Source organism: Labedella populi (assembly GCF_004078655.1).
Taxonomy (GTDB): Bacteria; Actinomycetota; Actinomycetes; order Actinomycetales; family Microbacteriaceae; genus Labedella; species Labedella populi.
This window is the reverse complement of the sequence record NZ_RZNC01000008.1, coordinates 1-55170: the sequence shown is the minus strand read 5'-3', so window position 1 is coordinate 55170 and position 55170 is coordinate 1. Positions and strand designations below refer to the sequence as shown.

Here is a 55170-nt window from a genome sequence, read left to right as displayed (position 1 = left end):
CATGTTGCGGACCATGGAGCGGCCGAGCAGCGCGACGCGTCGGCCGTTCGCCGCGGCCGCGTCGAGGACCTGCTGGACCCGGTGGACATGGCTCGAGAAGCTCGCGACGATGACCCGCCGTGGTGCCTTCGCGATGACGGAGTCGAGCACGGGGCCGATCGAGCGCTCGAGCGGGGTGAAACCGGGCACGTCGGCGTTCGTCGAGTCGCAGAGGAAGAGGTCGACCCCCTCCTCGCCCAACCGGGCAAAGGCGCGGAGATCGGTGAGCCGCCCGTCGAGGGGCAGCTGGTCCATCTTGAAGTCGCCCGTCGCGAGCACGAGCCCGGCCGATGTCCGCACGGCCACGGCGAGCGCGTCGGGGATCGAGTGGTTGACGGCGATGAACTGGAGCTCGAACGGGCCGAGCCGCTCGACGTCGCCCTCCCGCACCGTGAGCGTGTACGGCTTGATGCGGTGCTCCTTGAGCTTCGCCTCGACGAGGGCGAGCGTGAGTCCCGAGCCGATGAGAGGGATGTCGGCTTTGAGTCGGAGGAGGTACGGCACCGCCCCTATGTGGTCCTCGTGGCCGTGGGTGAGGACGACTCCGACGATGTCGTCGAGCCGGTCCTGGATGGGCGAGAAGTCCGGGAGGATGAGGTCGACGCCCGGCTGATTCTCCTCGGGGAAGAGCACGCCGCAATCGATGACCAGCAGCTTGCCGTCGATCTCGAAGACGGTCATGTTGCGACCGACCTCGCCGAGCCCGCCGATCGGGATGACGCGCAGCGTTCCGGCCTCGAGCGCCGGCGGTTCGATGATCTGGCCGGTCATCCGCCCTCTTCCTGTCGTGATTCCTAGCGAGTGGTTCCGTGCACCTTGGGCAGAGCGCCGCCCGCGGCGGCGTTGCGGTCGGGCCGGAAGTTGGAGAAGTCGACGCCCGGGATGTCGGCGACGAGATCGATCTCGTCCTCGATGTGCGCGGCCTCCCATTCCTCGGGGCCGACGAGGGGCAAGCGGACGCGTGGACTCGAGATGCGGCCGAGGCCATGCAGGATGTACTTCGCCGCGACGGTCCCGGGAACGTGCGTCATGACGGCACGGACGAGAGGCTCGAGACGCTTGTGAGCCGCCGTCGCCGTGGCGAGGTCGCCCGCGTTGACCGCATCGATCATCTGACGGTAGGGCGTGGCCGCGATGTTGGCCGTCACGCCGATGAGGCCTGATGCACCGATCGAGAGGTGCGGGAGCACATTCGCGTCGTCGCCCGAGAAGTAGAGGAGGTCCGTCTGGTTGAGGACCCGGCTGACCTCGGAGAAATCGCCCTTCGCGTCCTTCACGGCGATCACGTTCGGGTGCTTCGCGACGCGCAGGATCGTCTCGTAACGGATGGGTACACCCGTGCGACCGGGGATGTCGTAGAGGATGACCGGGAGGTCGGTCGCGTCCGCGATCATGCGGAAGTGCGTGAGGATTCCGGCCTGGGTCGGCTTGTTGTAGTACGGCGTCACGATCATGACACCGTCGGCCCCGGCCCGCTCGCTCGCCCGGTAGAGCTCGATGGCATGCGCGGTCTCGTTCGAACCGCCGCCCGTGATGATCTTCGCCCGCCCGGCGGCCACGGATTTGCCGACCTCGACGAGCCGGAGCTTCTCCGCGTCGGTGAGGGTCGACGTCTCCCCCGTCGTGCCGGTGACGACGATGCCGTCCGCGCCGGCGTTGATGACGTCGTCGATGTGCTTCTCCACATCGTCCCACGCCACCTCGCCATCGCTCGTGAACGGAGTCACGAGTGCGACGAGGACCTGACCGAAGGGATTCTGTACGAGAGCCACGGCTCCAGGTTATCGGTTCAGGAGTCTCTCGGTCGCGCCAGGGGTGCCCCTCTGCCCGCGTGCCGGGTTAGGCTCTGCTCGAGTCGGCGGCGCCGCCGACACCCGCGGCGAGGACCCGCCGGCGACGACCTCTGGAGGACACCATGGCAGTGACGAGTGAAGCGACGACCGTCTGGAACGGCTCCCTCTTCGAGGGGTCCGGCTCCGTCTCCCTCGACTCCTCGAAGGCCGCGACGCTCGACGTCGACTGGAAGGCCCGGTCGGAGGGCTCGAGCACGACGACGACGCCCGAGGAGCTCCTCGGAGCCGCACACGCCGCGTGCTTCTCGATGGCCTTCGCGAACGCTCTGACGGAGGCCGGCTTCACGCCGACCAACATCCAGACGACCGCGGCCGTCACGTTCCAGCCGGGTACGGGTATCACGGGGAGTCACCTCCTCGTGAGCGCCGCCGTCCCCGACATCTCGGGCGACGACTTCGAACGAATCGCCGGGGAGGCGAAGTCGGGCTGCCCCGTGTCGCAGGCTCTCGCCGGCATCCCCATCACGATCGAGGCGAGCCTCGCATGACGGTCGCCTCGTGAGAATCGTCGTCTCGGGCGCCGGTGGCCTCATCGGCTCGGCCCTCGTCGAGCGGCTGCGCCGGGGCGGCGACGAAATCGTCCGGCTCGTGAGACGGCCGGCGGACTCGGCAGACGAATCCGCGTGGGATCCGGCGACCGGGCGGGTCGATCGGCGCCTCATCGCGTCCGCCGACGCCGTCGTCAACCTGTCAGGCGCCTCCATCGGACGGTTGCCGTGGACACCGCGGTACAAGCGGACGATCCTCGACTCCCGGCTCACGACGACGACGACACTCGCCGCGGCGATCGCCGATTCGCCGACACCCCCCGCGGTCTTCGTGTCCGCGTCGGCCGCGGGCTACTACGGCTCTCGGCCGGGCGAGACCCTCGACGAGTCGAGCCCCGGCGGGAGCGGCTTCCTGAGCGGGGTCACGGTCGCGTGGGAGCGCGCCGCGCGCGGCGCCGGAGACGCGACGCGTGTCGTCCATGCCCGGACCGGGATCGTCGTCGCGACCGCCGGCGTGCTGAAGCCCCTCATCCCACTGACCCGGCTCGGTGTGAGCGGACCGCTCGGCGGCGGGCGGCAGTACTGGCCCTGGGTCTCGCTCGAGGACGAGGTCGGAGGTCTCGTCCACGCCCTGCGGAGTGACGTCTCCGGCCCGGTCAACATCGTCGGGCCGACGCCGGCCACGGCCGACACCCTCATGCGCGGCCTCGCCGATCGCCTGTCGCGGCCCTACTGGTTGCCGGCTCCGGCCCTCGCCGTTCGCGCGGCCCTCGGCGACGCCGCCGACGACCTCCTGCTGATCGATCAGGCGATCACCCCGCGCGTTCTCGACACCGACGGCTACGTCTTCCGCCACCCCACGGTGTCGGACGCGCTCGACGCGGCGCTCAGCGCTCGAGCCTGATCGCCTCGCGGATCGCCGAGCGCGCGCGGCGCCGGTCACCGGCACCGTCGTAGGCGAGACCGAGCCGGTACCAGGCGCGCCAGTCGCTCGGAGCCGCTTCGACGTCGGCGCGGAAGGCGGGGAAGGCGGCGTCGACGGCATCGCGATCGAGTCGGCCGCTCGGTCGTGCGGGGAACTCCTGCTCGGGCAGACCGCCCTCGCCCTCGAGGACACGGCCGAGCCGTTCGGCAGCCGCTCCGAACCGGATCTCGCGGACGAGAGCCCAGGCGCCCACAATCGGGAGCACGATGAGGGCGACCCCGATGCCGATGGCGATCGGCTCGCCCGTGAGCACGAAGAGGACGGCGCGCTGACCGACCAGGACGAGGTAGAGCGCCAGCAGGACCGCCATGACGAGGACGGCGACGCGACCCTTCACGGACGGCCCGGGAGCGTGATCCCGAGGTCGACGAGGCTCTCGAGGCCGACGACGAGACCCCGCGCGTCGCGAGCGGCGGGCAGAGCGAGGCGAATGCCGGTGTCGTAAGCCGCCGCCGGCTCGATCGTCTCATGGGAGACGGTCAGCGTCTCGCCGTCTCCGCCGAAGACGACGTCTTGCTTCGCGACGACCCCGCGGAGTCGCATGCTGTGGATCGGGATGCTCGCGACCTGCTGCCCCCGCGCCCGCTGGTCGACGTGCGGCGCCTCGACGGGCCCGGCGTCGCGGCGAGCCGTCGCCATGAGTTCGGCGGTGCGGACGGCCGTGCCGCTCGGGGAGTCGACCTTCGACGAACGGTGCGCCTCGAGGATCTCGATCGAGTCGAAGAAGCGAGAGGCCGCGGCGGCGAGGGTCGTCGCGACGACCGAACCGAGAGAGAAGTTGGGGATCACGACGACGCCGCGATCCGATCCCTCGAGCCGACGACCGAGTTCCACCAGTCGCGACGACGACCAGCCCGAGGTGCCTACCAGGACGTTCGAGCCGTTGCCGATGGCGCGCTCGACGACACTCGGGCTGACCGCGGGAGTCGTGACGTCGACGACGAGATCGGCCCCCTCGAGCTCACTCAGCGCGCTCGTCGATCCGAGCGACGCGACGAGTTCGAAGTCGTCCGATCCGTCGATGATCGCCGTGATGAGTGTGCCGAGCTTCCCGCGCGCTCCCGCGACGGCGACGGTGGTTGTCATGCCTCCAACCTACAGGCGGGCGCTACGATCGACGGCGTGGTGAGCTTCATCGAACAGGCGACGGACGAACCGATCGCGCACGGCCTTCTGACCGAGTACTTCGCGAGCCGGGAGCTCGGTTTCACGGGAGGCGTGTACCGGACGGTCTTCCCCGATCCGGCTCGCTTCACACCCCCGGACGGCGTCTTCCTCGTCGTCCTCGACGACGACGGTCGCCCCGTGGGATGCGGCGGAGTGCGGTCACTCGACCCGACCGTCTTCGAGGTCAAGCACCTCTTCCTGCGCGAAGAGACCCGTGGCCGCGGCTGGGGATCGTTGCTTCTCCGCGAGCTCGAGCGACGAGCCGGCGCTCTCGGTGCGACCGAGATGGTGCTCGACACGAACGCGAGCCTCACCTCCGCCGCTGCGCTCTACCGCTCGGCCGGCTACGAGGACGTCGAGCCCTACAACGACAACCCGAACGCGACGAACTGGTACCGCAAGCGACTCGTCGCCGACTGATCGGATCCCGCTCAGACCGGGAGCGGGTCAGGCAGACCGGTGCGGAGTTCGACCGGGAGGTGCGCGAGGTCGTTATGCGTCAGCATGCTCCACGGCCGTCCCGGTTTCCGCTGCATGATCGTGAGGCCGCAATTGGCCTGGTCGATCGTCATCCACTTCCAGGCGGGAGCGCCGAGGACCTCGCGGACGAACCAGGCGATCACGAAGTTGTGCGTGATGAGGACGTCGTGCCGCTCACCGGGTCGCGGGGCGAGGTACTCGGCGACGGCGTCAGCCATCTGGGCCGTGCCGGCCTCGATCTCCTCATCGGTGACCGACCCGAAGAACGGCTCGTACGCGGAGGGGGTCTCCGGGGTCTTGCCCGTCGGGACGCAGTCGAAGAGCAGAGAGGACTCCTCGGGAGAGATCGACGGGAGTCGCTGGGCGACGATCGAGGCCGTCTCGGCCGCGCGCTGCAGGGGTGAGTGGTACGCCGCGGTGAGGGGCAACCCGCCGAGGCGCTCGGCGAGCAATTGAGCCTGTCGCCGACCTCGAGCGGAGAGGGGCCCGTCGGGCATGCCGTGCTGAGCGTCCTGCTGCTCTCCGTGGCGAACCAAATAGAGGTACTGCGACATCCCTGCGTTCCTCCTCGAGCGTTCCGCTGATCCGGGGTGTTGGGTGATCAATCACCACCGGGACGGGCCCACGCGTAAACGGGCACCGCGGTGACCGGACGGAAAGCGACGGTGCGATTCGTCTCCCCCAGCCTATGCCAGGGGGCGGACATCGGCACGGCGGACCGATGGGCGTGTGCGAAGTCGGGTCAGGAACTGACCCGGTCGAGTTCGACCATCTGCGTCCGGCTCAATTGGACGCCGGACGCCGCGACGATCGCGTCCACCTGGTCCGCTCGGGAGGCACTCACGACCGGAGCGGTGACGGCGCTCTTCGCCAGGAGCCAGGCGAGCGCGATCGAGGCAGGCGCGGTGTGATGCTCCTCGGCGATGTGGTCGAGAACGGAGAGGATGCGGAGCCCACGACGGCCGAAGTGAGTGGCCGCACGCACCGACCTCGAGCCCCCACCGACGAAGTCGGCACGCGATCGGTACTTCCCCGTGAGGAAACCGTTCGCCAGTGCGTAGTAGGGCAGCACGCCGAGGCGCTGACCACGCACCACGAGTTCGGCGTCGCCCTCGAACCCGCGTCGGTTCATGAGGCTGTACTCCTGCTGGACGCCGACGAACCGCGGAAGCCCCATCGACGCGAGGATCCGGGCCTCGACGAGGCGCTCCGGGGAGAAGTTCGAGGCCGCGATGTGACGCACCTTGCCGGTCTCCACGAGCCAGGCAGCGGTACCCAGCGAATCCTCCAGCGGGACGCTCGGGTCGTCACCGTGGAAGAACAGCACGTCGATGTAGTCCGTCTGCAGCCTCTCGAGCGAGGCCTCGACGGCGCGCACGAGGTTGACGGAACCGAGACCGGGTGCGTCGGGGTGCCGCCCGACCTTGGTGGACACGACCATGTCGTCGCGGTTGCCCCGGTGAGCCATCCACGCACCGATCCGTACCTCGCTGAGTCCACCGGCGTAGCTGTCGGCTGTGTCGATGAGGTTGCCGCCGTAGTCGGCGTACCGGTCGAGGATGTGCCGCGTCTCGTCGGCCGAAGCGGTCCAACCGAACACGCTGCCGCCCAGGCCGATCGGGAACACGCGGAGAGCGGTCTCCCCGAGGGGCCGGCGGACACGCGAGCCGATACCGGGGAGTCCTGGCAGGACGCCGATCGGCTCCGAGGGGTGCACGTTCTCGCTCGCCGAATGCTCTCGATCCATGGCGAGGGAATCGAACGACGGTGCATGGCGGCGAGTCTCCGGCATGTCCGCCCCCTCTCGTCTGCAGGCCGTGCGGCGTGCCCGTGAGGGAAGGTTATGTCACACCACCGACGGTGCCGGGCTGAACGTGAGGCCTGGCGGTGACAACTCCATAACGATTGGCTAACGGCCCCCGGAAATGGGCTATGGGGCGAGAACGCACGACGGCCCGCCCCCGGAACAGGGGCGGGCCGTCGTGGGCAGAGGATCAGGCCTCGGCGGGCGCCTCGGCGGGCGCGGAGTCCGCACCGTTCTCCTCGGCGACGACCGGCGCGAGCGAGAGCTTGCCGCGGTCGTCGATCTTCGTGATCTCGACGAGGATCTTCTGGCCGACTCCGAGCACGTCCTCGACGTTCTCGACACGCTTGCCACCGGCGAGCTTGCGCACCTCGGAGATGTGCAGGAGCCCGTCCTTGCCCGGGAGCAGGGAGACGAACGCACCGAACGTCGCGATCTTCACGACGGTTCCGAGGAACTGCTCGCCCACCTCCGGGTTCGTCGGGTTGGCGATCGCGTTCACCTGGGCGCGAGCGGCCTCGGCCGACGGGCCGTCGACGGCGCCGATGTAGACGGTGCCGTCCTCCTCGATGGAGATGTCGGCGCCGGTCTCGTCCTGGATCGCGTTGATCGTCTTGCCCTTCGGGCCGATCAGTTCGCCGATCTTGTCGACGGGGATCTGCACGCTGATGACGCGCGGAGCCGTCGGGGCCATCTCGTCGGGCTGGTCGATCGCGGCGTTCAAGACAGCGAGGATCGTCAAGCGCGCCTCCTTCGCCTGCGTGAGCGCTGCCGCGAGGACCGATGCGGGGATGCCGTCGAGCTTCGTGTCGAGCTGGATGGCCGTGACGAATTCCGACGTACCGGCGACCTTGAAGTCCATGTCGCCGAGCGCGTCCTCAGCGCCCAGGATGTCGGTCAGAGCCGCGTAGCGCGTCTGACCGTCGACCGTGTCGGAGACGAGACCCATCGCGATACCCGCGACCGGCGCGCGCAGCGGCACACCGGCGTTGAGGAGCGAGAGGGTCGACGCGCACACGGAGCCCATGGAGGTCGAGCCGTTCGAGCTGAGCGCCTCGGAGACCTGACGGATCGCGTAAGGGAACTCCTCGCGCGCCGGCAGCACCGGCACGAGTGCGCGCTCGGCCAGGAAGCCGTGCCCGATCTCGCGACGCTTCGGGCTGCCGACTCGACCGGTCTCACCGGTCGAGTAGGGCGGGAAGTTGTAGTGGTGCAGGTAGCGCTTCGACTTCACCGGCGACAGCGAGTCGATCTGCTGCTCCATCTTCAACATGTTGAGCGTCGTGACCCCGAGGATCTGCGTCTCACCGCGCTGGAAGATGGCGGAGCCGTGCACGCGCGGGATGACCTGCACCTCGGCGTCGAGCGGGCGGATGTCGGCGAGGCCACGACCGTCCATGCGGATACCCTCGGTCAGGATGCGCCCGCGGACGATCTTCTTCGTGACGGCCTTGTACGCCGCGCTCACCATCGGGGGAACGTCGCCGCCGAGCTCGCCGGCCTCGACCTTCGCCTGGATGTCTGCCTTGACGCGCTCCTTGAGGGCGTCGTCGGCGTTCTGGCGCTCGACCTTGCCTGCGATCTGGTAGATCGCGGCGAGCTCGTCGTGAGCGATCGCGTCGACCGCGGCGAAGGCCTCGTCGGAGTAGGGCAGGAAGACCGGGTAGTCCTGGATCTCCTTGGCGCTCTGCGCAGCGAGCTCGGCCTGCGCCTTGACGAGGGCCGTGATGAACGGCTTCGACGCCTCGAGCCCCTCGGCGACGACGGCCTCGTTGGGCTTGGTCGCGCCGCCCTGGATGAGGCCCCAGCTGTGCTCGGTCGCTTCAGCCTCGACCATCATGATCGCGACGTCTTCCGCACCGTTCTCGTCGACGACGACACGGCCGGCGACGATGATGTCGAAGACGGCGTCCTCCAGCTGCGCGGCCGTCGGGAAGGCGACCCACTGGTCACCGATGAGCGCGAGACGCACACCGGCGATCGGGCCGGAGAACGGCAGTCCCGAGATCTGCGTCGACGCGGAGGCCGCGTTGATCGCGAGTGCGTCATAGAACTCGCCGGGAGCGATCGAGAGGACGGTGATGACGATCTGGACCTCGTTGCGGAGACCGTCGACGAACGACGGGCGCAGCGGACGGTCGATCAGGCGGCAGACGAGGATCGCCTCCGTCGAGGGGCGTCCCTCGCGACGGAAGAACGAACCGGGGATCTTGCCGGCGGCGTAGCTGCGCTCCTCGACGTCTACCGTGAGGGGGAAGAAATCGAAGCCGTCGCGCGGGTGCTTTCCCGCGCTCGTGGCCGAGAGGAGCATCGTGTCCTCGTCGAGGTACGCTGCGACGGCGCCCTGCGCCTGCTGAGCGAGTCGGCCGGTCTCGAACCGGACCGTGCGTGTGCCGAACGTGCCGTTATCGAGAACGGCTTCGGCGAATTTGATTTCGGGACCTTCCATTGAGGTCTTCTCTCCTTCGTTCACCGGTGCCGACGCCGACGCTGGACGCAGGCGGGCACCTCGGACGCGAAGCAGGAACAGGCAGTACATCCTCAGGCTGATCAGCCTGGCTGATCTCCAGTAGAAAATCGCCGTACGTCCGTACGGAAATCCACCACCGAGGACCAGCTTCCTGCCGGGCCTGCTCCGCGTTGCATCGGCGCGACCGGACGGCCGCACCACTCCTCAGGCTATCAGACGGCTCTGTGGACGACCGGGATGATCCGGCGCCGCACAGTCCCTCTGGGTGCTGACCCGGGTTCTGTCGAGAACCGGCGTCATGACCCGCACGAGGGGTCACATCTCCTGAGGTGGGGGGGGAGAGCCCGACGGGACGACGCGAGTCGCCCCGTCGGGCCACTCCTCCTCTTTCCCACCCCCGACGTCGAGGAGCTCAAACCCATGCGATTGCCCTCTCTCATCCGAATCGGAACAGGACTCGGCGCCGCCGTGCTCGGTTTCGCGGCCATCGTCGTCCCGGCTGCGGCCGTGGCGGCGGAACTCGACGCGATCGACAGCGTCTCGATCCTCGCGCCGGATCCCGACGATCCCGCAGCGCCGCTCACCGTCGGTCAGGAGTTCCTCCTCTCGGCAGAGTGGAGTGTCTCCGACGACGCACATCCGGGAGACACGTTCAGCGTCGGCTTCCCCTCACCCATCTCCGTGGCCTGGGCCCAGAGCTTCGACCTGCTCGATCCCGACGGAGCGGTCGTCGGCACATGCGACGCCTCCGGACAGTCGATCGAGTGCGCTCTCGGCGACTACGTCCTCGAGCACGATGACGTGCACGGTTCGCTCAGCGTGCGGGCGATCGCGTCCGCGACGACCGGCGCGGAGACCCTCACGTTCGAGACGTCGACCGGAGCGATCGTGACCGCTCCGATACCCGGCGGAGGCATCGTCGCGGACGAACCGGGCGACGGCCCCACGGACATCCGGAAATTCGGTGGCATCGCACCGGACGGTTCGTCCGCGCGGTGGTCCATCGAGGTCCCGATCTCCCACCTCGAGCGGCTCGGCGACGGAGTCGTCCTGACGGATCACTACGACGAGCGCCTCGAACTCGACGTGGCGTCCGTCTCCATCGCCTACGTGAGTCCCGACGGGTGGGCGGCCTGGATTTCCGACCGACGAGCCGAGGCTCTGCCGCTCTCCTCGGGCGAGTGGACCATCGAGAACCACCCGACGACGCACAGCTTCGACCTCCGCTTCCCCACCCCGCGAGCAGCGGGCGGCTGGTATCTCGTCTCCTACGCGACGCCCTTCCCGACCGACGTCCGCGTCGGCGATGTGTTCGAGAACACCGTGACCGCGGCGGGCGTCACGGTCACCGACGGCGCGGTGGAGTACGTGGACGCCGGCGGGAACGGCTCGGGTCAGGGCCGCCGCTCGATCGCTGTGACGAAAGCGGTCGAGGGCGTCGCCCCCGCCGTCGACTTCGTCGTCGCCCTCGACTGTGTGGACCGGGCGGGAGAGCCGGTACGCGGCTTCCCCCAGCGCTCGTCGGTGCGCGCGGGCGAGACCGCGACCTTCACGGGAGTCCCCGTCGGCGCCGCGTGTGTCCTCTCGGAGCCCGAGAACGGTGGAGCCGACACCGTGTCGATCTCTCCGTCGCCGCGTCTCACGGTGACGAGCGGTTCTCCGGCGATCATCGAGCTCGTCGTGACGAACACCTTCGAGCCGACACCGACACCGACACCGACACCGACGTCCACGCCGACCGACACCCCCACGCCGACGGATACACCCGGCGACACGTCCACTCCTCCGGCGTCGACCCCGGTACCGACGTCGACGGATCGTCTCGCACGGACGGGTTCGGAGGCCGTCGGAGCCGCGATTGGCGCCGCGTCCGCACTCCTCGCGCTTGGTGCTGGCATCACGGTCGCCACCCGGCGCCACCGCACGCACTGACCGGAGAGCACGAGGCGGCGGAGGGTGAGCCCCCACCGCCGCCTCGTGATCGGTCCGGATCAGAACCCGGCGAGGCCACCGAGCATGGTTCCCACGGATGACCCATCGCCGAACGACGCCGGGTCGAACGGATCGACCGCTAGGGGCTTCGACTGGCGCACGGCCATCGCCGCGGCGAGCTCGCGGGCGGCGCGTTCGACGCGCTCCTGCAGCGGGCGCACCGTGTCGCCGTCCGCGTCGCCCCAATCGGAGGATGCGGCGAACACCCCCGTCGGGACCGCATCGGCATGCAGGTAGGCGAAGAGTGGCCGGATGGCGTAGTCGATCGCGAGTGAGTGCCGGGCCGTGCCCGCGTTGGCTCCGATGAGCACGGGGGTCCCGGTGAGCGCCTTCGGGTCGAGGACGTCGATGAACGTCTTGAACAGCCCGCTGTAGCTCGTACTGAAGATCGGTGTCACGACGATCAGACCGTCGGCCGACGCGACGTCGTCAAGCATGGCGTCGAGTCGCACGGACGGGAACCCGGTGATCAGGTTGTCCATGAGATCCCGTGCGTATTCGCGGAGTTCGATCGTCGTCACCGACGCCTCGACATCGCGTTCGGCGAGGGCGGCGACGGACGCCGCCGCGATGCGGTCGGCGAGCAGGCGGGAGGACGACGGCGTACTGAGACCCGCGGTCACGACGACGAGTCGACGATCAGACATGGGTGTCCTCCTTTTCGGGAGCAGCGGCGGTCTCGACGGTGGTCTCGGCGGCGCGCGCCTCCGCGACACGCGCCGCGTGCGTCGGAGCATCCGGGACCGACTCCGGACGATTCACGGCGAGCTCCTTCCGGAGCACGGGCACGACCTCCTCGCCGAGGATGTCGAGCTGCTCGAGCACGGTCTTGAGCGGGAGGCCGGCGTGGTCCATGAGGAACAGCTGGCGCTGGTAGTCGCCGAAATAGTCACGCATGGCGGCGTACCGGTCGATCACCTGCTGCGGGCTGCCCACGGTCAGAGGCGTCTGCTCCGTGAAGTCCTCGAGGCTCGGCCCGTGCCCGTAGACGGGCGCGTTGTCGAAGTAGGGACGGAACTCCGAGACGGCGTCCTGCGAGTTCTTCCGGATGAAGGCCTGACCGCCGAGCCCGACGATCGCCTGGTCGGCTCGCCCGTGACCGTAGTGCTCGAAGCGCTGGCGATAGAGCCCGATGAGGCGCATGAAGTGCTCCTTGGGCCAGAAGATGTTGTTCGCGAAGAAGCCGTCGCCGTAGAAGGCGGCCTGCTCCGCGATCTCCGGGGTGCGGATGCTGCCGTGCCAGACGAACGGCGGCACGTCGTCGAGGGGGCGGGGCGTCGACTGGAACCCCTGCAGCGGGGTGCGGAAGCGTCCTTGCCAGTCGACGTACTCCTCACGCCAGAGCCGGTGCAAAAGGTTGTAGTTCTCGAGTGCGAGCTCGACGCCCTGGCGGATGTCCTTGCCGAACCACGGGTAGACCGGGCCGGTGTTGCCGCGTCCCATCATGACGTCGACGCGGCCGTCAGCGAGGTGCTGGAGCATCGCGAAGTCCTCGGCGATCTTCACCGGGTCGTTCGTGGTGATGAGAGTCGTGCTCGTGGAGAGCAGGATCCGCTCGGTCTGCGCCGCGATGTAGCCGAGCATCGTCGTCGGGCTCGAGGGCACGAACGGCGGGTTGTGGTGCTCACCGGTCGCGAAGACGTCGAGACCGACCTCTTCAGCCTTGAGGGCGATCGCGACCATCGCCTTGATCCGCTCGTTCTCGGTCGGCGTGCGACCGGTCGTCGGATCGGTGGTGACATCGCCGACGGTGAAGATGCCGAACTGCATCATGAGTGCACCATTCCTTCTAATCTATTCATCTGAATACGAATAGCAGAACGGCAAGGGGTCCGGCCTTATTCCCGCCGACCCATACGCTAAGTGGACGACGAGGAAGGTCCCGATGGTAGACACCGCGAACGCCGAGGTCCCGCAGAAACCGGCACGACGGCGTGTTCCGTATTGGGACAACGTCCGGTTCGCCTGCATCGTCCTCGTCGTCGCCGGGCACGGCATCCAGCGGCTCACCTACGACTCGGACTGGGCGCTCACCGTCTACCTCGCGATCTACGCGTTCCACATGCCGGCCTTCGCCGTCGTGAGCGGATACTTCTCGAAGTCCGAGCCGCCCGGCCGTCGCCAGATGTCGCGGCTCATCACCGACATCATCCTTCCGTACATCATCTTCGAGTCGGTGTGGACCCTCGTCCAGTTCGTCGTCGAGGGGAAACAGGAGCTCAATCCCACGCAGCCGTCCTGGACCCTGTGGTTCCTCCTCGCCCTCGGGATCTTCCGGCTCGTCCTCCCTTACCTGGCGCTCATCCGATGGCCCGTCTTCTGGGCGATCGTGGTATCCGTCGGCGTCGGGTATCTCGACAATGTCAACAGCACCTTCTCGCTGTCCCGGACGCTCGGGATCCTGCCCTTCTTCGTGATCGGTTGGCGGTTGCGGACCACTCCCCTCGCGGATCGCTGGCATGCGGCGAGCACCCGCGTCCTCGTTGGGGTGCGTATCGCCGCAGTGGCACTGTTCGTCCTCACGGTCGCCGTGTTCTGGACCGGAGTCGACCTCTGGCGCCGTATCGACGTGCGGTTCTGGTTCTTCTACGACGACTCCTATGACGGCCTCGGCGAGGACCAGTGGTGGGCCGGCGGTGTGAGGCTCGGACTGATCGTCATCGCTCTTCTGCTCGTCGCAGCCCTCTTCTCCCTCGTGCCGCGCCGGGAGACCTTCTTCACGACCTTCGGCCAGTACACGATGTACGCGTACCTCCTCCACAGCTTCGTCCTCTATCCACTCCGAGAGACAGGTGTCCTGCGCGACGAGAACACCACGCGGCTCTGGCTCGTCGCCATGCTCATCGGAGCCGTGCTGCTCACGATGGCGCTCTCGTCGAAGCCGGTGCGGACGGTGTTCCGCCCGCTTGTCGAACCGAAGCCGCGGTGGTTGTTCTCGGACGACCCGGATCGGCGGCGCGGCGAGTCGCGGACCGACCCGACGGGGGCGCGACGGCCCTCCGCGCTCCGGGAACCGGCCGCGACGCGTCGCGGCAGCGATCGCGCGGACGGTGCGCCGCCTCACTCGACGGCGGGCGACTGATCTCCGGACCGCGTCGACCTCAGAGCAGCGACGCCGCAACCCGTCCGGCCGCCTCGGCGAGCGCGCGGCCGTAGGCGGGACCGTGTCCCGCGGCGTGCACCGCGAGCGGGTGCAGCTGGTGGAGCGGAACGCGCTCGCGCCAGCCATCGCCCAGCGGATGGGCCCCGTCGTACCCGGAGACGACCTCGTCGAGGAACGGACACCCGAAGAGGGCGAGCATCGCGAGGTCCGTCTCCCGATGACCACCGTGGGCCGCAGGATCGATGATCACGACGCCGTCAGCCCCCCACAGCACGTTCCCCGACCAGAGGTCGCCGTGGATGCGGGCCGGCGGTTCGTCGTCGTCGAGCGCTCCGCCGGCGATGGCGTCACAGACGTCGCGGACGAGCCGGGCGCCGTCCGGACCGATGGTGCCGACGCGTTCGGCGACCGCAAGGAACGGGAGGACGCGCGTCCGTGCATAGAAGGACCCCCACGACGACTCCGACGATGCCGGCATCTCCCGGCGTCCGATGAAGAGCCGACCGGTCCATCCGGCGGGCGGGCTGCCGAAAGCGGGGGCTCCGGCACGGTGCGTCGTCGCGAGCGCCTCCCCGAACCGTCGGGCGGCCTCGGGCGTCGGAGGCGACTCGTCGATGCGTTCGAGCATGATCGTGCTGCTCGAGACGTCGAGGACGCGGACGACGCGGGCTCCTCCAGCAGCCGCCAGCCACCGGAGCCCCGCCGCTTCAGCCGGGTAGGCGTCGGCCGCGGCCGGGGCCGACTTGACGACGGCGGCGGTCGACACGGCTCAGTCCGAGGATCGCGACCGGCTGATGAGGACGTACGCCACCACGGCCACGATGAGAGCGACGAAGACCGCGAAGACGGCCTTCACGATGAACCAGGCGACACTGAACAGGAATCCGACGAGCCACCAGGCCACGATGAGGGCGAGGATGAACACGACGATCGTGACTGCTGTGGCTGCTGGGCTCCTGCGCATCGTCTTCCTTTCGTCGGGTGTTCGAGAACAAGGGTATGGTCACGCGGAACGGGCCGCCACCCAGGAGGGTGACGGCCCGTTCGGCAAGAAGTTCGCGGTGTCAGCGAGAACCGACGGCAACCGGTGAGGTCGCTTCTAGCGACGCAGTCCGAGGCGCTCGATGAGCGCACGGTAGCGGTTGATGTCGACGTCCTGGAGGTAGCCCAGGAGACGACGACGCTGGCCGACGAGGAGGAGCAGGCCACGACGCGAGTGGTGGTCGTGCTTGTGCTCCTTCAGGTGCTCGGTGAGATCCTTGATCCGCTTGGTCAGGATAGCCACCTGGACCTCGGGGGATCCGGTGTCTCCGGGGTGGGTCGCGTACTCTTCGATGATCGCCTTCTTGGAGTCTGAATCGAGTGCCATAGAGGGATCCCCTTCCTGTTCGTTGCGCGGTGCCCATGACCTGATGTCGGGGCTCTCTTTATCCGCGGCCGTTCGACGGCAACTTCCCCACTTTAGCAGGCATCGGTGTCGGCGGAGCACCACAGTCCCCGAGAGGGTGGACGATCCGTCGCGAGGTCGGTGGCGTGTGTGAAGATGCTCGCACGCGACGAACGACGGGGGACGACGACCATGACGAACGAGATGCACACCGACCGGATCGACGCGGCGACCACTCGAGCGCCCGCGGGAATGACCCACGGTCGATCCGGATGCGCCATCGTCCCGCCCTACCTGCTCGAGCGGCTCGCCTCGCTCGACGATCCCGGTTTCGGCCGCGCAGCGGCGGCGGCCCGGCACTCCCTCGTCAGGCGGACCGTCCACTCGAGGCCGGCGGGGGTCATGACCGACCCGGCCGCGGCCCTGACGACCGCCCGGCCCGACGACGCCTCGCAACTCGTCCGCTCCATCTTCGACGCCCGTGGGACGGAGCAGCTTCCGGGTGCCCTCGTCCGGTCGGAAGGCGGACGACCCACGGGCGACCCCGCCGCCGACGAGGCCTATGACGGCCTCGGCGCGACGCACGCACTTCTGCGAGAGGCGTTCGGCCGCGCGTCGATAGACGATGCGGGCCTTCCCCTCGAAGCGACGATCCACTTCGGCGACGCCTACGACAACGCGTTCTGGGACGGCGCCCGCATGGTCTTCGGCGACGGCGACGGCCAGGTCTTCGAACGGTTCACACGCTCGCTCAGCGTCATCGGGCACGAACTCAGCCATGGCGTCGTGCAGTACTCCGCCAACTTCGTCTACGAAGGGCAGTCCGGAGCACTCAACGAGTCGGTCGCCGACGTCTTCGGCGCACTGGTCGAGCAGCACGCCGCGAGGCAGTCGTCGGACCAGGCGAGCTGGCTCATCGGCGTCGGTCTCTTCACCGACCAGGTCGAGGGTCTCGCCATCCGCTCTCTCGCGGCCCCCGGAACCGCCTACGACGACGACGTCCTCGGCCGAGACCCGCAGCCCGGTCACATGCGCGATTACATCGACACCCGGGAGGACAACGGCGGGGTTCACCTCAACTCGGGCATCCCGAACAAGGCCTTCCACCTCGCCGCCACCACGATCGGCGGCTTCGCGTGGGAGGGTGCCGGTCCCATCTGGTACGACGCTCTCACCGCGGGCCGTCTCACGGCCGCGGCGACCTTCGCGGAGTTCGCCGCGCAGACCGTCTCCTCCGCCGAGTCGCTCTTCGGGATCGACTCGCGCGAGCACGCCGCCGTGGTCGCGGCCTGGACGTCGGTCGGAGTCCTCCCCAGCGAGTGAGGCCCTCGCCCGGCCCGACCGCGGCCGAGCGTAGACTTCGGCCATGAAGGTCGAGGTCTCGCGGAATGGCGGATTCGCCGGCATCACTCGCCGGTGGCAGGCCGACGTGGACGCCCAGCCCGATAAGGACGACTGGATCATCCTCATCGACGATCTGCCGTGGGACCGGGTGCCGTCACAGCCGAGCGAGCCCGACCGCTACACGTGGGTCATCCGCATCGCAGCCCCCGACCGCGCGGCCCCGAGCCACGAGGCGGCTCTGCCCGAGCGCGAACTCACGGGACGCTGGCGCGAGCTCGTCGACCGGGTCCGTGAGTGCGGAGAGGCCGTTCCACGGGAGCGATGAGGCCGACGCGCGCTATCCCTCAGATCGCCGTCTCGTCGACGATCTCCTCGTCGAGCGCCTGGCCGCGCTTGTCCGCGAGCGCGAGAGCCCCGATCGCGGCGATGACGAAGAACGCCGCGAAGACGCCGAAGACGACCCCCGTGGAGGCGACCCCGATGATCGCGGGAACCGCGATCGGAGCAATGATCGAGGCGATACGACCCACTCCGGCGGCCCAGCCGGCTCCCGTGCCCCGGAGCGGCGTCGGATACAGCTCGGGCGTCACGGCGTAGAGCGCGCCCCACGCCCCGAGGTTGAAGAACGAGAGCAGCATTCCCGCACCGATCACGTGCCACTCGACGGAGGCCAGCCCGAAGAGCGCGGCCGCCGCAGCAGATCCGACGAGGAAGGTCGCGAGAGTGCGATTGCGGCCCCATCGTTCGACGAGGATCGCGGAGACGGCGTAGCCGGGGAGCTGGGCGAGGGTGATCAGCAGCGTGTAGCCGAAGGAGCGCACGAGATCGAAGCCCGACGCGAGCAGGATGGACGGCAGCCACACGAAGGCTCCGTAATAGGAGAAGTTGACGCAGAACCAGACGATCCAGAGAGCGAAGGTCTGTCGCCGAACGGGACGGGCGAAGAGCACACCGATCCCGGCGCTGCTCGCTCGCGGAACCACCGTGGCCGTGGGTTCGGCCTCCGCCGGCGGGCTCTCGACGCCGGCCGAACGCTCGAAGCGCCGGACGGTGTCCTCCGCCTCCCGGATGCGGCCTTTCCCCTCGAGGAACCGGACCGATTCGGGCAGGCCCAGACGGATCACGACGGCGTACACGGCCGGGACGGCTCCGAGGGCGAGCGCCCAGCGCCAACCGTCGTCGCTCGCGGGGATGACGAAGTACCCGATCACGGCAGCGAGGGTCCAACCGACGGCCCAGAAGGATTCGAGGATCACGATCACGCGGCCGCGGATGCGCGGCGGCGCGAACTCGCTCACAAGGGTCGACGCGACCGGGAGTTCGGCACCGAGCCCCAGCCCGACGAAGAACCGCAACACGATGAGCGCTCCGACCGACCAGGCGAGGGCCGATAATCCGGTCGCGATGCCGAACACGAGGAGCGTCACCGCGAAGACCTGTCGCCGCCCGATGCGGTCGGCGAGCAGGCCGCCGAGGCTCGCTCCGATGGCCATGCCGACGAAGCCGGCCGACGCGACCCAGCCGAGGGTGCCGCTGTCGACGGACCAGGTGGTTCCGAGTGCCGCGATGACAAAGGAGATGAGGCCGACGTCCATCGCGTCGAGGGCCCAGCCGACGCCCGATCCGACGAGGAGCCGACGGTGCTGCTTCGTGAAGGGGAGTCGGTCGAGTCGGTCGAGCCGGGAGGCGCCGGGTCGCGCTCGACCGGTAGCGGTGTCCGTGTCCATTCCCTCATTCTCACAGGCAGGGCCCAGCGGCGGGGCGACCGACGCTCCTAGGCTCGTCTCACGGGCGATTACGGCGCGTCCCACCGGACAGGTCGCCCGCTTTCGCAGACGAAAGGACCACCATGGGCTTCCTCGACAGACTGCTCGGCCGCGACGACGCACCCGACCGCCGCCAGCAGCAGCGCTCCGGCGTCCCCGCCCGGAGCGACGACGAGATCGCGGTCGAGCGCTACCGCTACCTTCTCCGGACGGCACCGCCCGAGACGATCGAGCAGGTACACGCTGAGGCCTTCGAGAAGCTCACGCCGGAACAGCGCCAGATGGTGTTCGACGACCTCTCGACGAACGCGCCGCACGGTGAGGCGCCACGGGACTCCTCCCCCGCCAGGCTCGCGTCCGCCGCCACCCGTTCGGAGCTCCGAAGCCCCGGCACCCTCGAACGGTCGTTCGGTGGCGGTCGTAGTCCGGGCTTCGGCTCGATGGTCGGCGGTTCGCTCCTCGGTACCGTCGCCGGTTACGTGATCGGCTCGGCGATCGTCAGTTCGTTCCTCCCTCCGATGGAGGGCGCCCCCGATGCGGGAACAGAGGGCGACGCGGGATCAGAGGGCGAAGCGGGAACGTCGGAGGCATCGGGAGCGGACGGCGGCGGGGACTTCGGCGGAGACATCGGGGGCGGGGACTTCGGCGGCGGGGACTTCGGCTTCTGACGCTCAGAGGGAAGCGGCGAGCATCTCGAGCGTGCGCTGTCGCGACGGCGACGACGCCGGGTCGATCCCGTCGTGCTCGGAGGCCGACGGCACGATCATGATCTCGTCGACCTCGAAGCGCGAGGCGAGGTCGACGAGAGCCGACGCCGCCGTCGCCACGTCCCCGATGATCGAGGACCGCCGCATCTGATCGACGAACTCCTCCTGGAGCGGCGTCAGCTCTGCTACCGCAGCCTGTTCCACCGTGGCGAGCGCGCCGAGCTTTCCACCGGTGCGCAAGCGTGCCATGAGCTGGAGCTGAGGCAGCGCGAGAGCATCGGCTTCTTCGTCGGTCTCCGCCACCACGACGGATGCCGTGACGAAGGTGCGCGGGGCGTCGAGGAACGCCGACGCCTCGAAGCGACTGCGGTAGAGCTCGACGGCGCGCTCCGCTCCACCACCGCCTCCCGCGAAGTGGTGAGCGAAGACGTACGGCAGGCCGAGGCGGGCAGCGAGCATCGCCGAGTAGTCGCTCGAGCCCAGAAGCCATGCCGCCGGAACCGAGCGCGCGGCGGGGGTCGACCGCAACGCGTACTCCTCACCGGACGTCAACCGCACGGGCGTGCCGTCGGCGGAGAGCAGGGAGATCAGGTCCGAGACCGCGTCCGGGAAACCATCGACGGCCGTCGTCGGGCCGGAGCGGGCGAGGACGGCGCTCACGACCGGGTCGCTCCCGGGGGCCCGTCCGAGACCCAGATCGATCCGGCCAGGGGCGGACGCCTCGAGCAGAGCGAACTGCTCGGCGATCACGAGTGCCGAGTGGTTCGGGAGCATGACCCCGCCCGAGCCCACCCGGATCCGGTGCGTCCGGGCGACGGCGAGGGCGATGAGCACCGCCGGATTCGTGGAGGCGACCGACGCCATGTTGTGGTGTTCCGCGAACCAGAAGCGTTCGAACCCCAGCCGTTCGGCCGTTTCCACGAGCCGGAGCGATGCGGCGAGCGCATCGGACGTCGATTGTCCGCTGCCGACGGAAACGAGATCGAGAACGGACAGGTGCACGGCGACACGACCTTTCGCTCGGCCGAGGCGGCCGCTCTCAGGATACGTCCGAGAGGGCGACCGCGCGTCTTCCCCGGGGACGGCTCTAATCGAGAAGCTGGTACCACCCCGTGCCCCGCGCGTGCTCGAACACGAGGTTCGTCTCGGTGTGGGCGACGGCGGGGTGACCCGTGAGGTAGTCGATCACGAAGTCACGCAGCTCCGCGGCGTCGTGGGCGGCGAGATGGAGAAGGTAATCGTCGCGACCGCCCATGTGGAACAGCGCCATGACGCCGGGCCACGTGGGCGCCTCGGCTCGGAACCGTTCGATCTCGGGGCGAGCGTGCTTCGTGAGGCGTACGGCGATGATGGCCTGGATGGGTGCGCCGAGTGCCGTGAGATCGATGTCCGCGTGGTACCCGGTGATGTGACCGCTGCGCTGGAGCCGGCGGACCCGCAGTGACACGGTCGATTCGGCGATGCCGAGCTCCGAGGCGAGAGCGGAGCCCGAGGAGCGCGCGTTCTTCGACAAGAGACGCAGGAGCGCCCGATCCGTGTCGTCCAGCTGATCGTTCTTCGTCGTACTCACGCGTCGTCACCTGCCTGTCGGGTTGCGGATCGAGGCACCCTCATCGATACCTCACCCTCCGGGAGTCTACGGAACGGGGATCTGCTCGCTTCCCCCCACAACGCGTGACTCCCGGCAGGGGGGCGCAATAGTCTCAAGCCATGGAGATCCTGATCACCGCAACGGCGGTCCTGTCAGCCGCCGTCCACGTCCTCATCTTCTACTGGGAGTCGGTGGCCTGGACGAGGCCCGCCGTCTGGAAGCGGTTCGGACTCCCGAGCCAGCAGGACGCCGAGACGACGAGCGCCCTCGCCTACAACCAGGGCTTCTACAACCTGTTCCTCGCGATCGGAACGCTGCTCGGGGTGATCCTCTATGCCGTGGGGCTCGTGGGGGCCGGGCTCGCGATCGGCCTCTTCTCCGTGGGCAGCATGGTCGCAGCCGCCCTCGTCCTCGTGACGAGTGGACGCGGCAGGATACGGAGCGCCCTCGTCCAGGCGACGTTCCCGCTCCTCACGATCGTGCTCGTGCTCGTGCAGCTCGCCACCACGACCGGCTGAATCACCCTCCGACACGACGGAACCCCCGGTGGACCTGAGTCCACCGGGGGTTCCCGACGTATCGAGTCAGCGCACTCCGAGGAGGTCGATGACGAAGATCAGCGTCTCGCCGGAGAGCTGGTGCCCCGAGCCGGCCGGGCCGTACGCCTGCTGCGGCGGGACCGTCAGCTGACGGCGACCACCGACCTTCATGCCCGGGATGCCCTCCTGCCAGCCCTGGATGAGGTTGCGGAGGGGGAAGGTGATGCTCTGGCCGCGGCTCCACGAGGAGTCGAACTCCTCGCCCGTCGAGTGGGAAACGCCGAGGTAGTGGACCTCGACCGTCGAGGACGCCTGGGCCTCGTCACCGTCGCCCACCACGAGGTCGACGATCTCGAGGGTCTCGGGGGCGGGCCCCGTGGGAGCGTCGATCTCCGGCTTCTTGTTCAAATCAGTCATGACACCATCCAACCCCCCGAAGACCGGTCCGTCAAAGGGGCGGGCTTCCTCACGGTTCGGCCCCGGGGGGGGGGGGGGGGGGAAAAATGGGGTCTTGCGCACGCGCCCGTCTCGGGCGCATGATTCTTACACGTATTCATCGCCCGGGCGACTCGCAGGCACTGCCGCAGCACCGGGCGATGAATCATGTTCCGGGTCGGCGACCGCTCCGCACGCGGCCGAACAGCTAGCCTAGAAGCGTGAAGTTCGCCCACCTCAGCTCCCCTGCCCAGCCCGACGCCGGAGTTCGGCTCGCCGTCGTCGTCGAGGGCGGCGCGATCTTCCTCGACGACATCCTCGAGGATGCGCCGGTCACGCTCCAGGACCTCATCTCCAGTGGCGACGACGAACTCGCACGCGTACGCGCCTACGTCGGCAACGCGACATCATCGGGGCTGGAGCCGACCCCGCTCGCCGAGCTCGAGCACGCCTCGGCCGTTCTCGAGCCGCCCGTCGTCATCGCCGTCGGCCTCAACTACTCCGCCCACTCCTCCGAGCTCAACCTCAAGACGGATCAGGCGCCGACCCTGTTCACGTTGTGGCCGAACTCGCTCACGGGCCACGATCACACGACTTCGTGGCCGCGCGAGTTGAGCGAGCAGGTCGACTACGAGGCAGAACTCGGCGTGATCATCGGAACGCCCGCCCGCAACGTGAGCGAGGAGGACGCGCTCGATTACGTCTGGGGCTACACGGTCGTCAACGACATCACCGCCCGTAACATCCAGTACTCCGAGACGCAGTGGACGCGGTGCAAGTCGTTCGACGGCTTCACGCCGACCGGTCCCGTCGTCGTCACAAAGGACGAGGTCCCCGACCCCCAGGACCTGCACGTGACGACGGTGCTCGACGGCCGCACCCTCCAGGACTCGTCGACAGCGCTCATGGTCCGGAGCGTCGCACGCCTCATCGCGCACATCTCGGGAAGCACGACGCTCCTTCCCGGCACGCTCATCTCGACGGGAAGCCCGGGAGGCGCCGGCTACTCCCGCGATCCGCAGGTGTTCCTCCAGGACGGTTCGACCGTGACGGTGGCGATCGACGGCATCGGAGAGTTGACGACGCACTGCCGCATGCTCTGATTCCGATTCCGACTCAGTCGGACGTGGCCGCGTCGACGTCGATGACGGGGATGGCCATCGTCGTGGCCTCGAGCCCCGACAGACGAGCGGGCGACAACTGCTTCTCGACCTCGTCACGCGACATCAGGTCGGCCTCGACCACGAGGTCTGCGACGTTCCGACCCGTGAGCAGAGCGGTCTTCGCGAGCGCGGCGGCCGCGGTGTAACCGATGAACGGGGTGAGCGCCGTGATGACGCCGACGGAGCTGCCGACCATGGTCCCGAGTCGTTCCTCGTTCGCCGTGATGCCATCCACGCAATTGACACGCAGGGTCCAGCAGGCCTGCGCGAGCCACGTGACGGACTGCAGGAGCGAGTGGGCGATGACCGGTTCGAACGCGTTGAGCTGCAGCTGGCCGGCCTCCGCCGCCATCGTCACCGTCATGTCGGCTCCGACCACGGAGAACGCGACCTGATTGACGACCTCCGGAATGACCGGATTCACCTTGCCCGGCATGATGCTCGACCCCGCCTGCCGCGGCGGCAGGTTGATCTCGCCGAAACCCGCCTGCGGCCCGCTCGACAGCAGACGGAGGTCGTTGCAGATCTTCGACAGCTTGATGGCCGATCGCTTGAGCGTCCCGCTGAACGACATGAATCCGCCCGCGTCACTCGTCGACTCGATGAGGTCGGGTGCCGTCTCGAGCCGAAGGCCCGTGATCTCGTTGAGGTGCGTCACGACGGACGCGGCGTAGCGCGGGTCCGCGGTGATTCCCGTCCCGATCGCCGTGGCGCCGAGGTTGACTTCGGCAAGCAGCCAGAGCGTCTCGGACAGACGCGCGTGATCCTCGCCGAGCGTCGTCGCGAACCCGTGGAACTCCTGGCCGAGCGTCATGGGAACGGCGTCCTGCAACTGGGTGCGACCCACCTTGAGCACGTGGCGGAACTCGACGGCCTTCGCCGCGAAGGAGGCACGGAGCTGTTCGAGCTCGTCGAGGAGGTGGCGCAGCGCGAATGCGAGCGCGATCTTGATGGCGGTGGGGTAGACATCGTTCGTGCTCTGGCTGCGGTTCGTGTGATCGTACGGCGAGAGGAAGGCGTAGTCGCCCTTGGGGCGGCCCGCGAGCTCGAGCGCGACGTTGGTGATGACCTCGTTCGCGTTCATGTTCGTCGAGGTACCGGCACCGCCCTGAATGACACCGGTCACGAACTCGTCGTGGAACCGGCCGTCGATGACGAGTTGACAGGCCCGGTCGATGAGCTCGGCCTTCCCCGCGTCGAGGACGCCGAGGTCGGCATTCGTCCGCGCGGCGGCCTGTTTGATCGAGGCGAGCGCGACCACGAGGTCCGGGTACACCGAGATGGGCCGCTTCGAGATGGGGAAGTTCGAGAGGGCGCGGGCGGTGTGGATGCCCCAGTAGGCGTCGGCCGGGATCTCGAGCGAGCCGAGCGAGTCGGTCTCGAGCCGGGTTTCCCGCGCGGTCGCTCGGTGGTCGTACGTCGCTTCAGTGTCTGTCATCGTTTCGCTGCCGAAGGGGTTCGTCGAGACGGGCGGCACTGCGGTGGCAGCGCGCGCGGCCGTCGCGCTCGGGGTGTGGGTCACGGTTGGCTCCATTGCCGGTGTCGATGCTCGTGGCGGGACGCCTCCGAGTCTAGCCGGGGGCACTTCCGGCGCCGGGATCGCGCACGAGCGTGTGGAGAGGACCGTGAACGGCGTGGTCGTTAGAGTGAGGCGACCGGACGGAAGGACGACCCTGTGGCGACGATCTACGACGTGGCGCGTCTCGCCGGTGTCTCTCCGGCGACCGTGTCGCGCGTCTTCAACGGCACCACCGTCACACCGGAGAACGAGCGGGTCGTGCGAGACGCGGCCGCTCGACTCGAGTTCGTGCCCAATCGGACGGCGCGGACGCTCCGCCGTCGGAACAGCGACATCATCGCTCTCGTCATCCCGGACATCGAGAATCCCTACTTCACGGCGCTCGCGCGAGGTGTCGAGGACGAAGCGCGCGCCGCCGGCTACTCCGTCGTCCTCTGCAACACGGATGGCGACGTCACTCGGGAGTCCGACTACCTCGAGGTCGCCGTGTCCGAGCACATGGCCGGCGTCATCATCGCCGCCGCGAGCGACCAGAGTGATCTCTCCCCCCTTCTCAGTCGGCAGAAGGCGGTCGTCGCGGTCGACCGCGTGCCGCACGGTGCGGCGATCGACGCAGTGACCATCGACAACGCCGTCGGCGCCGAGCTCGCGACGCGACTCCTCGTCGAGCGCGGCTACGAGCGCATCGCGTGCATCGCCGGGCCCGACGATGTCGAGACGTCGGTCGCCCGGATCTCCGGGTGGCGCGACGCCTTGTCCCGAGCGGGTCTCCGTGCGGACCATGACCTCCTCGAACACGCCGACTACCGAGTCGAAGGCGGATCCGCGGCGATGGCTCGCCTGCTCGGGCGCACAGATCCACCGGACGCGGTCTTCGTCGCGAACAACCTCATGAGCGTCGGAGCGCTGAGAGTGCTCCGGGACGCCGGTATCCACCCACCGGAGATCGGCGTCGCATCCTTCGGAGCGCTCCCGTTCTCGACCTCGGCCCCCACGGGCGTCTCGATGGTCTCGCTCCCGGCCCGAGAGCTGGGGGCGTCGGCGGCACGGATGCTGCTCGCCCGCATCCGCGGTGACCGGCAGGCACCGAGGACTCTCGTCCTCGAGGCGACCGCGATCGACTGAGCCCTCCGCAGTGGGTTCTGCGCCGCCGTCGCTTGCGTCTGAAATCGATTTCTGCAACGCTGATCGTGGCCGCACCACGGCCGGTCATCACATCGACGAGGACGGATGCCGAGGCAGGTCACGTCCCTCATCGACACCGACACGGATATCGACCCGAGGAGATCGCCTCATGAGCTACACCCTTCCCCCCACCCGCGAGCATCCGACCGCCGAACCACGGACGATCTACTCGGTCGCCTCCGGCGACCTGCGGCTCTCCGCGAACACGAAGTGCTGGCCGACGCAGGAGGCATTCGAGGGTGATGTGACGCGCGCCGCCAGCGGCTTCGGCTGGAGTGTGAAGCGCGCCCACGGCGTCGATCCGGAGAAGGGTCACGGCTTCATCGATAGCCAGCGCCTCGGCATCGAGGTCTTCCGGGACATCCCGAAGGACGCTCCGGTCGTCGTCGTCGACGCCGTCTGGCAGTACAGCCACCACGTCCTCGCCGGCCTGCGGAGCCACGAGGGACCGATCCTCATCGTCGCGAACTGGGCCGGGGACTTCCCGGGGCTCGTCGGGCTCCTGAACCTCACGGGAAGCCTCACGAAGGCCGGCATCGTGTACTCGTCGCTCTGGAGCAAGGACTTCACCGACGAGTGGGCGCTCGGCAAGTTCGAGGAGTGGCTCACGACCGGATCGATCACCCACGACACGAGCCATGTCCGCGACCTGCCGTCGCTCGACGAGTCCTCGGACGAGGTCGGACTCGGCCGGGCCCTCGCCCGGGAGCTCCTCGAGGACAAGGCCATCATCGGCATCTTCGACGAGGGCTGCATGGGCATGTACAACGCCATCATCGACGACGAGCTACTCAACGCGATCGGCATCTACAAGGAGCGGCTGTCGCAGAGTGCCCTCCTCGCGGAGATGAATCGTGTGAGCGACGACGAGGCCGCCGCGGCCAAGGCCTGCCTCGACGAGGCCGGACTGACGTTCCACTTCGGCGAGGACGAGGAGACGGAGCTCACTCCGGCCCAGGTCCACAGCCAACTGAAGATGTACATCGCCGCACTGCGGATGGGAGACGACTTCGGTGTCGACGCCATCGGCATCCAGTACCAGCAGGGCCTCAAGGACATGGTCCCGGCGTCCGACCTCGCCGAGGGCCTCCTGAACAACGTGTCGCGGCCGCCGGTGCGCTCGCGCGACGGGGCTCGCGAGCTCTACGCCGGAGCGCCGCTGCCCCACTTCAACGAGGTGGACGAGGGCGTCGCCGTCGACGCGCTCATCACCAACCGGATCTGGACGGCGATGGGCCTCGACCCCGCGAACACCCTCCACGACGTGCGGTGGGGCGAGGAGTACGACGGCGAGTTCGTCTGGGTCTTCGAGATCTCCGGCTCCGTTCCCGCGAGCCACAACGGAGGATACGACAAGAGCTACAGTATGCGGCAGCCGGCGATGTTCTTCCCGCTCGGCGGAGGCACCCTGAGCGGCGTCTCGAAGCCGGGAGAGATCGTCTGGTCCCGCGTGTTCGTCGAGGGCGGCGAACTGCACGTCGACCTCGGCCGCGGCCACGTCGTCGATCTGCCCGCCGAGGAGACTCAGCGTCGCCTCGACGCGACGGACCCGCAGTGGCCCATCATGCACGCGGTGCTCGACGGCGTCAGCCGCGACCAGATGATGGCCCGCCACAAGGCGAACCACGCCCAGGTCGTCTATGCGCCTGACGCCGAGACGGCCGACAAGGCCGTGCTCGCGAAGGCCGCGTTCTTCGCGGAGCTGGGCGTGCACGTCCACCTCGCGGGGGACGTCGCGATCTAGCGCGGGTTCTCCACAGCGGCAGTACCGAGTCCCTTTTACGATACCCCTCCCCTCCTCCTCACCGCCGTGCAACCGCGCGCCGACGCGGATGCGGACGTGCAGTACTCCCGGTTGAACACGACCCTCGGCACCTCGTTCGATGGTGCACGCGCCTTCGAGCAGCGCCTCACCTCGATGGCGTGGGTGGCCGGAGCGGCGGGCGCGCTGGTCGTCGGCTTCGTCTCCGTGCGCATCCGGCGGGTCGCGATCGCCTCGGCGCTGCACACGCGGGTGCCGCGTGGGTCGCTCGCCGCGGTCCTCGCTCTCGAGACCGCCGCTTGGGTCATCCCGGTCGCGATCGTGGCGGTCGGGGCCACGTCCGTCTTCGCGGCGAGCGGCGCCGCAGCGGATCGCGCGACGACGCTGCTGCTCACCGGTCGCGTCGTCGCCCCGGCGGTCGTCTGGGCGTTCACCGGCGCCGCGCTCGCCTTCATCACCACTCGCGAGCGGCATCTCTTCCGGTACGTGAAGGACCGCTAACGCTCGGACGAGGGATCCCCCGCTCGCGTCAGCGCTTGCGCGAGAACGCCTCGATGCGCTCCTCCGGCGTGAGCTCTTCCATGCGCGTGATGAACGCGTCGTCGAAGGTGTCGAACGTCGTGTGGTCGCCGAGCGGCACGACACTGTGGACGATCGTGTCGTCGTAGACGTGCAGCACCTGGAACGACTGGCCACCCGTCATGCCGTTGACGGCGCGCTGCGGCATCGCGAGATTCATCGTGTAACACGTGGCTGCGGACACGGACACGGGGATGCCGTGGAACGTGCCGTGGGCCGAATAATGCAGGTGCCCGCCGAGGATCGCGCGGACGTCGCGCCCGCGGAGGACACCGGCGAGAAGGTGCTGGTCACGCAGTTCGAGCAGGTCGAACATCGGCTGCGGAGTGGGAATGGGCGGGTGGTGCAGTGCGATGACGGTTCCCCGCTCGGCGGGACGCCGGAGCTCCGCATCGAGCCACGCGAGCTGCTCATGCGAGAGCTCACCGTGATGGAAACCCGGGACGCTCGTGTCGAGTCCGATGAGACGGAGGCCGTCGAGGTTCCAGGCCCGGTCGATCGGTGCGAGGCTCGGCGCCTCGTCGAGGAGGCCGACGCGCATCGCGTCACGCTCGTCGTGGTTGCCGGGCACCCAGCACAGTTTCGCACCGAGCGCCTCGACAGCCGGCTCCACGAGTTCGCGCAGACGCCGATACGCGTCCGGCTCACCGAGGTCGGTCAGGTCGCCCGTGAAGACGACGGCCGACGGCTCCATCTTCATGGCGGCGAGCTGGTCGAGAGCGGCCCGCAGGTTCTCGACGACCGGGATGACGCCGTACAGCGGTTCCCCTCCCGCGACGAGATGCGGGTCGCTCATGTGCACGATCGTCTGTCGCGCGGGCGGGTACTGGCCCATCTGAATCCTCGACATGCATCGAGACTAGCCGGAGCCCCTGACGCCGCTGGAGCCCTGACGACTCTGGAGTGCCGACGTCCCTCGGGACGCCTCGGCGGCGTCGATAGCATCGGAGACGTGGAACCGATCGAGCGCCTCTTCTCCTACGGCACGCTGCGTCTTCCCGCCGTCCAGGAGGCGACCTTCGGCCGCGACGTCCCCACGACGGACGACAGCCTCCCGGGCTTCCGGATTGCGAGCGTCACCATCACGGATCCACACGTCCTCGCGGTGAGCAGCACAGCGGTGCACCCCGCGCTCACGTGGACCGGCTCGGCGGAGGACGTCGTCACCGGCGCCGTCCTCGAGCTGAGCACGGTGGAACTCGCGAACGCCGACGAGTACGAGGTCGACGACTACGTGCGCGTCGCCGTCACGCTCTCCTCGGGCATCGCCGGGTGGGCGTACGTGCACAGGGACGCCCTGCCTCCGACCACGCCCTGACCCGGTCAGGGAGCGGTGGGAGGCGCCGTCACACGATGCCGAATGCCGCCTCGATCGGGCCGCGCACGAAGTAGATGAGGAAGCCCGCCGCGACGACCCACAGGAGCGGACTCACACTGCGGGCCTTGCCCGAGAGGGAGCGCACGAGCACCCAGCTGAGGAAGCCGACGCCGATCCCGTTCGCGATCGAGTAGGTGAAGGGCATCACGGTGATCGTGAGGAAGGCCGGGAGCGCGACGCCGAAGTCCGTCCAGTCGATCTCCGACACCTGAGCCATCATGAGGGTTCCGACGACGACGAGGGCGGCCGCCGCGACCTCGAGCGGCACGACCTGCGTGAGTGGCGTGAGGAACATCGAGAGCAGGAACAGCGTGCCCGTGACGACCGACGCGAGCCCCGTGCGGGCTCCCTCGCCGATGCCGGCGGCCGAGTCGACGAAGACCGTGTTGGAGGAGGTCGAGGTGGCGCCACCCGCGATCGCGCCGATGCCCTCGACGATGAGAGCCGGCTTCAGTCGCGGAAAGGTGCCGTCGACGTCGGAGAGGCGCGCGCCACGCGCCAGCCCGGTCATCGTGCCCATGGCGTCGAAGAAGTTCGTGAACACGAGCGTGAAGACGATCATGATCGCGGCGAGCGCGCCGATGCGGGAGAAGGCGCCGAACGGGTCGAACGCCCCCACGAGCGAGAGGTCCGGCAGGGAGACGATCGTCGTCGGCAGCACGGGTGTGTTGAGGTTCCAGCCCGCCGGGTTCGTCCCGAGCGACGGACCGACCGCGAAGATCGCCTCGGCGACGATCGCGAGGATGGTCGTCGCGACGATGCCGATGAGCAGCGCGCCCTTCACACGCCGGGCGACGAGGACACCCATGATGACGAGCCCGATCACGAAGATCGCCGTCGGGAGAGTCATGATCGACCCGCCCTCGCCGAGCTGCAGGGGCGGGGAGGCGACGCCCGAGGTACGGACGAACCCCGCGTCGACGAGGCCGATGAAAGCGATGAAGAGGCCGATTCCGACGGTGATCGCCGCCTTCAATTGCGCGGGTACCGCGGCGAAGATGAGCGACCGCAGGCCCGTCGAGGCGAGGACGACGATGATGACGCCGTTGATCACGACGAGCCCCATCGCCTCGGCCCACGTCACCTGACCGACGACGTTGACGGCGAGGAACGAGTTGATGCCGAGTCCCGCGGCGAGCGCGAACGGCAGTCGGGCCACGACGCCGAACAGGATCGTCATGACACCGGCCGTGAGGGCCGTCGCCGCGGCGACCTGCGCGGCCGGAAGCCAACCGTCGTTGACGTCGAGCGCCGCCTGGTCGGCCGAGAAGCCGCCGATGATGAGCGGATTGAGCACGACGATGTACGCCATCGCGACGAACGAGACGAGTCCACCGCGGACCTCCGTCGCGATCGTGGATCCTCGTGCACCGATCTCGAAGAAGCGGTCGAGCGTCGCCGACACTCCGCCTCGACCCCGTGTGGACGTGGACATGGTCCTCCTCATGCTCGCGTGAACCGCACCAGCCTATGGCCGAGGACACGTCCACCGTGACGCGGACGCCGTCCACCCTCCGATAGCATTCGACGACCGCACCGACCCCACGAGAGGACGAGCAGCATGCCCCTGCCCTGGACCGTACACGGAGACGGAAAGGACGTCGGTGCCCACGAGATCGTCATGCCCGGGGAGAGACTCTCCTGGCCCCGCACGATCGGGCTCGGCGCCCAGCACGTCGTCGCGATGTTCGGGGCGACGTTCCTCGTCCCCGCCATCACCGGATTCCCCCCGACCGCCACGCTGTTCTTCTCGGGGATCGGAACGATTCTCTTCCTGATCATCACGAAGAACCGCCTCCCGAGCTACCTCGGCTCGTCGTTCGCGTTCCTCGCACCGATCGGGGCCGCCATGGCCCCCGGCGGCCCCGGCATGGGCGGAGCCCTCTTCGGCATCTTCGTCGTCGGACTGATGCTCGCACTCGTCGGACTGCTCGTCCGCGTCACGGGCACGGGCTGGATCGACGCACTCATGCCGCCCGTCGTCGCCGGCACGATCGTGGCGCTCATCGGCTTCAACCTCGCTCCCGCCGCGTGGGGCAACGTGCAGCAGGGGCCGCTGAGCGCGACCATCACGTTGCTCGCCGTGATCCTCTGCACGGTGCTCTTCCGCGGCATCCTCGGTCGGCTGTCGATCTTCCTCGGCGTCGTCGTGGGATACATCGCAGCCGCGCTCCTCGGAGAGGTGAAGTTCGAGGCGGTCGCCGATGCGGCCTGGGTCGGCCTCCCCGACTTCTCGACGTGGTTCGGTGTCTTCGGTGACCCGGATTCTCTCCCCGCCTTCTTCGGTGTCCTTCCCGCGTTCCTCCCCGTCGTGCTCGTCCTCATCGCCGAGAACGTCGGTCACATCCGCGGCGTCGCCCAGATGACCGACTCCGCGCTCAACAAGCAGACGGGCAACGCGCTCCTCGCCGACGGCCTCGCGACGATGCTCGCCGGCGCGGGCGGAGGCTCGGGAACGACGACCTACGGCGAGAACATCGGTGTCATGGCCGCGACGCGTGTCTACTCGACGGCCGCGTACTGGGTCGCGGGCATCGTGGCCGTCCTCCTCGCCCTCTCACCGAAAGTCGGGGCGGTCATCAACACGATCCCGGCCGGTGTGCTCGGCGGCGTCACGACGGCGCTCTACGGTCTGATCGGCATCATCGGCGTGAAGATCTGGCTCGAAAACCACGTCGACTTCAACAAGCCGGCCAATCAGTTCACGGCGGCGACGGCGCTCGTGATCGGTGTCGCGAACTTCGTATGGGACGCGGGGAACGGCGTGAGCTTCAACGGCATCGCTATCGGAACGATCGCCGCGATCGTCGTCTACCACCTCATGACGGTCATTTCGCGTTGGAGAGGGACGGATTCGCCCGCCTCCGAACCGGCCGCTCCCGGCGCGTCCACCGAAACAAGTCGCGTCGGGTGAGCGTCGCGAGGAAAGAGGGCCCGTCACGATGACTCGTGACGGGCCCTCTCTCGGAGATCACACGTGTCACCCGCCGTGCAGGGCGGGGACGATCAGATAGATGCCGAAGAGCACGGCTGCGGCGCAGAGTGCGAAGCACGCATACGCGCAGTATGTCGCGAGTTGACGCTGCCGCGCCGTGAGCGGGTTCTTCCGAGCGGCCTTCGCGGCCTTCTTCTCGGCCGCCGCGATCTCGGCGGGCGTGAGCACCGTGATGGCGTCGGTGAACTCTGCCGGCACGACCACGGGTACGCGGCCGCCCATCACGAGCAGGCGCAGCCCGAGCGCGTAGAGGCCGACGACGACGATCGTGCCCGACAGGGCCGCCACGAAAACGATGACGAATGCCGCCCAATCGATCATCGGACGCTCCTCTTCGGCTTGGGGTTCTTCTTGATCTTCACGGCTTCACCGGACGCGGCGACCTCGCTCACGACGTTGTGGTGTCCCACCTCGTCCTTCATCGAGCGGAGGAAGATGAAGATGATGAAGCCGAGGCCGAGGACCGCGTCGACCATGACGCCCCAGAAGCCGAGGTGGGCGATGAACGCGGCGATCGCGCCGACGACGGCCGCCGACGGCAGGGTCAGGAGCCAGCCGATGCCGATCCGGCCGGCGGTCCCCCAGCGCACCTTCGAGCCCCGCCGGCCGAGGCCTGAGCCGATGACGGACCCCGACGCGACCTGCGTCGTCGAGAGCGCGAAACCGAGGTGGCTGGAGGCGAGGATCGTCGCGGCCGTGCCCGTCTCGGAGGCGAAGCCCTGTGCCGGCTTCACGGCGGTGAGCCCGGTACCGAGGGTCTTGATGATGCGCCAGCCGCCCATGTAGGTGCCGAGGGCGATAGCGACGGCACAGACGACGATCACCCAGAACTGTGGACCGTCGTGGTCGGAGTCCTGCAGTCCCACCGTGACGAGCGCGAGGGTGATGACACCCATCGTCTTCTGAGCGTCGTTGGTGCCGTGAGCGAGCGCGACGAGTGACGAGGAGAAGATCTGCGCATAGCGGAAGCCCGAGCGTCCGTCGGGCTTGCCGTCATAGCGACGCGTGATCGAGTAGGCGAGTTTCGTGGCCGCGAACGCGACGATGCCGGCGGTGACCGGAGCGAGAAGCGCGGGAAACACGACCTTCGACAGCAGCACGCCGTAGTCGATCGCGTTGACGCCGAATCCGACGATCGCCGCACCGATGAGCCCGCCGAAGAGGGCGTGGGATGAGCTCGAGGGCAGTCCGTAGAGCCACGTCACCATGTTCCACACGATCGCGCCGATGAGGCCGGCGAAGATGAGCTCCGGCGAGATCAGTATCCCCGAATCGCCCTCCCGGATGATCCCGTTCGAAATCGTCTTCGCGACCTCGGTGGACAGGAACGCTCCCACGAGATTGAGGATCGCGGCGAGTGTCACGGCGACCTTCGGCTTCATCGCACCCGTCGCGATGGGTGTCGCCATGGCATTGGCGGTGTCGTGGAACCCGTTCGTGAAATCGAAGAAGAGAGCCAGGGCGATGACGAGGACGATGAGCAGGGTGGCTTCTTGCACCGGGATTCTCTCGGTCGGGACACGTCGTCCCGTTCACGGAGTGTTCACGGGGATGTCAGCGGAGCGGACTTGCCTTGCCGGTTCGAAACGGCTCCGGAAATCCTCGCACCCGTCCGCTCGGAGGTCAATTCTGACCTGCGACGCTCATGCCCGTCCCGACCATCCCGGGTGATCGCTCCGCACGACCGAGCTGAGGTCCTCCCCGAATTCGAACGCAGCGTCCACGCGACCGCCCGCGAGCACGTCGGGGAGCCAGGCGCGCGCATCGTCCCACATCCGCTCGAACGGCACGCGACCGAGCGGCCACCATTCGGGGTCGAGTTCGGTCGACGGCTCACCGTCGCCGACGAACGATCGGCAGACGAAGACGAACGACCGCTGCGACCACTCCGGCTTTGTGGGGAACGTGTAGTCGATGACACCACGAGCCTCGAGCGCCGCGGGATCGACGACGATGCCGGTCTCCTCCGCCACCTCGCGGACGACGGCGTCCTCCGGCGACTCCCCCGGTTGGATCTTGCCGCCCGGGGCGACGGCACGACCGGCCCCGAGTCCCGTGAGCTTCCGACCGACAAGGACCTCCTCGCCCATCGATCGCCGCCGGACGAGGTAGCACACGACGACGTCAGGGTGGCGCTTCACGCCGACCGACTCACATCTCCTCGTGCGTCGTCGGGTCGCCGCCGAACAGGCGCCCGTCGGGACGGCCGAGGGCGGTGATTGCATCGACGTCGTCGGCGCTGAGTTCGAAGCCGAAGACGTCGAAGTTCTCCTTCTGGCGGGAGGGCGTCGCCGACTTCGGGATCGCGATGACGCCCCGCTCGAGATGCCAGCGCAGCACGATCTGGCCCGGCATCACGCCGTACTTCTCCGCGATCGTCGTGACGACCTCGTTCTCGTGCGGCTTCGCGGCCTTGCCGAGCGGACTCCAGGCCTCCGTCGCGATGCCGTTGGCCTCGTGGAAGGAGAGCAGGTCGGCCTGCGGGAAGTACGGGTGCAACTCGATCTGGTTCACGGCGGGGACGACACCCGTCTCGTCGGCGAGCCGAGTGAGGTACTCCCGGGTGAAGTTGGAGACACCGATCGAGCGGGCGAGGCCGCGCGATCGCAACTCGATCATCGCGCGCCAGGTGTCGACGAAACGGTCGACGGAGGGGTTCGGCCAGTGGATGAGGTAGAGGTCGACGTGGTCGACGCCGAGCCGCTCGAGCGAACCGGTGAGCGAGGCGATCGTCTCGTCGTAGCCGTGGTCGCGGCCGGGGACCTTCGTCGTGATCTGGACCTCGTCGCGGGGCAGACCGGAGGAACGCAGGGCCTCGCCGACCTCCTCCTCGTTCTCGTAGTTCACGGCAGTGTCGATGAGGCGGTAGCCCGCATCGAGGGCGGAGCGGATGGCGGCGACGCCGTCGTCGCCCTTCAAGGGATAGGTGCCGAAGCCGATGGTGGGGATCTCGTGGCCGTCGTTCAGTCGGACGCCGGGAATCGCAGTCATGTTCCGACCCTACGCCGCCGAGCGTTAGCGTTGGAAACATGACTTACCCCGAGCCGCCCGTCGCGGCCAAGCGACCGACCCTCCGCGAGCACCACGGCGATGTCTTCGAGGACCCGTACGAGTGGCTGCGCGACAAGGAGTCTCCCGAGGTCGTCGCCCATCTGGAGGAGGAGAACGACTTCACCGAGGCGAGCACGGCGCACCTCGAAGCCCTCCGCGGCCGAATCTTCGAGGAGATCAAGGCGCGCACGCTCGAGACCGACCTGTCGGTGCCCGTCCGGGAGGGGAGCCACTGGTACTACTCCCGGAGCTTCGAGGGCAAGGAGTACGGCGTGCACTGCCGCGCACCCATCTCCTCCCCCGACGACTGGACACCGCCCGAGCTCGACGCCGAGACGGAGGTGCCGGGAGAGGAGGTCCTGCTCGACGGGAACATCGAGTCCGCCGGCCACGACTTCTTCCGCATCGGCAGCTTCGACGTCTCCCGCGACGGCGCCTGGCTCCTCTACGGCGTCGACACCGAGGGCCACGAGCGCTACCTGCTGCGGGTCCGGGAGCTCTCGACGGGCCGTGAACTCGACGACGAGATCCCGGGCACCTTCTCCGGTGCGATCTTCTCCCCCGACGGCCGGTACGTCTTCTACTCGACGGTGGACGAGGCCTGGCGACCCGACACGATCTGGCGGCACGAGGTCGGAACGCCGGTGTCCGACGACGTCGTCGTGCACCACGAGGACGACGAGAGGTTCTGGGGCGGCATCGGGCTGACCCGGAGCGGCGACTACCTCGTCATCGGCCTCGGCTCCTCGGTCACGAGCGAGTACCGGATCGCCCCGGCGAGCGACCCGTCGGCGGAGTTCCAGGTCGTCTGGCCCCGCACCGAAGGCGTCGAGTACTCGATCGAGCACGCGCGCGTCGGAGCCGAATCGGTCCTTCTCGTCCTCCACAATCACGGAGCCCCGAACTTCGAACTCGTCGCCGTGTCTCCCGATGCTCCCGGCGACGGTCCGGCCGACGCCACCGTCGTCGTCGCCCACAGCACGGAGCGGCGCCTCGAAGCCGTCGACGCCTTCGCCAACCACCTCGCGTTCTCGTATCGGCGGGACGGGCTCACCCAGGTCGGGACCGCGGTCCTCGGGCCCGACTCGGCACTCGCCGACATCACGATCGACGAGCTCGCCTTCGACGAGCCGCTCTACTCCGTCGGCTTCGGCGGCAACCCCGAGTGGGAGCAGCCGACCCTGCGGATCGGCTACGGCTCGTTCGTGACCCCGTCGAGCGTCTTCGACTGCGACGTCCGCACTGGGGAGCGGGCGCTTCTGAAGCAGCAGCAGGTGCTCGGCGGCTACGACGCCTCGGACTACGAGCAGTCCCGGGAGTGGGCGACGGCGGAGGACGGCACCCGCGTGCCGATCTCCCTCGTCTGGAAGAAGGACGGGCGCACCGGACCGCGGCCGTTCCTCCTCTACGGGTACGGCTCGTACGAGTCGAGCATCGATCCGGCGCTCTCGATCGCGCGGCTCTCCCTGCTCGACCGTGGCGCGGGCTTCGCGATCGCGCACGTCCGCGGCGGCGGGGAGCTCGGCCGGGCCTGGTACGAAGACGGCAAGCTCCTGTCGAAGAAGAACTCCTTCACCGACTTCGTCGCGTGCGCCCGTCACCTCGTGGCCGAGGGCATCACGCGTCCCGACACTCTCGTCGCCGAGGGCGGGAGCGCCGGCGGCCTCCTCATGGGCGCCGTCGCGAACCTCGCTCCGGACGCCTTCGCCGGCATCCACGCGGCCGTCCCGTTCGTCGACGCGCTCACGACGATTCTCGACCCGAGTCTCCCGCTCACGGTGATCGAGTGGGACGAGTGGGGCGATCCGTTGCACGATCCCGAGGTCTACGCGTACATGAAGGGCTACTCGCCGTACGAGAACGTGCGGGAGGGCGTCGAGTACCCGCACATCCTCGCGACCACGAGTCTCAACGACACCCGCGTCTACTATGTCGAGCCCGCGAAGTGGGTCGCGCGGCTGCGCGAGGTCGGAGCGCCCGCGCTGCTCAAGACGGAGATGGTCGCGGGGCACGGCGGTGTGAGCGGACGGTACGCGCAGTGGCGCGAGCGCGCGTTCGAACTCGCCTGGATCCTCGACGTCCTCGTCCTCGAGGCCGCCTGACCGGATCGCGACTCTCGGCCGCAGGAACGGCGAAGGGCGCCCCTCTCGAGGTGCGCCCTTCGCCGTTGCGGGCTATCGCCGGGATCAGCCGAAGAGGATCGCGGCCTCGTCGTAGCGGTCCTGCGGCACGGTCTTGAGTCGGCCGACCGCGTCCGCGAACGGGACGTTGACGACCTCGGTGCCACGCAGAGCGACCATCGTGCCCCACTCCTCGCGCATGATCGAGTCGATCGCGGCCATGCCGAGGCGCGTCGAGAGGACCCGGTCGTAGGCGCTCGGCACGCCGCCGCGCTGCAGGTGACCGAGGACGGTCGCGCGGGACTCGACACCCGTGCGCGCCTCGATCTCGGGAGCGAGCATGTCGGCGATCCCGCCGAGCCGCGGGCGGTTGAACGCGTCGAGGCCCTTCTCCGAGTGCGCCGTCTCCATCGTGTTGAGGGTGAAGCCCTCCGCCACGACGACGATCGGGGCGCGACCGCGGTCGGCGACGTTCTGCACCCACTCGCAGATCTGCTCCATCGACTGGGGCTGCTCGGGAATGAGGATCGCGTGGGCGCCGGCGGCCATGCCGGCGTGCAGGGCGATCCAGCCGACGTGGCGACCCATGACCTCGACGACCATGCAGCGCTTGTGGGACTCGGCGGTCGTTCGGACGCGGTCGATGGCCTCGGTGGCGATCTCGACGGCCGTGTCGAATCCGAACGAGTAGTCGGTCGCGTCGAGATCGTTGTCGATCGTCTTCGGGACGCCGACGATCTTGAGGCCGGCGTCGGTGAGACGCTTCGCTGCGGCGAGGGTGCCCTCTCCGCCGATCGCGATGAGGGCGTCCACGCCGATGCGGTCGAGCGTGGCCTGCACGTTCTCGGGCCCGCCGTGGGGACCCTCGAAGGGGTTCGTCCGGCTCGTCCCGAGGATCGTGCCGCCTTGCTTCGACAGTCCGCGGACGGTGTGACGGTCGAGGGGCATCGTGAGGCCCTCGACGACGCCGCGCCAGCCGTCGCGGATGCCGACGAACGACTGGTTGTGGATCTTCGTGCCCTTGAGGACCGCTCCGCGGATGACCGCGTTCAATCCGGGGCAGTCGCCACCGCTCGTGAGCACACCAATACGCATCGAGTTCGCCTTTCGACTGTTCACGGCACGCTCGCGCTCGCGATCGCCGCCAACTCGACCCTAGCGCGTGAGAGCGGAGTATTCTGACAGGCATGGATTACACCCCCGAGGCCTCGAGCATCACCATGTTCACGACGGAATGGTGCGGCTACTGCGCCCGGCTGAAGAAGCAGCTCGACGGCGCGGGGATCGCGTACACCGAGATCGACATCGAGAACGTCGAGGGCACCGCGGACTACGTCGCGAGCGTCAACGGCGGCAACCAGACGGTCCCCACGGTCGTCTTCCCCGACGGTTCGACCGCAACGAACCCCTCCCTCTTCGAGGTTCGCGAACGCATCTCCGCCTGAGGGACGGGATCAGCCGATCGCGACGGACCCGGTGAGGACGGCGACGAGCAGCATCACGAGGGACACCACGACCGCCCGCCACCGCCACAGCACCTTCTTGTGAGGATCACGCTCGTTCTCCCGGTATCGAAACCTGCCGGCGGTCGGGGCCGACACCGACGAGGAGGCGATCAGTCGTACGCGTCGCGCCCCGCTCGGCACCGAAATGGCCGCGCTTGAGGCTCTCGCCGCCGACATCGTTCTCCGATCGCTCGATACGGCACCTGCGTCCGCAGGACGATGTCCGACGGAGATACTCCTCGGTTCTCACCGCCAGTCACGACACGACCGTGGCCAGCCATCTCGTGATTTCGGCGGAGAGACCGGCAGGCGCGTCGAGCTGGATGAGGTGGCCCGCGTCCTGGATGAGGGTGACGGAGGCATGGGGAATCGCGGCGCGCAGTCGGTCGGCTCGATCCTTCGGTATCCAGGCGTCCTCGGCTCCCCAGACGATGTGCACCGGCTCGGAGATGGTCCCGTATCGTGCCTCCACCTCGTCAGTGAATCGCTCGTCGGCCTCCGCGATCTGCCGGTAGAACGCACCCTGTCCCTCTTCACCCAGCCAGGGACTCACCAGCATGTCGAGGTCGTCGTCGCGGACACCGCGGTGACTCGCCCCACGGATGTACGCCTCGATCGCACCGCGGTGCACTGCGGACGGCAACTGGGTGAAGACCTCCGCGTTCTGCTTCACGAGGTTGAAGAACGGCGACCCCCACGGCGACAGTGCCACAACGTCGACGAGACAGAGCGAGGCATAGGCCGCGCCGTGGAGCACTCGCGCGCGCAGGGCGACGGCGCCCCCGAAATCGTGAGCGATGACGTGGGGCCGATGAAGACCCCATTGCTCGAGTAAGAACGCGAACAGCTGGCCCTGAGTACCGAGATCCACCGCATGAGACGGGTCCTTGGAAGACGCACCGTAGCCGGGCATGTCCCACAGATAGACGGTGAACCGCCGCGAGAGAGCGTCGGCGAATGGCCGCCACAGCGCGGACGACCACGGCGTTCCGTGGAGAAGCACCACGGCCGGGCCAGCACCGTGACGGTCCCATTTGACGCTCCGACCCTGCCACATGATCTCTCGAGTCAAACGATGCATAGTCATCCTCCGATTGTTCCAAGGATCAGTCGATCCTGCCGTAGGAGGACGGTTCTCTCCGGCATGGCGTGTTTCAGTATCGGGTGATCCGTGTGATCGGTGTGAGGCTCGGACGGTCGAGGCGGCACCTGGCTCGCGTGCTCGTCATCGGATGACGGCGGGCACGCGATCGGAATACCGCCGACCGACGGTGGATCCGCCGACCTAGGCGGCCGCCTCGATCGCCTGCCCGAGCAGGTGGATGAGCGCGTTGAGCTGGACGGAGTCGCTCGAGCCGCGGTCCTGGTCGGAGCCGTCGAGGGCGCGCGCCGCGAGCCCCTGCTTCGAATCGATGAGTTCGGCGATCTTCGTGTCGATCGTGTGGGCGGCGATGATGCGCCACGCCGTCACCGGCTCGTCCTGGCCGATGCGGTGGACACGGTCGATCGCCTGCGTCTGCTCGGCCGCCGTCCACGACAGTTCGGCGAGCACGACGTTCGAGGCCGCCTGCAGGTTGACGCCGACGCCGGCCGCCGTGAGCGAGCAGACCGCGATCGACACCGAGTCGTCGGTGTTGAACGCGTCGATGGCCTGCTGCCTCGCGATCGCCTGCTGGTCGCCTCGGATCGAGACGGTCCCGATGCCGCGCGACTGGAACACGCGCTCGGCCTGGTCCATGACGTCGATGTGCTTGGCGAAGAACACGACCTTGCCGACGGAGCGGGCCAACTGAGCGGTGTAGTCGGCCGCGAGCCCGGCCTTCGCCTGGCCGATCTTGCGGACCATCGTGAAGACGTTCTCCTGCCCGCCGGCGCCCTTCGACTCCTCGAGCTCGGACTGCGCGACCATCCGGAGCAGCTCCGTGGACGGGTCGCGCCAGTCGTCGCCCCGCGCCTCGGCGGCGCGCTGGAAACGTGTGAGCAGTCGGGCGCCGAGCTCGCGCTCCGCGTCGCGGATGGAGCGTCCGAGTTCGTCGTCGAGTTCGACGGGGAGATCGGCCACGCGCTTCGCCGGGAGGTCTGCGGCGACATCGACCTTCCGACGACGCACGATGCCCATGTCGATGACGGCTTCGCGCGCCGCGCGGTAGAAGCCGTGGTCGGCGGGCGTCAACTCGGTGGCGTCGAGCCGCTCCATGAGCTCGGCCGTCGGCTTGTCACCCGAGACCCAGCCGAGGAACTGCCAGATCGCGTTGAAGTCCTCGACGTCGTTGATGAGGGGTGTTCCCGTGAGGGCGAGCATGAGCGGATCCCCGCCCGGCGCGTTCTCCCGGATGCGCTGCGCGAGCGACAGCACGTGCTGCGACCGCTGCGAGTGCAGGTTCTTGATGAAGTGCGCCTCGTCGACGACCATGCCCTTGAACCCGAGCTGACCGAGCCAGCCGAGGTGGCGATCGAGCACTTCGTAGTTGACGATGACGACATCGGCGAAGGCGTCGATGTCGCGGCCGTCGCCGTGGATGACGGTCGCCCGACGCAACGGCGTCCAGCGCTCGACCTCACGGGCCCAGTTCATCTTGACGACGTTCGGCACGATGACGAGCAGCGGGTAGGCATCGGCGACCGAGGCCGCGAGCACGGATTGCGCCGTCTTGCCGAGGCCGGGCTCGTCGGCGAGGAGGAAGCTCCGGTGTCCTTCCCTGACCGCTTCGACGAAGCGGGCCTGGTGCGCCATGATCTCCATGCCGCGCGGGGCGAGCCGATCGATCTCCGGCGCCGCGGGAAGCTCCATCGAGGCCGCTCCGCCTCCGGCGCCCTGCTCGAACGCCTTGTACAGCGGGCTCATGAGTTCCCAACCGTCGAGCCGGCGGCGAGGTGTGGTCGTCTCGACCGCCTTGCTGAAGTCCGGAGCGAGGAACGGGTTCGCGAGCTGACGGGAGACCACGGACTGCGGGAGGACCTGACGCTCCGCGAGCTCCGCGGGGATCATCGAGGGGGCCTCGGCCTTCTGCGTCGAGATGATGAGCTCGTCGGGGCTGAGTTCCGCACCGGATTCGATGAGCCAGTCGCGACGCAAGCGCTGCGCGACGGGGCTCGTGGTCTGGTCCACCTCGAGCAACTGGATGAGCGAGGTGTCCCGAGCGGCCGTCTTCGCGAGGATCGTCGCGACTCCGTCGAGGCGCTTGAGCAGCTCGGCCCGCGCGGCGTCGCCGATGGCCTGGTCGGCTTTGACTCGCGCGCGCTCCTCACGGACGAGGAACGCGATGACCTGGAACTTGACGCGGTTCGTGGGGCCGACTTTGCCCTTTTGAGCCTTCGCCTCGACCTCACGCACCTTGCGCGCGAGGATCGGGATGAGCGGCGCGTCGTCGTCATGACGAGCCACGGCTCGGCTGGACGATCTTCCCGACGAACGTCGGTGACCGGAGTACGGCATGCTCCTCCTGAGCAGTCGAGGACCCGACGCTGACGGCGCCGGCCTGATCGAGTCGCTCGTGTGTTCCGTCCGATCAACGCGAAATGATGCCCGCGGATCGTCGAGCCCCCACATGACCGACGGAACCATTCTACGGCACCCGGCGGGTGCTCGCGCACGGCGTGTGGACCGGGCGCACGGTCAGTCTCCGCCGCAGAGTCAGCCTCCGGGCGTGATGTCCGTCCACGCACCGTACTTCGCCGAACGGCCGTCTCCCGAGGACCGGCCCGTGAGACGCCGCTGGATCCACGGCACGACGTGCTCCCGGTAGTAGGCGAGTTCGTCGCGGAAGCGGACGGCCGACTCCCCGCCCGGAGCATCGATCGTCCAGCTCCGGGGATGCTCGTAGCCGAGCGTCGCGAGCACGCGCGCGGCGACCCGGTGATGCCCGATCGAGCCGAGGTGCAAGCGATCGCGCGACCAGTAGGGCGAACGTGCGAGTTCGCGGTCGGACCAGTTGTCGGCGAAGAGGACGCCGTGCTCCGCGGCGAGCGCCGCGACCGACGCATTCAGCGCGTCGCCCTTCGCCTCGATCCGCGCCTGCATCGGGAGACCGGCCGTCGGGTTGGCCCCGCTCAGCAGCACGAGCTGGGCCCCGGACGCCGCGACCCGGTCCATCACGTCGCTCATCCGGTCGAGCAGGCGCTGCGGGTCGCTCCGGGGCCGCAGGATGTCGTTCCCGCCGCCGTTGAAGGTCACGAGGGTGGGTCCGAGAGCAAGGGCGGCCGGCAGCTGCTCGTCGATGATGGGGCCGAGGAGACGACCACGGATCGCGAGGTTGGCGTAGCGGACGCGAGCTCCCGACGCAACGAGACCTTGCGCGACGAGGTCGGCCCAGCCTCGCACTCCCCCGTCGGGCAGATCGTCGCCGACCCCTTCGGTGAAGCTGTCCCCGAGCGCGACGTACCTGATCTCGTCCATCGCCTCAGTCTCGCACCGTCGGTGCGTGCCGTTCGCACGCGTGCGCTCGGTGTCGGGCGCTCAGCGCTGCTGCGGAGTGAAACCGCGGAGGCGGAGGCTGTTGAGCACGACGAAGACGCTCGAGAACGCCATCGCCGCGCCGGCGATCATCGGGTTGAGCAGCCCGAACGCCGCGAGCGGGATCGCCGCGACGTTGTAGGCGAACGCCCAGAACAGATTGCCGCGGATGATGCCGAGGGTCCGCCGCGACAGGGCGACGGCGTCGGCCGCTCCCGTCAGCCCCTCCCGCACGAGGGTGATGTCGGCGGCGTGCATCGCGGCGTCGGTGCCGCCGCCCATGGCGATGCCGAGATCGGCGGCCGCGAGCGCTGCCGCGTCGTTCACACCGTCGCCGACCATCGCAACGGTGCGGCCGGATGCCTGGAGCCTCCGGATCTCCTCGACCTTGCCCTCGGGGACGACGTCGGCGACCACGCGCCTGACCCCGAGCTCGTCCGCGACCCGGCGGGCGACCGCCTCGGCGTCGCCCGTGAGCATGACGGGTTCGAGCCCCATCCGCCGGAACGATGCGATCGCCTCAGCGGTGTCGGCGCGCACGGTGTCCGCGAGTTCGACGACTCCGGCGGCACGCCCGTCCGCGGCGACGACCACCGCGGTTCGCCCCGCGCGGCCGGCGTCGGCGAGAGCCGTCTCGATCTCGGAGCCGAGCTCGACTCCGAGGGAGGAGAGGAAGGTCGCGCGACCGACGGCGACCGCGACGCCGTCGATGGAGCCCTGCACACCGAGACCGTCGCTCGACCGGAAGTCGACGACGTCGCTCCGCTGCTCCGCGGGGACGGCGACGGCGATCGCGCGCGCGATGGGGTGTTCCGAGGCCGCCTCGAGGGACGCGGCGTACCGGAGGACCTCGTCGCGCTCGGCTGGACCGACGGTGACGACCGAGGAGACCGACAAGTGACCCGTCGTGATCGTCCCCGTCTTGTCGAGCACGATCGTGTCGATGCCCTTCGCCGCCTCGAGAGCGTCGGGGCCCGTGATGAGGATTCCGAGGCGGGCTCCCCTCCCCGTCCCGACGAGGAGCGCGACGGGAGTGGCCAGCCCGAGGGCGCACGGGCACGCGATGATGACGACGGCGACGGCCGCCGTGAAGGCCGCGGCGGCCGAGCCGTCGAGGACGAGCCACGCGACGAGGGTCAGGATCGCGAGGACGATCACGATCGGCACGAACACCGCCGAGATGCGGTCGGCGAGCCGCTGGATACGGCCCTTCTCCGTCTGAGCGTCCTCGACGAGTCGCGCCATGTGGGACAGACGTGTGTCTGCGCCCACTGCGGATGCACGGACGAAGAGACGACCGCCGGAGACGATGGTCCCGCCCGTCACGGCGTCGCCCGAGACGACGTCGACCGGGACGGACTCGCCCGTGATCATGCTCGCGTCGACCGAGGCGCCGCCGTCGACGACGATGCCGTCGGTCGCGATCGTCTCGCCCGGGCGCACGACGAAGACGTCACCCACGGCCAGGTCGCCGATCGGGAGGAGGACCTCTTCGCGCGCTGTGGCGAGCAGATCGCCCGTGGCGCGCGGCCGCTCACGCAGGACCGTGACATCGCGTGCTCCGAGTTCGAGCAGGGCACGCAACGCCTCTCCGGCGGCGCGCTTCGAGCGGTTCTCGATGACGCGGCCAAGGAGGAGGAGGACGGTGACGCCCGCGGCGACCTCGAGGTAGATGATCGACGAGGGGTCGTCTCCCGTCGGCAACAGGGAGAACTCGTGCCTCATGCCCGGCATACCGGCCATGCCGAAGAACAGGGCCCACACCGACCAGAAGTATGCGGCGAAGGTGCCGAGGGTGATGAGCGTGTCCATGGTCACCGAGCCGTGCCGCAAGGTCACCGCCGTCGAGCGGTGGAACGGGTAGCCGCCCCAGAAGACGACGGGCGTCGCGAGGACGAGGGAGAGCCACTGCCAGTTCGTGAACTGCCATGCCGGCACCATGGCGAGCACCACGACGGGGACGGCGAGCACGGCGCTCACGACGAGACGGGACTGCAGCGTGGTCGCGCCGACCGCGCCGTCGCCGTGGTCCATGTGGGAGTGCTCCGGCTTGTCGGCCTTCTCGGTATGCGGTGCCGGCGGGCTCTCGACCGTCGCGGTGTATCCGGCCCTCCCGACCGCGGCCACGAGGTCGTCGACCGGTACCGATGGGGGGAAGCTCACGCGCGCCTTCTCCGTCGCGAGGTTGACCTGGGCGCTGACGCCCTCGATCCTCTCGAGCCGCTTCTCCACGCGCGCGACGCAACTCGCGCAGGTCATGCCCTCGATGAGGAGGGTCGCCGTCTCGTCAGTCCGCTTCGTCGTGTCCATACCCGTCCCAACCCTATACCCCGGAGGGGTATTCCTGCAGTATCGGGTGCCCGTCAGGCGCAGTCCATCGACGTCGGCATGCGACGACCTTGCTGCTCGGATGAGCACTGCGATCACGAATCCTGGTCATCGTGCCCTCCCGCCGGCAGCCGCCCCGGCGTAGTCTGGGCCGATGGCACGCACATCCGACCCGGGCGGCGTCCGTGGCCCTCAGATCGCCGACGCCCTCGACTCGCTCGCTGATGCCCTCGCCACTCTCACGGATGCCGCCTGGGACACGGAGAGCCTGTGCGCGGGCTGGAGCGTCAAGGACGTCATGGCTCACCTCGCCTGGCGCGTCGGATCCCCGACGCACCAGATGGCGGCGGATCTCGCGCGAGCGACCGTGAGCGGCCCGCACCTCAATCCACTGCGGTCGATGGACGACATCGCGCACACCCGCGCCGACGGCCTCTCCGGCTGGGACCTCGTCGGGGAACTCCGCCTGATCGCCGAGGACAAGCGCGCCGGGCGTGGTCGCACCAACCCCGGAGAGCTCTTCGAGGTCGTCGTTCACGGCTACGACGCGGCTCACGCTGCGGGCGTGCACGTCCCCTTCACGGCGACGACGACCCACGCCGTCGGGCGCCAGGCTCTGCTCCTCGCCCGGCCACGCGTCCGTGTCGCCGTGCGGACGCGCACCTTACTCGCCGCCGACGACGGCTGGAGCGTCGGATCCGGCCCCGTGATCGAGGGAACGGCGGAAAGCGTGGTCCTCTACCTCACCGGTCGCCGCGCGCCGACGACGGAGCGGCCGAGCGTATTGGCCCCGCGACCGACTCGCGCCCCGCGCCCCGGCGTCGCCTGATGACGCGGCGGTGAAGACCGCCGTCAGGACCGGCCGAGGACCTCGCGGACGCGCTCGACGTCGTTCCTCATCTGAGCGATGAGGGGACCGATGCCCTCGTACGCGACCATCCCGCGGATGCGCTCGACGAAGCGCACGTCGACGACCTTCCCGTAGAGGTCGATGTCCTCGTCCAGCAGGTACGCCTCGACCTGACGCTGCGGGACGCCGTCGAACGTGGGGTTGTTCCCCACCGAGATCGCCGTCGGATAGACGTCGCCGTCGACCGCGAACCACCCCGCATAGATTCCGTCGGCCGGGATGAGCCCGTCCGAGTCCGGCGAGAGGTTCGCCGTGGGGAACCCGAGTTCGCGTCCCCGCTTGGCGCCGTGCACCACGACGCCCCTGACCGTCGGCACGTGACCGAGGAGCCCGCCGGCCCCGGCCACGTCGCCCGCGGCGAGCAGGGAGCGGATGCGCGTCGACGAGACCCGGCCGGCCGGCCCGACGAGCACGTCGCCGACGGTGCGGACGACGAAGCCGTGCTCGGCTCCGAGGCGTTCGAGCGCGGCGACGTCGCCGGCCCCGCCGCGACCGAATCGGAAGTCCTCCCCCACGAGAACCGATCGGGCGTGGATGGTGTCGACGAGCACGTGCGAGACGAATTCCTCGGGAGTGAGACGCGCGAGCGCCTCGTCGAAGCGGAGAAGCAGGGTGGCGTCGACGCCCGTCTCGCCCAGGAGGCGGAGCTTCTGCTCGACACCCGTGAGCGGTTCGGGGCAGAGCTCGGGGCGCAGCAGCGCGAGCGGGTGCCGGTCGAACGTCACCACGACGCTCGCGAGCCCTGAGGCCCGCGCATCGGAGAGCAGTTCATCGATGACCGCTCGGTGGCCGGCGTGCACGCCGTCGAACTTCCCGATCGTCACCGCCGAGGGACCGAAGTCCTCGGGAACGTCCTCCGGTCCGGTGAAGACCATCATGCGCTGCGGACGTCCTCGACGGCGACCGAGCGACCGGTCGCGCCTCTCGGAGCGCGCCGGGTCAACCAGAGCAGTCCGAGCACCGGCAGGACGAGGGGGATGAAGAGGTAGCCGCTGCCGAAGTGACTCCACACCGACGCGTGCCCGAACAGCTCGGGGACGACGAGGCTCAGGACCCCGACGATCAGCACGCCCGCGAGCTCGAATCCGATCGTCGCGATCGCGACGCGACGCCAGGCCTCCCCGGGGACCACGAGAGCGACGGTCGCGACGATGTAGACGACGGCGGCGAGCGCCGAGAGCGAGTAGGCGACGGGAGCCTCGTCGAACTTGGACACGATCTGGTAGAACGACCGCCCCGTCGCCGCGAGGGCGAGGATCGCGTACACGACGACGAGGACCCGGCCGACACCCGAGGCGGAGGTGCGCGCGGGCGGAGAGGATGACACGGTCATAGAAGTCCCAGTCTATCCGCCCTGCACGAACCAGATCTGGTGCATGCGATAGACCATGACGGCGATCGCGAGGTCCGCGACACCGAGGATGACCGTCGCCCACTTCGACCGGTCGACGAGCGCCCAGAAGCCCGCGCCGATCGGCAGGAGGATCGCCGAGCCGAGGTACAGGCCGAACTCGAGGGCGTCACCGGTAGGCGTGTTGCCGACGGCGGGCGACACGATCGACACGACGAGTTGAACGATGAGGAGGAGTTCCACGACGACCGTCGCGCCGAGTGTGAGGTCGCTCGGCTTGCGGCCGGCGAGCCCGAGGACGAGGCAGAGCAGTCCCGCGGCGACCGCGACGGCGACCTGGACCGTCGTGAGCCAGTCGATCACGAGGGCTCCGTCGGAAAGTTGACGAGGCTGCGGAGCGCCCCGCGCTCGAAGCGGCCGATACCGACGAGGCGGCCGTCGGGAGCGACGGCGGCGAGTGGTTCCCCCACGGGGATCCGGGCCCCGGAACCGTCGCTCTCGGGCACGGTGACGACCTTGCCGTGCCCCAGGTCGACCGCGGCCTGCGCGTCCAGGTCCACGACCGACAGGAAGCGCGCAGCGGCGGCGGCGGGCGAGATGAGCGCGTCGTCGACGGCTGCCCCGGTGTCGGGGTTCTCACCGAGGGCGTCGAGAGTCGCCGCCTCGGTCACGGAGAACGCTCCGACACGGGAGCGCCGCAGCGCGGTCAGATGGCCCCCGACCGCGAGAGAGCTCCCGAGGTCTCGGGCGAGCGCACGGATGTACGTCCCGCTCGAGCAGACGATACGCACGTCGAGGTCGATCGCCTCGGGTGACCGTCGTTCCGCGAGCACCTCGAACTCCCAGACCGTCACGGGGCGCGCGGGCAGCGAGACCTCCTCACCGGCGCGCACCTTTGTGTAGGAGCGCACGCCGTCGACCTTGATGGCGCTCACGGACGACGGCACTTGCTCAATGTCGCCCGAGAGCGCAGCGATTCCGGCGAGGATCCCCTCCGTCGTCACGGCGGAGATCGTCTCCGGCGCCGCCGTCTCGACGACGTCACCCTCCGCGTCGTCCGTCACGGTCGTGCTGCCGAGCCGGATCGTCGCAAGGTATTCCTTGTCGGCGCCGACGAGCCACGTGAGCAGTCTCGTCGACGGCCCGAGGCCGAGGATCAGCAGGCCCGTGGCCATGGGATCGAGCGTGCCGGCGTGACCGACCTTCTTCGTTCCGGCGAGACGCCGCACGCGCGACACGACCCCGTGACTCGTCATCCCGTCGGGCTTGTCGACGAGGAGGATTCCGTTCGGCATCGGGTCAGCAGCTGTCCGCGAACCGGCGAACCGGTCGCCCGGGATCGGTGTTGTCGACGATCGCGACCGCTCGGGTGCGGGGACGTGCCGAGGCGAGGTATCGGCGCTGCTCCTCCGGCGCCGATTGGCTCGGCACCTCGAGGAAGACGGAGTAGTTCCAGATCCCCACGAACTCCGGTCGGTGGAGGTACGGACCATCGAGCAGCAGCACGGCGTCCGCCGGAGCGGTCGCCGCTGCGCTGTCCGCCGAGACGCGGAACGGCGTGTCGCCGCCCGTTCGGAACGGGACGACGAGGGCGCTCCGGAACGTCGCCTCGTCGAGCGGGCCGGAACCCGTGTCGGCAGAGAACCCGGACGCGCTCGCTCGGACGACGGCGTGACCGACCTCGGTGAAGGCCGCGGCGAGGTCGTCGGCGAACGCTCCGGTCCCCGCCCCGTCGATGCCGTCGATCGCGACGATCGGGCGGCCGGAGCCGTAGTTGTGCAAGACCTCGTCGCGCAGTTCGCGCAGTACCTCGAGGCGCGGTTCCGTGGCGGCGCTCATACGTCGAGCCTACTCGCGCGCGACGAGCGCGTCGCCGCTCCGCGGATCGATCGGGGACGCGGAAGAGCCTAGAGTCGAGGGGTGACGACGGGCGGGCACCAGGCAGTGGACAAGGTCGTCGGCCCGGTCAGCCTCTGGTACCGCGAGCATCACCGCGACCTGCCCTGGCGGCGAGCGGGCTTCACCGCGTGGGGCACCCTCGTGAGCGAGTTCATGCTCCAGCAGACCCCCGTCGCGCGAGTCGTCCCACGCCTCGAGCAGTGGCTCGACCGGTGGCCGACGCCCGCGGACCTCGCCGCGTCACCACCCGGCGACGCCGTGCGCGCGTGGGACAACCTCGGGTATCCGCGCCGTGCGCTCTGGTTGCACGCCGCGGCCGTCGAGATCACCGAGAGGCACGGCGGCGAGGTACCGCGGGACGTCGACGCGCTGCTCGCCCTCACGGGGATCGGTGATTACACGGCGCGTGCGGTCGCGGTGTTCTCCTTCGGCGACCGTCATCCTGTCGTGGACACGAACACGCGGCGTGCCATCGCGCGCGCCGTGCAGGGCCAGGGCCAGCCGGGACCACCGCAGTCCCGCCGCGACCTCGCGGCGATGGAGGCTCTGCTTCCCGACGACGTCGTCGAGTCGGCGGTGTTCAACGCGGCGATGATGGAGCTCGGCGCCACGGTGTGCGTCGCCCGCTCGCCGCGATGCGACGTGTGTCCCCTCGCCGACGTCTGCCGGTGGAGGGCGGCGGGCTACCCTGCCTACGACGGCCCGAAGAAGCCGGTGCAGAAGGCGTACGCGGGCAGCGACCGTCACGTCCGCGGACTGATCATGCGGGAGCTGCGCGCTGCGCACGTTCCCGTCAGCGACGAGGAGATCGTGACGCTGTGGCCGGACGACCTCCAGCGTGAGCGAGCCCTGTCGGGTCTCCTCGCCGACGGCCTCGCCGTCAGATCGGACGACCCCCGGGCACCCGGCTACGTGTTGCCCTGATCCGCCCCGCCCCTAGCGGGCGTCGGTATCGGCGTCGGACTGGTCGTCCGATTCGTCGTCCGATTCGTCGTCTGAGTCGTCGTCCGAGTCGTCGTCCTCGTCGAGGTCGCGCGGCTTCACGTAGGGGTCTGCGTCACCCGCGTACGCGGCCGTCGATGCGAGCCGCTCCGTCTCCGCGTCACGCTCGCGCGCCTCCCGCAGGAGGTCGTCGATCGCCGCGGCGTTCTCGGGCACCGCGTCGAGTTGGAACTCGAGCGTCGGCGTGAGCCGCGCCGTGATGTTCCGACCGACCTCGCTCCGCAGCAGACCCGTCGCCGCCTTGAGCGCCGCGGAGCTGTCCGCGCGCTCTTCGTCGGTGCCGTAGACCGTGTAGAACACGGTCGCGTGCTGCAGGTCGCCGGTCATCTGCACATCCGTGATCGTCACGAAGCCGAGCCGCGGGTCGCGCAGACCACGCTGCAGTCGAGCGGCGACGATCTCCTTGATCCTGTCCGCGAGCTTCCTCGCGCGAGCGACGTCAACCATGGCTCTTCCTTCCTCTGGTCCGCGCGATGGCGGGGAAAAACGGGAAATGCCCGCCGACCCGGAGGTCGGCGGGCACGCCACGCGGGTCAGCCGCGGGGCTTCTCCTTCATCTCGATCGTCTCGATCTCGTCGCCGATCTGGATGTCGTTGAACTTGCCGAGACCGATACCGGCCTCGAAGTCCGTCCGAACCTCGGTGACGTCGTCCTTGAAACGACGCAGCGACTCGATCGCGAGGTTGTCCCCGACGACGACACCCTCGCGGATGACGCGCGCCTTGGCGTTCCTCGTGATCGTGCCGGAGCGCACGATAACACCGGCGATGTTGCCGAACTTCGAGGAGCGGAAGATCTCGCGGATCTCCGCGACACCCGACTGGACCTCTTCGTACTCCGGCTTGAGCATGCCCGTGAGGCTCGACTCGACATCGTCGAGGGCGTTGTAGATGACCGAGTAGAACCGGATGTCCACACCCTCGCGAGCGGCACGCTCACGCGCCTTCGGGTCGGGGCGCACGTTGAACCCGATGATGATCGCGTTGTCGATCGTCGCGAGGTTCACGTCCGACTCCGTCACCGCACCGACACCGCGGTGGATGATGCGAAGCTGCACCGAGTCGTCGACCTCGATCTTGAGGAGCGACTCCTCGAGCGCCTCGACGGCACCCGACACGTCGCCCTTGATGATGAGGTTGAGCGACTCGACCTTGCCCTCTTCGAGAGCACGGGTGAAGTCCTCGAGGCTGATGCGCTTGCGCGCCTTCGCCAGCGAGGCGTTGCGCTCTGCGGCCTCACGCTTCTCGGCGATCTGACGGGCCGTGCGATCCTCCTCGGTGACGAGGAAGGTGTCGCCGGCGCGCGGGACGCTCGAGAGGCCCTGCACCTGCACCGGACGCGACGGGCCGGCCTCGAGGACCGTCTCGCCGTTCTCGTCGACCATCGCACGGACACGTCCGTACGCGGTTCCGGCGACGATCGCGTCACCGACGCGGAGCGTACCGGACTGGATGAGCACGGTGGCGACCGATCCGCGGCCCTTGTCGAGCTTGGCCTCGATCGCGACACCACGAGCGTCCTTGTTGGGGTTCGCACGCATGTCGAGACCGGCGTCGGCCGTGAGCAGGACGGCGTCGAGGAGCTCGGCGATGCCGATGTTCTGGCGGGCGGACACGTCGACGAACATGACGTCTCCACCGAACTCCTCGGCGACGAGCCCGTACTCGGTGAGCTGCTGGCGCACCTTGGCCGGGTTCGCGTCGGCCTTGTCGATCTTGTTCACCGCGACGACGATCGGGACGTTGGCGGCCTGAGCGTGGTTCAACGCTTCGACCGTCTGCGGCATGATGCCGTCGTCCGCCGCGACCACGAGGATCGCGATGTCGGTCACCTGCGCACCACGAGCACGCATGGCGGTGAACGCCTCGTGACCCGGCGTGTCGATGAAGGTGATGGCGCGCTCGATACCCTCGTGCTCCGTGCTGACCTGGTATGCACCGATGTGCTGCGTGATGCCACCGGCCTCACCGGCGACCACGTTCGCATTGCGGATGGCGTCGAGCAGTCGCGTCTTACCGTGGTCGACGTGACCCATGACGGTGACGACCGGAGGCCGTGCCTCGAGGTCCTCGTCGTCCTCGGCCTCGAGCTCCGCATCGATGTCGATGTCGAAGCCCTCGAGGAGCTCGCGGTCCTCGTCCTCGGGCGAGACCATCTGGATCTTGTAGCCCAGCTCGTCGCCGAGCACCGCGAACGTCGACTCGTCGAGCGACTCCGTGGCCGTCGCCATCTCACCGAGGTGGAACAGCACCGTCACGAGGTTGCCGGGGCTCGCGTCGATCTTGTCGGCGAAGTCCGCGATCGACGCGCCGCGGCGCAGTCGCACGACGGTGTTGCCGTCGCCACGCGGGACCTGCACGCCGCCGATCGACGGGGCCTCCCGCATCTCGAACTCTTGCCGCTTCGTCCGCTTCGACTTGCGCGACTTGCTCTTGCCGCCACCACGACCGAACGCACCGGCGGTACCACCACCGGGTCCACGGCCGCGGCCACCGCCGCCACCCGGACGACCGGCGAAACCACCGGCCGGACGCTGGGCGAAGCCACCGGCGGCACCGGGAGCACCGCCACCGGGGCGCTGGAAGCCACCGCCGCCGGGACGACCGCCACCGGCACCGCCCGGACGCTGGAAGCCACCGCCGCCGGGACGACCGCCGGCACCCGCAGGACGCGGCCCGCCGGGACGCGGCGAGCCGGGGCGCGGAGCCTGGGGACGGGGGATGTTCGAGGGGGACGGGGTCGGGCGCTGGCCCATGCCCTGGGCACTCGCGAACGGGTTGTTACCGGGGCGAGGGCCGGCCGGACGCGATCCCATGCCCTGCGAGCTCGAGAACGGGTTGTTCCCGGGACGCGGGGTACCGCCCGGACGCGGAGCGCCTCCGGGAGCTGCGGCTGCGGGCTTCGACTCCGGAGCCGGTGCAGGTGCTGGTGCGGGCGCCGGAGCGGCCTTCGCTGCGGGAGCGGCCTCCTCCTGCGGAGCAGGGCTCGGCGCGGGAGCGGCCTTCGGCGCGGGGGCCGGAGCCGGAGCGGGTGTCGGAGCCGGGCCCGGACGGTTGGCCGACGGCGACGCCGGACGGTTCGTCGACGATCCACCGGGACGGGCGGCCGACGGGGTCGCCGTCGACGGCTTGGACGCCGGCGTCGCCGATGCCGCGGGCGCGGCATCGGCGAGGGCCGCACGCAGCTTGCGTGCGACGGGGGGTTCGATGCTCGAGGACGGTCCCTTCACGAACTCGCCCAATTCCTTGAGCTTCGCGAGGGCGACCTTGCTGTCTACACCGAGTTCGGATGCGATCTCGTGTACGCGTGGTTTGGCAGCCACTTCTCTCCTGTCTGGGTCTCCCCAGGCAGGGGGGACCGTTAGTTGTGGACGGGTCTCATTTCGAGCCGCTCATCAGTTGTCCATTAGCCGTTCAGCCTGTTCTCTAGTGAGTTCGTGTCGAGCGGGGTCCGCACGCGGAAGGCCCGGGCGAAAGCCCGCTTCTTCTCGGCGAGTCGGAAGCACTCGATGTCGGGATGCAGCCACGCCCCGCGTCCCGGGAGAGCGGCACGATCGTCCACGACGACCTGAGCTTCCCTGACGACAAGTCGCACGAGAGTGGACCTGTTGGCGCGCGAACGGCATCCGACGCACGTTCTGACAGCTTCCATCCTACACCTCCCCGGGCGTACACCCTGAGCGTGCTCCGCCGACATCGGACGCCGACGACTCACTCGTCGAGGATCGAGTCCTCTACTCGTCGAGGATCGAGTCCGGCTGGATGACCGTATCAGCGGACATTCGCCCGAACGCTGCGCGTCCGATCGAATGCGCGAAGA

At 69.0% G+C, this 55170-nt stretch carries 56 protein-coding genes (1 of these 56 only partly in view); 19 read left to right on the top strand and 37 right to left on the bottom strand.

Features of this window, described 5'->3' with window-relative positions:
• Both ELQ92_RS15380 and dapA read right to left on the bottom strand, forming a co-directional pair.
• Nucleotides 1-810: the beginning of a ribonuclease J gene (locus ELQ92_RS15380; RefSeq protein ID WP_128500209.1), read on the bottom strand. Its footprint begins 867 nt before the window's first position; 810 of the gene's 1677 nt are visible here — the first part of the coding sequence; it begins with the start codon at nucleotides 808-810; its stop codon lies beyond the left edge, outside the window.
• A gap of 23 nt (nucleotides 811-833) precedes the next feature.
• Nucleotides 834-1811: a 4-hydroxy-tetrahydrodipicolinate synthase gene (gene dapA / locus ELQ92_RS15375; protein WP_128500208.1), complete on the bottom strand. Its 978-nt coding sequence runs from the start codon at nucleotides 1809-1811 to the stop codon at nucleotides 834-836.
• A 143-nt stretch (nucleotides 1812-1954) separates the two neighbouring features.
• On the opposite strand from dapA, the gene ELQ92_RS15370 reads away from it, so the two are divergent.
• Together ELQ92_RS15370 and ELQ92_RS15365 are read left to right on the top strand one after the other, a co-directional pair.
• Nucleotides 1955-2380: an OsmC family peroxiredoxin gene (locus ELQ92_RS15370; RefSeq protein ID WP_128500207.1), complete on the top strand. Its 426-nt coding sequence runs from the start codon at nucleotides 1955-1957 to the stop codon at nucleotides 2378-2380.
• Nucleotides 2381-2390: 10 nt separating this feature from the next.
• Nucleotides 2391-3284 (top strand): TIGR01777 family oxidoreductase, encoded by an 894-nt coding sequence (locus ELQ92_RS15365; protein ID WP_128500206.1) that lies wholly within the window; start codon nucleotides 2391-2393, stop codon nucleotides 3282-3284.
• On the opposite strand, the gene ELQ92_RS15360 is transcribed toward ELQ92_RS15365, so the two are convergent.
• Together ELQ92_RS15360 and dapB are read right to left on the bottom strand one after the other, a co-directional pair.
• Nucleotides 3268-3702 (bottom strand): tetratricopeptide repeat protein, encoded by a 435-nt coding sequence (locus ELQ92_RS15360; RefSeq protein ID WP_128500205.1) that lies wholly within the window; start codon nucleotides 3700-3702, stop codon nucleotides 3268-3270. The two genes, ELQ92_RS15365 and ELQ92_RS15360, sit on opposite strands and share 17 nt — an antisense overlap.
• Nucleotides 3699-4451 carry a 4-hydroxy-tetrahydrodipicolinate reductase gene (gene dapB, locus ELQ92_RS15355; RefSeq protein WP_128500204.1) on the bottom strand — a complete coding sequence of 251 codons (753 nt, stop codon included), beginning with the start codon at nucleotides 4449-4451 and terminating at the stop codon, nucleotides 3699-3701. Before dapB ends, ELQ92_RS15360 begins: the two co-directional genes overlap by 4 nt.
• Nucleotides 4452-4487: 36 nt before the next feature.
• Here dapB and ELQ92_RS15350 point away from each other — a divergent pair, with 36 nt between their 5' ends.
• The gene (locus ELQ92_RS15350) at nucleotides 4488-4952 is read left to right on the top strand and encodes a GNAT family N-acetyltransferase (protein WP_128500203.1); all 465 of its coding nucleotides are present in this window, start codon (nucleotides 4488-4490) and stop codon (nucleotides 4950-4952) included.
• A gap of 11 nt (nucleotides 4953-4963) precedes the next feature.
• Here ELQ92_RS15350 and ELQ92_RS15345 read toward each other — a convergent pair whose 3' ends face one another.
• The 3 genes from ELQ92_RS15345 to ELQ92_RS15335 all read right to left on the bottom strand — a co-directional run bounded on the left by ELQ92_RS15345 (nucleotide 4964) and on the right by ELQ92_RS15335 (nucleotide 9265).
• Nucleotides 4964-5566, bottom strand: coding sequence for a histidine phosphatase family protein (locus ELQ92_RS15345; RefSeq protein ID WP_128500202.1), 603 nt, complete (start codon nucleotides 5564-5566; stop codon nucleotides 4964-4966).
• Between the two features lie 188 nt (nucleotides 5567-5754).
• Nucleotides 5755-6804, bottom strand: a complete 1050-nt coding sequence (locus ELQ92_RS15340; protein WP_128500201.1) for an aldo/keto reductase — start codon at nucleotides 6802-6804, stop codon at nucleotides 5755-5757.
• A gap of 202 nt (nucleotides 6805-7006) precedes the next feature.
• The gene (locus tag ELQ92_RS15335; protein WP_128500200.1) at nucleotides 7007-9265 is read right to left on the bottom strand and encodes a polyribonucleotide nucleotidyltransferase; all 2259 of its coding nucleotides are present in this window, start codon (nucleotides 9263-9265) and stop codon (nucleotides 7007-7009) included.
• A 441-nt stretch (nucleotides 9266-9706) separates the two neighbouring features.
• Between ELQ92_RS15335 and ELQ92_RS15330 the strand changes: the two genes are divergently transcribed.
• Nucleotides 9707-11218, top strand: coding sequence for a DUF5979 domain-containing protein (locus tag ELQ92_RS15330; RefSeq protein WP_128500199.1), 1512 nt, complete (start codon nucleotides 9707-9709; stop codon nucleotides 11216-11218).
• A gap of 59 nt (nucleotides 11219-11277) precedes the next feature.
• On the opposite strand, the gene ELQ92_RS15325 is transcribed toward ELQ92_RS15330, so the two are convergent.
• Together ELQ92_RS15325 and ELQ92_RS15320 are read right to left on the bottom strand one after the other, a co-directional pair.
• On the bottom strand, nucleotides 11278-11925 hold the full coding sequence (locus ELQ92_RS15325; RefSeq protein WP_128500198.1) for a CE1759 family FMN reductase: 648 nt from the start codon (nucleotides 11923-11925) through the stop codon (nucleotides 11278-11280).
• On the bottom strand, nucleotides 11918-13048 hold the full coding sequence (locus tag ELQ92_RS15320) for an LLM class flavin-dependent oxidoreductase (RefSeq protein WP_128500246.1): 1131 nt from the start codon (nucleotides 13046-13048) through the stop codon (nucleotides 11918-11920). Before ELQ92_RS15320 ends, ELQ92_RS15325 begins: the two co-directional genes overlap by 8 nt.
• A gap of 115 nt (nucleotides 13049-13163) precedes the next feature.
• Between ELQ92_RS15320 and ELQ92_RS15315 the strand changes: the two genes are divergently transcribed.
• A complete protein-coding gene (locus ELQ92_RS15315; RefSeq protein ID WP_128500197.1) occupies nucleotides 13164-14360 on the top strand; it encodes an acyltransferase family protein in 1197 nt (398 codons plus the stop codon).
• 19 nt (nucleotides 14361-14379) lie between these two features.
• On the opposite strand, the gene ELQ92_RS15310 is transcribed toward ELQ92_RS15315, so the two are convergent.
• The 3 genes from ELQ92_RS15310 to rpsO all read right to left on the bottom strand — a co-directional run bounded on the left by ELQ92_RS15310 (nucleotide 14380) and on the right by rpsO (nucleotide 15750).
• The gene (locus ELQ92_RS15310) at nucleotides 14380-15147 is read right to left on the bottom strand and encodes a fructosamine kinase family protein (protein ID WP_128500196.1); all 768 of its coding nucleotides are present in this window, start codon (nucleotides 15145-15147) and stop codon (nucleotides 14380-14382) included.
• A 3-nt stretch (nucleotides 15148-15150) separates the two neighbouring features.
• Nucleotides 15151-15345, bottom strand: a complete 195-nt coding sequence (locus ELQ92_RS15305; protein WP_128500195.1) for a hypothetical protein — start codon at nucleotides 15343-15345, stop codon at nucleotides 15151-15153.
• A gap of 135 nt (nucleotides 15346-15480) precedes the next feature.
• Nucleotides 15481-15750 (bottom strand): 30S ribosomal protein S15, encoded by a 270-nt coding sequence (rpsO, locus tag ELQ92_RS15300; protein WP_128495861.1) that lies wholly within the window; start codon nucleotides 15748-15750, stop codon nucleotides 15481-15483.
• A 270-nt stretch (nucleotides 15751-16020) separates the two neighbouring features.
• On the opposite strand from rpsO, the gene ELQ92_RS15295 reads away from it, so the two are divergent.
• Together ELQ92_RS15295 and ELQ92_RS15290 are read left to right on the top strand one after the other, a co-directional pair.
• Nucleotides 16021-17091 carry a M4 family metallopeptidase gene (locus ELQ92_RS15295; protein ID WP_128500245.1) on the top strand — a complete coding sequence of 357 codons (1071 nt, stop codon included), beginning with the start codon at nucleotides 16021-16023 and terminating at the stop codon, nucleotides 17089-17091.
• A gap of 43 nt (nucleotides 17092-17134) precedes the next feature.
• The gene (locus ELQ92_RS15290; RefSeq protein WP_128500194.1) at nucleotides 17135-17437 is read left to right on the top strand and encodes a protealysin inhibitor emfourin; all 303 of its coding nucleotides are present in this window, start codon (nucleotides 17135-17137) and stop codon (nucleotides 17435-17437) included.
• Nucleotides 17438-17456: 19 nt separating this feature from the next.
• On the opposite strand, the gene ELQ92_RS15285 is transcribed toward ELQ92_RS15290, so the two are convergent.
• The gene (locus tag ELQ92_RS15285; protein ID WP_128500193.1) at nucleotides 17457-18839 is read right to left on the bottom strand and encodes an MFS transporter; all 1383 of its coding nucleotides are present in this window, start codon (nucleotides 18837-18839) and stop codon (nucleotides 17457-17459) included.
• Between the two features lie 122 nt (nucleotides 18840-18961).
• On the opposite strand from ELQ92_RS15285, the gene ELQ92_RS15280 reads away from it, so the two are divergent.
• A complete protein-coding gene (locus tag ELQ92_RS15280; RefSeq protein ID WP_128500192.1) occupies nucleotides 18962-19546 on the top strand; it encodes a hypothetical protein in 585 nt (194 codons plus the stop codon).
• A 3-nt stretch (nucleotides 19547-19549) separates the two neighbouring features.
• On the opposite strand, the gene ELQ92_RS15275 is transcribed toward ELQ92_RS15280, so the two are convergent.
• The gene (locus ELQ92_RS15275) at nucleotides 19550-20587 is read right to left on the bottom strand and encodes an LLM class flavin-dependent oxidoreductase (protein WP_128500191.1); all 1038 of its coding nucleotides are present in this window, start codon (nucleotides 20585-20587) and stop codon (nucleotides 19550-19552) included.
• An 85-nt stretch (nucleotides 20588-20672) separates the two neighbouring features.
• On the bottom strand, nucleotides 20673-21155 hold the full coding sequence (locus ELQ92_RS15270) for an Lrp/AsnC family transcriptional regulator (RefSeq protein ID WP_128500190.1): 483 nt from the start codon (nucleotides 21153-21155) through the stop codon (nucleotides 20673-20675).
• Between the two features lie 140 nt (nucleotides 21156-21295).
• On the opposite strand from ELQ92_RS15270, the gene ELQ92_RS15265 reads away from it, so the two are divergent.
• The gene (locus ELQ92_RS15265) at nucleotides 21296-21694 is read left to right on the top strand and encodes a DUF1304 domain-containing protein (RefSeq protein WP_128500189.1); all 399 of its coding nucleotides are present in this window, start codon (nucleotides 21296-21298) and stop codon (nucleotides 21692-21694) included.
• Nucleotides 21695-21760: 66 nt separating this feature from the next.
• On the opposite strand, the gene ELQ92_RS15260 is transcribed toward ELQ92_RS15265, so the two are convergent.
• Nucleotides 21761-22132, bottom strand: a complete 372-nt coding sequence (locus ELQ92_RS15260; protein WP_128500188.1) for an FKBP-type peptidyl-prolyl cis-trans isomerase — start codon at nucleotides 22130-22132, stop codon at nucleotides 21761-21763.
• A gap of 239 nt (nucleotides 22133-22371) precedes the next feature.
• Here ELQ92_RS15260 and ELQ92_RS15255 point away from each other — a divergent pair, with 239 nt between their 5' ends.
• Entirely contained in the window at nucleotides 22372-23253 is an 882-nt protein-coding gene (locus ELQ92_RS15255) for a fumarylacetoacetate hydrolase family protein (RefSeq protein WP_128500187.1), read from the top strand.
• Between the two features lie 13 nt (nucleotides 23254-23266).
• Here the strand turns inward: ELQ92_RS15255 and ELQ92_RS15250 are convergent, their stop codons facing one another.
• Entirely contained in the window at nucleotides 23267-24751 is a 1485-nt protein-coding gene (locus ELQ92_RS15250; RefSeq protein ID WP_128500244.1) for an aspartate ammonia-lyase, read from the bottom strand.
• Between the two features lie 237 nt (nucleotides 24752-24988).
• Here ELQ92_RS15250 and ELQ92_RS15245 point away from each other — a divergent pair, with 237 nt between their 5' ends.
• The 3 genes from ELQ92_RS15245 (at nucleotide 24989) to ELQ92_RS15230 (ending at nucleotide 28280) form a co-directional block, all read left to right on the top strand.
• Entirely contained in the window at nucleotides 24989-25957 is a 969-nt protein-coding gene (locus ELQ92_RS15245; RefSeq protein ID WP_128500186.1) for a LacI family DNA-binding transcriptional regulator, read from the top strand.
• 169 nt (nucleotides 25958-26126) lie between these two features.
• Nucleotides 26127-27761: a fucose isomerase gene (locus tag ELQ92_RS15235; RefSeq protein ID WP_166426817.1), complete on the top strand. Its 1635-nt coding sequence runs from the start codon at nucleotides 26127-26129 to the stop codon at nucleotides 27759-27761.
• 66 nt (nucleotides 27762-27827) lie between these two features.
• Entirely contained in the window at nucleotides 27828-28280 is a 453-nt protein-coding gene (locus tag ELQ92_RS15230) for a hypothetical protein (RefSeq protein WP_128500183.1), read from the top strand.
• A gap of 28 nt (nucleotides 28281-28308) precedes the next feature.
• Here the strand turns inward: ELQ92_RS15230 and ELQ92_RS15225 are convergent, their stop codons facing one another.
• Nucleotides 28309-29208 carry a phosphodiesterase gene (locus ELQ92_RS15225; RefSeq protein ID WP_128500182.1) on the bottom strand — a complete coding sequence of 300 codons (900 nt, stop codon included), beginning with the start codon at nucleotides 29206-29208 and terminating at the stop codon, nucleotides 28309-28311.
• Between the two features lie 102 nt (nucleotides 29209-29310).
• Here ELQ92_RS15225 and ELQ92_RS15220 point away from each other — a divergent pair, with 102 nt between their 5' ends.
• Entirely contained in the window at nucleotides 29311-29676 is a 366-nt protein-coding gene (locus ELQ92_RS15220) for a gamma-glutamylcyclotransferase family protein (protein ID WP_243695073.1), read from the top strand.
• 28 nt (nucleotides 29677-29704) lie between these two features.
• Here ELQ92_RS15220 and ELQ92_RS15215 read toward each other — a convergent pair whose 3' ends face one another.
• A complete protein-coding gene (locus ELQ92_RS15215; protein ID WP_128500180.1) occupies nucleotides 29705-31171 on the bottom strand; it encodes an NCS2 family permease in 1467 nt (488 codons plus the stop codon).
• Between the two features lie 126 nt (nucleotides 31172-31297).
• Between ELQ92_RS15215 and ELQ92_RS15210 the strand changes: the two genes are divergently transcribed.
• Nucleotides 31298-32650: a uracil-xanthine permease family protein gene (locus tag ELQ92_RS15210; protein ID WP_128500179.1), complete on the top strand. Its 1353-nt coding sequence runs from the start codon at nucleotides 31298-31300 to the stop codon at nucleotides 32648-32650.
• Nucleotides 32651-32716: 66 nt separating this feature from the next.
• Here ELQ92_RS15210 and ELQ92_RS15205 read toward each other — a convergent pair whose 3' ends face one another.
• The 4 genes from ELQ92_RS15205 to ELQ92_RS15190 form a co-directional block, all read right to left on the bottom strand.
• A complete protein-coding gene (locus ELQ92_RS15205) occupies nucleotides 32717-33052 on the bottom strand; it encodes a peptidase (protein WP_128500178.1) in 336 nt (111 codons plus the stop codon).
• Nucleotides 33049-34230: an inorganic phosphate transporter gene (locus tag ELQ92_RS15200; protein ID WP_128500177.1), complete on the bottom strand. Its 1182-nt coding sequence runs from the start codon at nucleotides 34228-34230 to the stop codon at nucleotides 33049-33051. Before ELQ92_RS15200 ends, ELQ92_RS15205 begins: the two co-directional genes overlap by 4 nt.
• A 144-nt stretch (nucleotides 34231-34374) precedes the next feature.
• On the bottom strand, nucleotides 34375-34872 hold the full coding sequence (locus ELQ92_RS15195; protein WP_279432178.1) for an 8-oxo-dGTP diphosphatase: 498 nt from the start codon (nucleotides 34870-34872) through the stop codon (nucleotides 34375-34377).
• A gap of 10 nt (nucleotides 34873-34882) precedes the next feature.
• Entirely contained in the window at nucleotides 34883-35722 is an 840-nt protein-coding gene (locus tag ELQ92_RS15190) for an aldo/keto reductase (RefSeq protein WP_128500175.1), read from the bottom strand.
• Nucleotides 35723-35760: 38 nt separating this feature from the next.
• Between ELQ92_RS15190 and ELQ92_RS15185 the strand changes: the two genes are divergently transcribed.
• Nucleotides 35761-37884, top strand: coding sequence for a S9 family peptidase (locus ELQ92_RS15185; protein WP_128500174.1), 2124 nt, complete (start codon nucleotides 35761-35763; stop codon nucleotides 37882-37884).
• 84 nt (nucleotides 37885-37968) lie between these two features.
• Here the strand turns inward: ELQ92_RS15185 and ELQ92_RS15180 are convergent, their stop codons facing one another.
• A complete protein-coding gene (locus ELQ92_RS15180; RefSeq protein WP_128495885.1) occupies nucleotides 37969-38997 on the bottom strand; it encodes a 6-phosphofructokinase in 1029 nt (342 codons plus the stop codon).
• Nucleotides 38998-39089: 92 nt separating this feature from the next.
• On the opposite strand from ELQ92_RS15180, the gene ELQ92_RS15175 reads away from it, so the two are divergent.
• The gene (locus ELQ92_RS15175) at nucleotides 39090-39347 is read left to right on the top strand and encodes a mycoredoxin (protein ID WP_128500173.1); all 258 of its coding nucleotides are present in this window, start codon (nucleotides 39090-39092) and stop codon (nucleotides 39345-39347) included.
• A 9-nt stretch (nucleotides 39348-39356) separates the two neighbouring features.
• Here ELQ92_RS15175 and ELQ92_RS16375 read toward each other — a convergent pair whose 3' ends face one another.
• The 5 genes from ELQ92_RS16375 to ELQ92_RS15155 form a co-directional block, all read right to left on the bottom strand.
• Nucleotides 39357-39503 carry a hypothetical protein gene (locus ELQ92_RS16375; protein WP_166409063.1) on the bottom strand — a complete coding sequence of 49 codons (147 nt, stop codon included), beginning with the start codon at nucleotides 39501-39503 and terminating at the stop codon, nucleotides 39357-39359.
• A gap of 160 nt (nucleotides 39504-39663) precedes the next feature.
• A complete protein-coding gene (locus ELQ92_RS15170; protein ID WP_208004415.1) occupies nucleotides 39664-40488 on the bottom strand; it encodes an alpha/beta fold hydrolase in 825 nt (274 codons plus the stop codon).
• Between the two features lie 204 nt (nucleotides 40489-40692).
• Nucleotides 40693-42843 carry a DEAD/DEAH box helicase gene (locus ELQ92_RS15165; protein ID WP_128495888.1) on the bottom strand — a complete coding sequence of 717 codons (2151 nt, stop codon included), beginning with the start codon at nucleotides 42841-42843 and terminating at the stop codon, nucleotides 40693-40695.
• A gap of 198 nt (nucleotides 42844-43041) precedes the next feature.
• Entirely contained in the window at nucleotides 43042-43803 is a 762-nt protein-coding gene (locus ELQ92_RS15160; RefSeq protein ID WP_128500171.1) for an SGNH/GDSL hydrolase family protein, read from the bottom strand.
• 60 nt (nucleotides 43804-43863) lie between these two features.
• Complete coding sequence (locus tag ELQ92_RS15155) at nucleotides 43864-46170, bottom strand: heavy metal translocating P-type ATPase (protein WP_128500170.1); 2307 nt, start codon at nucleotides 46168-46170, stop codon at nucleotides 43864-43866.
• Between the two features lie 172 nt (nucleotides 46171-46342).
• Between ELQ92_RS15155 and ELQ92_RS15150 the strand changes: the two genes are divergently transcribed.
• Entirely contained in the window at nucleotides 46343-47017 is a 675-nt protein-coding gene (locus tag ELQ92_RS15150; RefSeq protein ID WP_128500169.1) for a maleylpyruvate isomerase family mycothiol-dependent enzyme, read from the top strand.
• A 23-nt stretch (nucleotides 47018-47040) separates the two neighbouring features.
• On the opposite strand, the gene ELQ92_RS15145 is transcribed toward ELQ92_RS15150, so the two are convergent.
• The 5 genes from ELQ92_RS15145 to ELQ92_RS15125 are packed head-to-tail and all read right to left on the bottom strand — an operon-like array spanning nucleotide 47041 to nucleotide 50288.
• Nucleotides 47041-47976 carry a bifunctional riboflavin kinase/FAD synthetase gene (locus ELQ92_RS15145; protein ID WP_128500168.1) on the bottom strand — a complete coding sequence of 312 codons (936 nt, stop codon included), beginning with the start codon at nucleotides 47974-47976 and terminating at the stop codon, nucleotides 47041-47043.
• On the bottom strand, nucleotides 47973-48431 hold the full coding sequence (locus ELQ92_RS15140) for a hypothetical protein (protein ID WP_128500167.1): 459 nt from the start codon (nucleotides 48429-48431) through the stop codon (nucleotides 47973-47975). Before ELQ92_RS15140 ends, ELQ92_RS15145 begins: the two co-directional genes overlap by 4 nt.
• A 12-nt stretch (nucleotides 48432-48443) precedes the next feature.
• Nucleotides 48444-48812 carry a hypothetical protein gene (locus ELQ92_RS15135; protein WP_128500166.1) on the bottom strand — a complete coding sequence of 123 codons (369 nt, stop codon included), beginning with the start codon at nucleotides 48810-48812 and terminating at the stop codon, nucleotides 48444-48446.
• Nucleotides 48809-49744 carry a tRNA pseudouridine(55) synthase TruB gene (gene truB / locus ELQ92_RS15130; RefSeq protein WP_128500165.1) on the bottom strand — a complete coding sequence of 312 codons (936 nt, stop codon included), beginning with the start codon at nucleotides 49742-49744 and terminating at the stop codon, nucleotides 48809-48811. The genes ELQ92_RS15135 and truB overlap by 4 nt, the downstream gene beginning before the upstream one ends.
• Before the next feature lie 4 nt (nucleotides 49745-49748).
• Complete coding sequence (locus tag ELQ92_RS15125) at nucleotides 49749-50288, bottom strand: nucleoside/nucleotide kinase family protein (RefSeq protein ID WP_128500164.1); 540 nt, start codon at nucleotides 50286-50288, stop codon at nucleotides 49749-49751.
• Between the two features lie 105 nt (nucleotides 50289-50393).
• Between ELQ92_RS15125 and ELQ92_RS15120 the strand changes: the two genes are divergently transcribed.
• Nucleotides 50394-51272 (top strand): HhH-GPD family protein, encoded by an 879-nt coding sequence (locus ELQ92_RS15120; protein ID WP_243695075.1) that lies wholly within the window; start codon nucleotides 50394-50396, stop codon nucleotides 51270-51272.
• A 12-nt stretch (nucleotides 51273-51284) separates the two neighbouring features.
• On the opposite strand, the gene rbfA is transcribed toward ELQ92_RS15120, so the two are convergent.
• The 3 genes from rbfA to ELQ92_RS15105 all read right to left on the bottom strand — a co-directional run bounded on the left by rbfA (nucleotide 51285) and on the right by ELQ92_RS15105 (nucleotide 55002).
• The gene (gene rbfA, locus ELQ92_RS15115; RefSeq protein WP_128500163.1) at nucleotides 51285-51797 is read right to left on the bottom strand and encodes a 30S ribosome-binding factor RbfA; all 513 of its coding nucleotides are present in this window, start codon (nucleotides 51795-51797) and stop codon (nucleotides 51285-51287) included.
• Between the two features lie 86 nt (nucleotides 51798-51883).
• Nucleotides 51884-54673 carry a translation initiation factor IF-2 gene (gene infB, locus ELQ92_RS15110; protein ID WP_128500162.1) on the bottom strand — a complete coding sequence of 930 codons (2790 nt, stop codon included), beginning with the start codon at nucleotides 54671-54673 and terminating at the stop codon, nucleotides 51884-51886.
• An 83-nt stretch (nucleotides 54674-54756) separates the two neighbouring features.
• Complete coding sequence (locus ELQ92_RS15105) at nucleotides 54757-55002, bottom strand: YlxR family protein (protein ID WP_128500161.1); 246 nt, start codon at nucleotides 55000-55002, stop codon at nucleotides 54757-54759.
• Nucleotides 55003-55170 lie beyond the last annotated feature (168 nt).

What these genes read in the sequence shown, in the direction of transcription:
- ELQ92_RS15225 (WP_128500182.1), bottom strand. Translation starts at nt 29,208, where the DNA reads ATGTCGAGGATTCAGATGGGCCAGTACCCGCCCGCGCGACAGACGATC.
- ELQ92_RS15235 (WP_166426817.1), top strand. Translation starts at nt 26,127, where the DNA reads ATGAGCTACACCCTTCCCCCCACCCGCGAGCATCCGACCGCCGAACCA.
- ELQ92_RS15160 (WP_128500171.1), bottom strand. Translation starts at nt 43,803, where the DNA reads ATGGACGAGATCAGGTACGTCGCGCTCGGGGACAGCTTCACCGAAGGG.
- truB (WP_128500165.1), bottom strand. Translation starts at nt 49,744, where the DNA reads ATGCCGAACGGAATCCTCCTCGTCGACAAGCCCGACGGGATGACGAGT.
- ELQ92_RS15190 (WP_128500175.1), bottom strand. Translation starts at nt 35,722, where the DNA reads ATGACTGCGATTCCCGGCGTCCGACTGAACGACGGCCACGAGATCCCC.
- ELQ92_RS15155 (WP_128500170.1), bottom strand. Translation starts at nt 46,170, where the DNA reads ATGGACACGACGAAGCGGACTGACGAGACGGCGACCCTCCTCATCGAG.
- ELQ92_RS15205 (WP_128500178.1), bottom strand. Translation starts at nt 33,052, where the DNA reads ATGATCGATTGGGCGGCATTCGTCATCGTTTTCGTGGCGGCCCTGTCG.
- ELQ92_RS15340 (WP_128500201.1), bottom strand. Translation starts at nt 6,804, where the DNA reads ATGCCGGAGACTCGCCGCCATGCACCGTCGTTCGATTCCCTCGCCATG.
- ELQ92_RS15260 (WP_128500188.1), bottom strand. Translation starts at nt 22,132, where the DNA reads ATGACTGATTTGAACAAGAAGCCGGAGATCGACGCTCCCACGGGGCCC.
- ELQ92_RS15295 (WP_128500245.1), top strand. Translation starts at nt 16,021, where the DNA reads ATGACCCACGGTCGATCCGGATGCGCCATCGTCCCGCCCTACCTGCTC.
- rbfA (WP_128500163.1), bottom strand. Translation starts at nt 51,797, where the DNA reads ATGGTTGACGTCGCTCGCGCGAGGAAGCTCGCGGACAGGATCAAGGAG.
- rpsO (WP_128495861.1), bottom strand. Translation starts at nt 15,750, where the DNA reads ATGGCACTCGATTCAGACTCCAAGAAGGCGATCATCGAAGAGTACGCG.
- ELQ92_RS15315 (WP_128500197.1), top strand. Translation starts at nt 13,164, where the DNA reads ATGGTAGACACCGCGAACGCCGAGGTCCCGCAGAAACCGGCACGACGG.
- ELQ92_RS15125 (WP_128500164.1), bottom strand. Translation starts at nt 50,288, where the DNA reads ATGAGCGCCGCCACGGAACCGCGCCTCGAGGTACTGCGCGAACTGCGC.
- ELQ92_RS15145 (WP_128500168.1), bottom strand. Translation starts at nt 47,976, where the DNA reads ATGATGGTCTTCACCGGACCGGAGGACGTTCCCGAGGACTTCGGTCCC.
- ELQ92_RS15165 (WP_128495888.1), bottom strand. Translation starts at nt 42,843, where the DNA reads ATGCCGTACTCCGGTCACCGACGTTCGTCGGGAAGATCGTCCAGCCGA.
- ELQ92_RS15330 (WP_128500199.1), top strand. Translation starts at nt 9,707, where the DNA reads ATGCGATTGCCCTCTCTCATCCGAATCGGAACAGGACTCGGCGCCGCC.
- ELQ92_RS15305 (WP_128500195.1), bottom strand. Translation starts at nt 15,345, where the DNA reads ATGCGCAGGAGCCCAGCAGCCACAGCAGTCACGATCGTCGTGTTCATC.
- ELQ92_RS15175 (WP_128500173.1), top strand. Translation starts at nt 39,090, where the DNA reads ATGGATTACACCCCCGAGGCCTCGAGCATCACCATGTTCACGACGGAA.
- ELQ92_RS15335 (WP_128500200.1), bottom strand. Translation starts at nt 9,265, where the DNA reads ATGGAAGGTCCCGAAATCAAATTCGCCGAAGCCGTTCTCGATAACGGC.
- ELQ92_RS15105 (WP_128500161.1), bottom strand. Translation starts at nt 55,002, where the DNA reads ATGGAAGCTGTCAGAACGTGCGTCGGATGCCGTTCGCGCGCCAACAGG.
- ELQ92_RS15280 (WP_128500192.1), top strand. Translation starts at nt 18,962, where the DNA reads ATGGGCTTCCTCGACAGACTGCTCGGCCGCGACGACGCACCCGACCGC.
- ELQ92_RS15185 (WP_128500174.1), top strand. Translation starts at nt 35,761, where the DNA reads ATGACTTACCCCGAGCCGCCCGTCGCGGCCAAGCGACCGACCCTCCGC.
- ELQ92_RS15150 (WP_128500169.1), top strand. Translation starts at nt 46,343, where the DNA reads ATGGCACGCACATCCGACCCGGGCGGCGTCCGTGGCCCTCAGATCGCC.
- ELQ92_RS15140 (WP_128500167.1), bottom strand. Translation starts at nt 48,431, where the DNA reads ATGACCGTGTCATCCTCTCCGCCCGCGCGCACCTCCGCCTCGGGTGTC.
- ELQ92_RS15250 (WP_128500244.1), bottom strand. Translation starts at nt 24,751, where the DNA reads ATGACAGACACTGAAGCGACGTACGACCACCGAGCGACCGCGCGGGAA.
- ELQ92_RS15320 (WP_128500246.1), bottom strand. Translation starts at nt 13,048, where the DNA reads ATGCAGTTCGGCATCTTCACCGTCGGCGATGTCACCACCGATCCGACG.
- ELQ92_RS15370 (WP_128500207.1), top strand. Translation starts at nt 1,955, where the DNA reads ATGGCAGTGACGAGTGAAGCGACGACCGTCTGGAACGGCTCCCTCTTC.
- ELQ92_RS15325 (WP_128500198.1), bottom strand. Translation starts at nt 11,925, where the DNA reads ATGTCTGATCGTCGACTCGTCGTCGTGACCGCGGGTCTCAGTACGCCG.
- ELQ92_RS15345 (WP_128500202.1), bottom strand. Translation starts at nt 5,566, where the DNA reads ATGTCGCAGTACCTCTATTTGGTTCGCCACGGAGAGCAGCAGGACGCT.
- dapB (WP_128500204.1), bottom strand. Translation starts at nt 4,451, where the DNA reads ATGACAACCACCGTCGCCGTCGCGGGAGCGCGCGGGAAGCTCGGCACA.
- ELQ92_RS15215 (WP_128500180.1), bottom strand. Translation starts at nt 31,171, where the DNA reads ATGTCCACGTCCACACGGGGTCGAGGCGGAGTGTCGGCGACGCTCGAC.
- ELQ92_RS15290 (WP_128500194.1), top strand. Translation starts at nt 17,135, where the DNA reads ATGAAGGTCGAGGTCTCGCGGAATGGCGGATTCGCCGGCATCACTCGC.
- ELQ92_RS15265 (WP_128500189.1), top strand. Translation starts at nt 21,296, where the DNA reads ATGGAGATCCTGATCACCGCAACGGCGGTCCTGTCAGCCGCCGTCCAC.
- ELQ92_RS15170 (WP_208004415.1), bottom strand. Translation starts at nt 40,488, where the DNA reads ATGCATCGTTTGACTCGAGAGATCATGTGGCAGGGTCGGAGCGTCAAA.
- ELQ92_RS15180 (WP_128495885.1), bottom strand. Translation starts at nt 38,997, where the DNA reads ATGCGTATTGGTGTGCTCACGAGCGGTGGCGACTGCCCCGGATTGAAC.
- ELQ92_RS15210 (WP_128500179.1), top strand. Translation starts at nt 31,298, where the DNA reads ATGCCCCTGCCCTGGACCGTACACGGAGACGGAAAGGACGTCGGTGCC.
- ELQ92_RS15285 (WP_128500193.1), bottom strand. Translation starts at nt 18,839, where the DNA reads ATGGACACGGACACCGCTACCGGTCGAGCGCGACCCGGCGCCTCCCGG.